Genomic DNA, 44,031 nt, shown 5'->3' on the forward strand with positions numbered 1-44,031 from the left:
TGAAGTCTTTTCTTCAACTCACGTATTTCAATCTGCTCAGGTGTCATGGGTGAAGCTATGGGTGATTTTCCCGCTCGCTCTTCTTTCAGTTGTCGAACCCATTTATCCATCGTGGATTTGCCGACATTCATCGCAGTGGCAGCGGCGGCAACGGTGTAATGCTGATCGAGTACAAGCTGGGCAGCCTCGAGGCGAAACTCGGGGCTAAAATTGCGTCTGTTACGTCCGGTCATAATGTCACCTGTTTTGACTATGAGGTGATGATATCACCTCTATTCAGGTGGCCAAATTCACTATGCCACTACAATTCGCACCGATATTCAAATGAGAGAATTTTCGCGATGTTGAGGCAACTGGATTACATAAACGCAACAACAGTATTCAATCAAATGCAGGCTTACAATAACTCCAAGGGGAATGAAAAGGATCCTTCAGTTCGCAATGTGCAACGAGTTACCAGAGTCCTTCGATGTGCATCTGAAGCAATCCGGTATCACGCAAGAAAAATGGCGTAAAAAGGAGTGCGGTTCTGGGGTAGAAAATGTTTGTGTTTTAAACTTTTCTGATGAAGAAAGGGAACGATTTCGTCAGTTAGTCATGCTTGGTGAGATGGACAAAGCTAAGGTGCTCGCAGATATGTGCGGATTCATTACTCGTACCTACGAATGCCCCAAAGTGGAAAACCAAAATGCTGATGTCATTGATTTTAACTTTAGGAAACACAAGCGGCAACTGATGCCGCTTACTCAAATAATCAAGGAGATTGGCAATCACTACGTATCAGCAATTAAAGCAGCCTGACAATGCCACTGTTTTAAATGTCAGAGATACACAGACTAGAGCCGGTAGAAACCGGCATTATTGTTTCTTAAACCATTATGTCGTAATAACGGATGGTTGCTTGTGCCATACAAACTGTCACTCAACCTGTCACACGTAGCCCAAAAGGGCCGCTTTTACCGTTTACAAGACTTCCCGCTGGCATTACTATCCTGATCAGGGATTAATGAGGAGCATTAATCGCAAGCTTTTGATTTTGCAGTACATGACTCGGGGTGCCCTTCTTCGTGAAGGCTGAGAAAAACCCGTACCACCTGATCTGGATAATGCCAGCGTAGGGAAGTCACGGACCATCAGGTCATTGCTTCTTCACGTTATGGCAGGAGCAAACTATGCAAGTCGACCTGCTGAGTTCCGCGCAATCTGCGCACGCGTTACACCTCTTTCACCAACACTCTCCCCTTGTGCACTGCATGACCAATGATGTGGTGCAAACCTTTACTGCCAATACCTTACTGGCGCTCGGTGCATCGCCAGCGATGGTTATCGAAGCCGAAGAGGCCAGTCAGTTTGCGGCCATCGCCAGTGCCTTGTTGATTAACGTTGGCACACTGACGCAGCCACGTGCGCAGGCGATGCGTGCTGCCGTTGAACAGGCAACACGATCACAAACGCCCTGGACGCTTGATCCGGTTGCGGTTGGTGCACTCGATTATCGCCGCCGTTTTTGTGTGGAACTTCTGTCCCATAAGCCAACCGCCATACGTGGTAATGCTTCGGAAATCATGGCATTAGCTGGCGTTGCTAATGGTGGACGGGGAGTGGATACCACTGACGACGTAGCTAACGCGTTGCCCGCCGCGCAAACTCTGGCACGGGAAAATGGCGCAGTTGTCGTGGTCACTGGCGAGGTAGATTATGTTACCGATGGTCGTCGCACCGTTGGCATTCACGGCGGCGATCCGTTAATGACCAAAGTGGTAGGAACTGGCTGTGCATTATCGGCAGTCGTCGCAGCCAGTTGTGCATTACCGGGTGATACGCTGGAAAATATCGCATCTGCTTGTCACTGGATGAAACAAGCCGGAGAACGCGCAGTCGCCAGAAGCGAGGGGCCAGGCAGTTTTGTTCCACATTTCCTTGACGCGCTCTGGCAGCTGACGCAGGAGGTGCAGGCATGAAACGGATTAACGCTCTGACGATTGCCGGTACTGATCCGAGTGGTGGTGCGGGGATTCAGGCCGATCTTAAAACCTTCTCGGCGCTAGGTGCGTATGGTTGCTCGGTAATCACTGCACTGGTGGCGCAAAATACCCGTGGCGTACAGTCGGTGTATCGTATTGAGCCTGATTTTGTTGCCGCCCAGCTCGATTCGGTGTTCAGCGATGTGCGAATCGACACCACTAAAATCGGTATGTTGGCGGAAACCGATATTGTTGAAGCGGTGGCAGAACGGTTGCAACGTTATCAGATCCAAAACGTGGTACTCGACACCGTTATGCTGGCAAAAAGCGGCGACCCGCTGCTTTCACCTTCGGCAGTTGCCACGCTACGCAGTCGATTATTGCCACAGGTTTCATTAATAACGCCAAACTTGCCCGAAGCAGCCGCCTTGCTCGACGCGCCACACGCGCGTAACGAACAGGAAATGCTGGAACAGGGACGTGAATTATTGGCGATGGGCTGTGGCGCAGTGCTAATGAAAGGTGGTCATCTGGATGATGAGCAAAGCCCGGACTGGCTGTTTACTCGTGAGGGAGAACAACGATTTACTGCACCGCGCATTATGACCAAAAACACCCACGGCACTGGTTGTACGCTCTCTGCGGCGTTGGCTGCACTACGCCCGCGCCATACAAACTGGGCTGACACCGTACAGGAGGCAAAAAGCTGGCTTTCCTCGGCGTTAGCCCAGGCCGACACGCTGGAAGTTGGCCACGGGATTGGTCCGGTTCACCACTTTCACGCCTGGTGGTGAGCACCGTAGTATAGCTGCTTTGGCATTTTTCAGCTTTTTCGCGCTGAAATTCAGGGATGAAACCAATGCAGCTAAGAATCGCCAGTCGAAAAAAATTCACCGCTTTGATATGCGCTCTGGGGCTAATTTCCATCGTTGCGATTCATCCCCGTCAGACGGTGAATTTTTTCTATTCGACAGCAATTCAGATTAAAGACTACATCCACTTTTATGGTTATCGCCCGGTCAAATCTTTTGCTATTCGTATCCCTGCCAATTACACCATTCATGGTATTGATGTTTCGCGCTGGCAGGAGCGGGTCGACTGGCAGCGTGTAGCAAAAATGCGCGACAACGGTATTCGCTTGCAATTTGCCTTTATCAAGGCGACGGAAGGCGAAAAGCTGGTGGACCCGTATTTTTCGCGTAACTGGCAACTAAGCCGCGAAAATGGCCTGCTGCGCGGGGCGTATCACTATTTTTCTCCGTCGGTATCCGCTTCAGTTCAGGCCAGATTATTTCTGCAAACAGTGGATTTTGCCCACGGCGATTTCCCTGCCGTGCTGGACGTAGAAGAGCGAGGAAAATTATCGGCAAAAGAATTACGCAAACGGGTAAGTCAGTGGCTAAAAATGGTCGAAAAAAGCACGGGAAAAAAGCCGATTATTTACTCCGGAGCCGTGTTTTATCACACGAATCTGGCGGGGTATTTCAATGAGTATCCGTGGTGGGTTGCGCACTACTATCAACGTCGTCCGGACAGTGACGGAATGGCCTGGCGCTTCTGGCAGCATTCCGACCGTGGACAGGTAGATGGCATTAATGGTCCAGTGGATTTTAATGTGTTTAATGGCAAGGCGGAGGAATTGCAGGCTTTCGTTGATGGCATTAAAGAAACGCCTTAAATAACCAGCAGTGATATACTCCTACCAGACTCCCCGGCAGGAAAAAGACAAATGGAACAAGCGCATACCCAGCTTATCGCTCAACTGAATGAGCGTATTTTAGCGGCGGACAACACGCCGCTTTATATTAAGTTTGCCGAAACGGTAAAAAATGCCGTGCGCAGCGGGGTGCTGGAACATGGCAATATTTTACCTGGCGAGCGTGATTTAAGTCAGTTAACCGGCGTTTCGCGTATTACGGTGCGCAAGGCGATGCAGGCGCTGGAAGAAGAGGGCGTGGTGACGCGTTCGCGTGGCTACGGCACGCAGATCAACAACATCTTTGAATACTCGTTGAAAGAAGCGCGAGGATTTTCTCAACAGGTGGTGTTGCGCGGTAAAAAGCCCGATACGCTATGGGTTAACAAGCGAGTGGTTAAATGCCCTGAAGAGGTGGCGCAGCAACTGGCGGTCGAAGCGGGCAGTGATGTCTTTTTATTGAAGCGTATTCGTTATGTCGATGAAGAAGCGGTATCGATTGAAGAGTCGTGGGTTCCGGCGCATTTAATTCATGATGTTGATGCCATCGGAATTTCTCTTTATGACTATTTCCGCAGCCAGCACATTTACCCACAACGTACGCGTTCCCGCGTTAGCGCCCGAATGCCGGATGCTGAGTTTCAGTCACATATTCAGTTAGATAGCAAAATACCGGTGCTGGTGATCAAGCAAGTGGCGCTTGACCAACAGCAACGGCCTATTGAGTACAGCATCAGCCACTGTCGCAGCGATCTATACGTTTTTGTGTGCGAGGAGTAGTTCCTCGCGCGTTGGCGCACAATCACCGCCGCGATGCCCGACAACCCACGATGCCACTGCATTGCCCAGTAATACGGCATCCGCCAGTGGCAGACCAGAGGCCAGCCCGGCAAGTACGCCACCTGCATGACTGTCGCCCGCACCAATGGTGTCTACAACTTGCGTTGGAAATGCGGGAGCGCAGCCTGACGTGTTGTCGCTGAAATACCAGGCACCTTCTTTATCGAGACGAACGATCAACGACGCGGCAAATTTCTCCTGCCATTGCTTGCCAAGCGTTGTTATCTCTGCGGATAAAGCAAAACGTTCGGCGCAATCTCAGCCTCTTGACGATTGAGTGAAACGACAGGTCGACAGGCCATGATCCGCGCAAGTAATGCATCCGGGATATCACCAATACGTGGGCCAAAATCGATAAACGGCGTCACGTCTTGCAGCTCTTCCAGCCATTCCACTAACAATTCGCCGCAGGGCGAGGCCAGTTGATAACCGGAAAAATAGAGCAGGCTGCCAGGCGCAACGGTTAATCGCGCCAGCCATTCGCGATTCCACTGATTTTCCACACCACTGAACGACATAAACGTGCGTTCGCCATCCGGCTCAACCAGCGCCAGACACCAGCCGTTATCGCCTTCAGCGTTATCGATCAGGCTGATTAACCCCTCTTTCGCCATCCGGTTGCGAATAATCTCCGCCCATACCCCCTGACCGAGCGGCAGGGCATTACCCGCTTCGATGCCGAGGCGCTTTAACGCCACGGCAATATTCAGTGCGCAGCCGCCAACGTTAACGCTCTGCTGTTTCAGTTCGATATCGCACCCGCGCCAGGGGAGGGCATAAGCGTCGGCGATCACATCAATGACCGCCGCGCCAATCACCATCACTGGCTGACGCGTGGTTAATTCAGGCAGCAGCGTGTGTAATCGAGCGCCGCTCATACCGCCTCCCGTTGTTGGCGATACTTCGCCAGCGCTGTGGCATAGCGGTTGAAATCAAGTTGATTTACCGCATCCAGTTCCGTCTTTAACGCAGGATCGATAGCGTTAACGCCATGCAACGCGCCACAAATTGCCGTCGCCATGGCGCCGATGGTGTCTGTGTCGCCGCCAAGATTGGCGCACAGGACGGCGCAACGGTTCGGATCGGTTTGTGCCAGCTCAACCAGCGCAATGGCGCATGGAACGGACTCAATGGTGCTGGTGCCTGCGCCAACGACCTGGTAAAGCTGTTCGCTGGCGGATTCGGTGCCGTCGGCATTGCGCACAATTTTCAGCGCAATCTCCAGCCGCGCCGCCAGTGAGGCGCTGAACGTGGTGATGCGTTTTTGCTGTGCATGTCGCGCAATTGAAGGCAGGGAATCAACAATCGTTGACCAGCTTTCTCCGTCAATGGCACGAGAAATTGCCCACGCGATGACTACCGCACCTGCAACCGCCAGATCGGATTTATGGGTCGGGCTGGATGCCAGCGCCACATCATCAATAAAGGAATCAACATCACGCGCCGGGAGTAAACACCCCAATGGTGAGACGCGCATCGCTGCGCCGTTGGTCACGCCGTTGTTTTCCAGTTCAGCAACGGGTTTACCGTCGCGAATGGCGTTAAGCGCAATCTTCGAGGTTGGGCCTAGCACGTTTTTGTTGAAGGCGTCGAAACGTAGCGCCCAGTCGAGAATATTACGCCCAATCAGATCCGGATCGATCTTGCCTTCACGTTCCAGCAACGCATCCGCCAGACACAGCGCCATCGAGGTATCGTCGGTGAATTCGGCGCGGTTAAAATAACAGGCCGCGTTATTCTCCTTTGGTCCAGGCAGAAAACGGTCAATCCAGCCAAAGTGTGCTTTAACGCGGCTGCGTGGCCAAAGCTCGGAGGGCATCCCCATCGCATCCCCTAACGCCTGCCCGTAAAGAGCACCGAGAATACGTTCTGTTTTCATTTAACTTCCCCTTGTGTCAACGCAATATCGCGATCATCGACCTTGATAGCCGTAATTTCGTTGTCGGATTCGCGGAAAAAAATCATAAACAGCACGGCGATAATGGCAATCATCACCGCGCCAAAAGTCCACATCCCGGCCCAGTTGAAGGTCAGCCCGTTTACCGGTTCCTGATAAGCAAACATCTTCTCCATCATCACACCGCCAAGACGATAGCCGAGCAAACTGCCGAAGCCCTGGCAGCAGAGCGTGATCAGCCCCTGCGCGGCGGTACGCATATGCACGGGGGCTTTTTTTATCGACATAGATGTAAGCGGTAACGTAGTAAAAATCGTAACTTACGCCGTGCAGCAAAATGCCGAGGAACAGTAACGCGTAGGTGAAATATTCATCCGCACTACCGTAAATAAAGAAGCCATAACGGATCGCAGCGGTGACCAGACCAAGCAACAATACCTTTTTGATACCAAAGCGTTTGGTGAAAAACGGCAATGCCAGCATAAAGAAGATTTCAGAGAACTGGCCGAGCGTCATCCAGCCGGTGGCGTTTTTCATGCCGACTTCAGTCAGATAACCGTTGGCAAAGATGTAATAGAACGCCAGCGGCATCGCAAACAGGAATGAACAGAAGAAAAAGATGAGGAAATTTTTATCGCGCAGCAGGATAAGCGCATCCAGGCCGAGCATGACGTTAATGTCCATTTTGCCGGTGCTTTTTGGCGGAGTGTCTGGCAGGAATAAGGCAAACGCACCGAGCAATGCGGAGCTTCCTGCGGTAATTAACAGCGGAATATTGGTCGGTGAGATATCGTCATATCCCAGCATCTGAGGCAAGAATCCGCAGACCAGGCCAGAGGCAATCCAGCCTATAGTCCCCAGTACGCGAATGCGCGGAAAATCACGCTCCACATCCGGCACGTTGGCAAACGCGATACTGTTAGTCAGCGCAATGGTCGGCATATAGGTCAGTGAGTAGGCCAGCAGTAATGGGAAGAACCCGGCAAAAGTGGTCTGTTGCGCAGCGAAATACATCAGCACCGCACCGGCGAACATCAATACCGCCAGCACTTTCTGCGCCGAGAAAAAGCGGTCAGTGATGGAGCCAACCAGAATCGGCGACAGGATCGCCGCAATAGCTGTGCAAGCATAGGACCAGCCAATTTCTCCGGCGCTGAAACCGCTTTTACTTAACCACAGCCACAATGGCACAAACCACGCGCCCCAAATAAACCATTCAACAAACATCATGAACGACAGCTTTGCTGTTGTTTTCATCTTTTAATTCCTTCATGACAGGTAATGTAAGGTACGCGATGACAATACCACCTAATAATACCTTTTAAATACCTTTGCGGTGAAAGCTTGACCGCTGTAACACTTTTTCTGATGAATCGTGCCAACAGAAAACGCTGAAAAAACATCCAAAAGATGGCAAAACCAGCCCGTAACGACCAGGATTATGATTGCCCGCAAAAGGTGGGCCAGGACAATCCATAGCCGATATCCAATCGGAATTTACGGGAGCATAGTAATGACAGATATTGCGCAGTTGCTTGGCAATGACGCCGACAACCTTTTACAGCACCGTTGTATGACTATTCCTTCTGACCAGCTTTATCTCCCCGGACATGATTACGTAGACCGCGTGATGATTGACAATAATCGTCCGCCAGCGGTGTTACGTAATATGCAGACGCTCTACAACACCGGGCGTCTGGCTGGCACAGGATATCTTTCTATTCTGCCGGTTGACCAGGGCGTTGAGCACTCTGCCGGAGCTTCATTTGCCGCTAACCCGCTCTACTTTGACCCGAAGAACATTGTAGAACTGGCGATCGAAGCGGGCTGCAACTGTGTGGCGTCAACTTACGGTGTGCTGGCATCGGTATCGCGGCGTTACGCGCATCGCATTCCATTCCTCGTCAAACTTAATCACAACGAGACGCTAAGTTACCCGAACACCTACGATCAAACGCTGTATGCCAGCGTGGAGCAGGCGTTCAACATGGGCGCGGTGGCGGTTGGGCGCGACCATCTATTTTGGCTCGGAAGAGTCACGTCGCCAGATTGAAGAAATTTCTGCGGCCTTTGAACGTGCGCACGAGCTGGGCATGGTGACAGTGCTGTGGGCCTATTTGCGTAACTCCGCCTTTAAGAAAGATGGCGTTGATTACCATGTTTCCGCCGACCTGACCGGCCAGGCGAACCATCTGGCAGCGACCATTGGTGCAGATATCGTCAAACAAAAAATGGCGGAAAATAACGGCGGCTATAAAGCGATTAATTACGGTTACACCGACGATCGCGTGTACAGCAAGCTGACCAGCGAAAATCCGATTGATCTGGTGCGTTATCAGTTAGCTAACTGCTATATGGGGCGTGCAGGGCTGATTAACTCCGGCGGTGCAGCAGGCGGTGAAACCGACCTTAGTGATGCGGTGCGTACTGCGGTCATCAACAAACGCGCTGGCGGAATGGGGCTGATTCTCGGCCGTAAAGCGTTTAAGAAATCAATGGCTGACGGCGTGAAACTGATTAACGCCGTGCAGGACGTTTATCTCGATAGCAAAATTACTATCGCCTGATACGCTTCATACGAACAACACTGCCCCGTAGGCCGGATAAGGCGTTTACGCCGCATCCGACAACCTATGCCTGATGCGACGCTGAAGCGTCTTATCATGCCTACACACAGCACTGCCCCGTAGGCCGGATAAGGCGTTTACGCCGCATCCGGCATAAAATAACGCGCACTTTGTTACGGCTTCCCCCCCGGGAGGCCGTTTTTTTTGCCTTCATTCCTGTATTGGTTTTCATATTGTCGTTTTTGTGATCGTTATCTCGACATTTAAAAACAAATAATTTCATTATGTTTTGAAATCGAAAATAAACGATAGGATATGAAAATGTACGTGGTATCGACAAAGCAGATGCTAAACAACGCGCAGCGCGGCGGTTACGCGGTTCCTGCATTCAATATTCACAATCTCGAAACGATGCAAGTAGTGGTGGAAACCGCTGCCAACCTGCAGGCACCGGTCATTATCGCTGGAACGCCCGGCACATTTACTCATGCCGGTACAGAAAATCTGATGGCGCTGGTCAGCGCGATGGCGAAGCAATATCACCATCCATTGGCGATTCACCTCGACCATCACACTAATTTTGAAGATATAGCTCAGAAAGTCCGCTCCGGTGTGCGCTCAGTCATGATTGACGCCTCGCATCTGCCTTATGCGCAAAATATTTCACGGGTCAAAGAAGTGGTGGATTTTTGCCATCGCTTTGATGTCAGCGTCGAAGCGGAGCTGGGGCAACTGGGCGGCCAGGAAGATGATGTGCAAGTCAATGAAGCTGATGCGTTGTACACCAACCCCGTTCAGGCGCGTGAATTTGCCGAGGCAACCGGCATTGATTCCCTGGCGGTCGCCATCGGCACGGCTCACGGTATGTACGCCAGCGCACCGGCGCTGGATTTTTCTCGACTGGAGAACATTCGCCAGTGGGTGAACTTACCGCTGGTGCTGCATGGCGCGTCAGGATTATCGACTAAGGATATTCGGCAAACCATCAAACTGGGGATATGCAAAATCAACGTTGCAACGGAGCTGAAAAATGCCTTCTCGCAGGCGTTAAAAAATTACCTGACCGAGTACCCTGAAGCGACCGATCCCCGGGATTATTTGCAGTCGGCTAAATCTGCAATGCGCGATGTGGTGAGCAAAGTGATTGCCGATTGTGGCTGCGAGGGCAGGGCATAACGCACCTGCCATTTAACAAGGAAAAAACATGAAAACGTTAATTGCCCGGCATAAAACTGGTGAACATATCGGCATATGTTCAGTCTGTTCTGCACATCCGTTGGTTATCGAAGCGGCGCTGGCATTTGATCGCAACAGCACGCGCAAAGTGCTGATTGAAGCAACGTCAAACCAGGTCAATCAATTTGGCGGTTATACCGGAATGACACCGGCGGACTTTCGCGAATTTGTTTTCGCGATTGCCGATAAAGTCGGATTTGCACGTGAGCGTATTATTCTCGGCGGCGACCATCTGGGGCCGAACTGCTGGCAGCAGGAAAAGTCAGATGTGGCGATGGAAAAATCCATTGAGCTGGTAAAAGCATATGTTCGTGCGGGATTCAGTAAAATTCACCTTGATGCGTCAATGTCCTGCGCGGGGGATCCCATACCGTTAGCGCCAGAAACGGTTGCGGAACGAGCTGCTGTGCTTTGCTTTGCTGCGGAAAGTGTGGCGACAGATTGCCAGCGTGAGCAACTGAGCTATGTCATAGGCACCGAAGTTCCGGTTCCGGGCGGTGAGGCCAGCGCCATTCAGTCAGTACACATCACCCAGGTTGAAGATGCCGCCAATACTTTACGTACGCATCAAAAGGCCTTTATTGCCCGTGGTCTGGCAGAGGCGTTAACACGCGTGATTGCCATTGTGGTGCAGCCAGGCGTGGAATTTGATCACAGCAATATTATCCATTATCAGCCGCAAGAAGCGCAGGCGCTGGCCGAATGGATAATCAACACCAAAATGGTTTATGAAGCACATTCTACCGATTACCAGACCCGGACGGCTTATCGGGAATTAGTGCGCGATCACTTTGCCATATTGAAAGTCGGCCCGGCATTAACCTTTGCTTTACGCGAGGCAATATTTTCGCTGGCGCAAATTGAAAAGGAACTTATTGCCCCCGAAAATCGCAGCGGTTGCCTGGCGGTAATCGAAGAAGTGATGCTCGACGAACCGCAATACTGGAAAAAATATTATCGTACGGGTTTTAACGATTCATTATTGGATATTCGTTATAGTCTTTCGGATCGTATTCGTTATTACTGGCCGCATAACCGGATTAAAAATAGCGTCGAAACGATGATGGCGAATCTGGAAGGTGTGGACATCCCATTGGGCATGATTAGTCAGTATCTTCCTAAGCAATTTGAACGCATTCAGTCCGGGGAATTATCAGCAATACCGCATCAGCTGATTATGGATAAAATTTATGATGTTTTGCGCGCCTATCGCTACGGCTGTGCGGAATAAGGACAGCATATGACAAAGCTCTTTGTTCGTAGCGGGATTTCTTTTGCCGATCGCAGTGAGGCACTGACCCATATCGGCAATGAAATGGTCGCGCAAGGTGTAGTTCATGACTCCTGGCCACAGGCATTAATTGCCAGAGAGGCGGAATTTCCCACCGGGATAATGCTTGAGCAGCACGCCATTGCAATACCGCATTGTGAGGCGATTCATGCTAAGTCGTCAGCCATTTATCTGTTAAGGCCAACAAATAAAGTTCATTTTCAGCAAGCGGATGATGATAACGACGTGGCGGTATCGTTGGTTATTGCGTTGATTGTGGAAAATCCGCAGCAGCAATTGAAACTTTTACGCTGTTTATTTGGCAAGTTACAACAGCCCGATATCGTCGAGACACTCATCACTCTTCCTGAAACCCAGTTAAAGGAATATTTCACAAAGTATGTTTTAGATTCAGACGAATAAATCCCTCTGTAACAATAAAAAGGACTATTTATGAAACGCAAGATTATTGTCGCTTGCGGAGGCGCGGTTGCGACCTCTACGATGGCGGCGGAAGAAATTAAAGAGTTGTGTCAGAGTCATAATATTCCTGTTGAATTAATCCAGTGTCGGGTTAATGAAATAGAAACTTATATGGATGGCGTGCATTTGATATGCACCACTGCCAAAGTGGATCGTAGTTTTGGCGATATTCCGTTAGTTCACGGCATGCCTTTTATTTCTGGTGTCGGTATCGAAGCATTACAAAATAAAATTCTGACTATCTTACAGGGGTGACCTATGTTTTCAGAAGTCATGCGTTATATTCTCGACCTCGGCCCTACGGTCATGTTGCCGATTGTCATCATTATTTTTTCTAAAATATTAGGCATGAAGGCAGGCGATTGCTTTAAAGCGGGTCTGCATATCGGGATTGGCTTTGTTGGCATTGGCCTGGTGATTGGCTTAATGCTGGATTCCATTGGCCCGGCGGCGAAAGCGATGGCGGAAAATTTCGACCTGAATCTGCATGTGGTCGATGTCGGCTGGCCGGGATCATCTCCAATGACCTGGGCGTCGCAAATCGCGCTGGTGGCGATTCCGATTGCGATTCTGGTTAACGTGGCAATGCTACTGACCCGTATGACGCGGGTGGTGAATGTTGATATCTGGAATATCTGGCATATGACCTTCACCGGCGCGTTGCTGCATCTGGCCACCGGTTCATGGATGATTGGGATGGCGGGTGTGGTAATTCACGCGGCGTTTGTTTATAAGCTCGGCGACTGGTTTGCCCGCGATACCCGTGATTTCTTTGAGCTGGAAGGCATTGCTATTCCACACGGTACGTCGGCGTATCTGGGACCCATCGCGGTACTGGTGGATGCCATTATCGAGAAAATCCCTGGCGTTAACCGAATTAAATTTAGCGCCGACGATATTCAGCGCAAATTTGGTCCTTTTGGCGAACCTGTCACCGTGGGTTTTGTGATGGGGCTGATTATCGGCATCCTCGCGGGTTACGATGTCAAAGGTGTATTGCAACTGGCGGTAAAAACGGCGGCAGTCATGCTGCTGATGCCACGGGTGATTAAACCCATCATGGATGGCTTAACACCTATTGCGAAGCAGGCTCGCAGCCGTTTGCAGGCGAAGTTCGGCGGTCAGGAGTTCCTGATTGGCCTTGATCCGGCATTGCTGCTGGGGCATACGGCGGTAGTATCGGCAAGCCTGATTTTTATCCCGCTCACCATTTTGATTGCTGTTTGTGTTCCGGGTAATCAGGTGCTGCCGTTTGGCGATCTTGCAACTATTGGCTTCTTTGTGGCGATGGCAGTCGCCGTGCATCGTGGAAACCTGTTCCGCACCTTAATCTCGGGCGTCATCATCATGAGCATCACCCTTTGGATTGCGACGCAAACTATTGGTCTGCACACTCAACTGGCTGCCAATGCGGGCGCATTAAAAGCCGGAGGTATGGTGGCTTCGATGGATCAGGGCGGTTCTCCCATTACCTGGTTATTGATTCAGGTTTTCTCCCCGCAAAATATTCCCGGTTTCATTATTATCGGCGCCATTTATCTCACCGGTATTTTCATGACCTGGCGTAGAGCGCGCGGCTTTACCAAACAAGAGAAAGCCGCTATCGCAGAATAATTTTTTACCTGAGGGGGAGAATATCCCCCTTAACAAATCAGGAGTTTTTATGAAATCAGTGGTGAATGATACTGATGGTATCGTGCGCGTTGCAGAAAGAGTTATTCCTGAAATTAATCATCAGGATGAGGTGCGGGTAAAAATTGCCAGCTCGGGGGTATGTGGTTCCGATTTACCCAGAATTTTTAAAAATGGTGCACATTATTATCCAATAACGTTAGGCCATGAATTTAGTGGCTATATTGATGCGGTGGCATCCGGTGTTGATGATTTACAACCTGGCGATGCAGTTGCCTGTGTGCCGTTATTACCCTGTTTTAATTGCCCGGAGTGTCTGAAAGGGTTTTATTCCCAGTGTGTGAAATATGATTTTATTGGTTCGCGACGTGATGGTGGATTTGCCGAATATATTGTCGTTAAGCGAAAAAATGTTTTTGCACTACCCGCGGATATGCCTATTGAGGATGGGGCTTTTATTGAACCGATTACCGTTGGCCTGCATGCTTTCCATTTAGCGCAAGGTTGTGAGAATAAAAACGTTATTATTATTGGTGCCGGAACCATTGGCCTGCTGGCAATTCAGTGCGCTGTCGCGCTGGGGGCAAAGAGGTGTGACGGCTATCGACATTAGCCCAGAAAAACTGGCACTGGCAAAATCCTTCGGCGCTATGCAAACATTTAACAGTAGCGAAATGAGCGCGGCGCAAATGCAGAGCGTTTTACGCGAACTGCGCTTCAACCAGCTAATCCTCGAGACAGCAGGCGTACCGCAAACCGTCGAACTGGGGGTGGAAATCGCCGGACCTCACGCACAACTGGCACTGGTGGGGACGTTACATCAGGATCTGCATTTAACATCAGCGACATTTGGCAAAATATTGCGTAAAGAGCTGACGGTTATCGGCAGTTGGATGAACTACTCCAGCCCGTGGCCTGGGCAGGAGTGGGAAACGGCGAGCCGGTTGCTGACAGAACGTAAGTTAAGCCTGGAGCCATTAATCGCTCACCGTGGAAGCTTTGAAAGCTTCGCCCAGGCAGTGCGTGACATTGCTCGCAATACCATGCCGGGTAAAGTGTTGCTCATTCCCTGAAACCGCGGGCCAGCGTGATGCTGGCCCGGTATTGTGCAAAACAGATCATTCACCAATGGTCCCCCTTCGTTTACACTAGTCACAATTGAATATGGGTAAATGACGATGAATTCATTCGAGCGAAGGAATAAGATCATCCAATTAGTGAATGAACAGGGAACCGTGCTTGTTCAGGATCTGGCGGGAATATTTGCTGCATCGGAAGCGACAATTCGAGCCGATTTGCGCTTTCTCGAACAAAAAGGTGTGGTCACGCGCTTTCATGGCGGTGCGGCAAAAATAATGTCCGGTAATAGTGAAACCGAGGCGCAGGAAGTCGGGTTTAAAGAGCGATTTCAGTTAGCCAGCGCACCGAAAAACAGAATTGCGCAGGCGGCAGTAAAAATGATCCACGAAGGTATGACGGTTATCCTCGACAGCGGAAGTACGACAATGCTTATCGCTGAAGGGTTAATGACTGCTAAAAATATCACGGTGATCACCAATAGCCTTCCTGCTGCATTTGCCCTTTCTGAAAATAAAGACATCACTTTGGTGGTTTGTGGTGGTACGGTGCGCCATAAAACGCGATCTATGCATGGATCTATTGCTGAACGTTCCCTGCAGGATATTAATGCCGATTTAATGTTTGTGGGTGCTGATGGGATTGATGCGGTTAATGGTATTACGACCTTTAATGAAGGTTATTCCGTTAGCGGTGCTATGGTGACAGCGGCGAATAAAGTTATCGCAGTTCTCGACTCAACAAAATTTAACCGTCGTGGATTTAATCAGGTACTGCCAATCGAAAAAATCGATATTATTATTACCGATGATGCCGTGTCAGAGGTCGATAAACTGGCATTGCAGAAGACACGGGTGAAATTAATTACGGTGTAGTATTGTTCTGTAGGCCGGATAAGGTGTTTACACCGCATCCGGCATTACGGATTCTCCCTGGTTCAAGAGAGAATAGTTTGATTAACGCAATAATGGACAATCTGGTGGTAATCGACAACGCAGCGCCGCCGGAAGTATTTCAATATGAAAGTTTTGTCCACTCAACGGTTCGCCATCAAGATTAAAAGTGATTTCGTGTGGTGCTTGTATATCGAACCACGCCGAAGCGCCTTCGATAATATTCGGGTTATCTTCGTCAGATTTTAATGTGGATACGAGGGCCGGAAGAATTTCATCTCCGGTGAAAATACGCAACTGCAACAAGCCATCATTAATCAGCGCATTTGGGCACAACTGCTGACCGCCACCGGCCTGACGTCCGTTGCCAATGCCAATAACCAGGGCATCTCCTTGCCAGTGAAAATTATCACCACGGATCTCACAACGGTCCGGTTGCAGTGTATCCATGCGCATTAATCCGTGAATGATGTAAGAGACGCCCCCTAGTGCGGATTTTAATTTTTCCGGTGTTTCGGTGGTGATGCGCGTACCAAACCCGCCCGTTGCCATATTGATAAAACAGGTGTGCCTGTTAACCTGCGCCATATCAATTGCAATAGCGTTACCGGCAATCGCCAGTTTCAATGCCTTATCCAGCGCCTCAGGGATCCCCACGCTGGTGGCGAAATCATTCGCTGTACCTAGCGGCAAAATCCCCAAAGCAGGAATGTCATCGCCTTCACACTGAATCAACGCCGTGGAGACTTCATTAATGGTGCCATCACCACCGCCTGCTATCACCGTCGCGACGCCAAGTTGGCACGCTTCAGTCACAAAACGCGCGGCATCACCTTTCTCCCAGGTGACCCGTACATGGATCGTTATTCCTTCCTCACGCAACAGCATAATCGCCTCGCGCAATGTTTCATTGTCAGCACTTTTGCCGTTAAGAATCAGCAAACTGGCGGGAAAATCGGCCATCGTCGTATGCCTTTATTATTGATCTTTAGAAAGTGTAGAGCAGAAAAGAGAAGGTGGAGTCAGAACAGGATGAAAGTCGTAGTGCAAAAAAATAAGCCTGCGTAAGGGAGATTACACAGGCTAAGGAGGTGGTTCCTGGTACAGCTAGCATTTTATGGGTTATGTTTTTCAGCGAAAAGGATGATAACCTTAATAAATGCAGCTGTATGTGATCGGTTTCTAAGAATTTTCTATCTGGGAAAAATACTTGAAATTAATCACTTGCCGTGCGGGTTACGCGTGGTTTCCCCAGAGAAATTACGCATCAGCAGCGCGTAGTTCAGTTCGAGATCCTGCGGGGCCGGGAGCCACACAGTATAACCATCGCCCGGCGCAACCGGCATCGCTTCGCCTTTGGCGTTTTCCATATGCTCAAGGGTAAAGTTGATATTGCCCTGTGGAGTCATCAGCTCAAGGCTGTCGCCAACGGAGAATTTGTTTTTAACCGCTACCGCCGCGAGGTCGCCTTTACGCTCACCGGTAAACTCACCAACAAACTGCTGGCGGTCAGAAACGGAATAACCGTATTCGTAGTTCTGGTAATCATCATGCGTATGGCGACGCAGGAAACCTTCGGTATAGCCTCGATGCGCCAGACCTTCCAGCGTCTCCAGCAGGCTGGTGTCGAACGGTTTGCCCGCAGCGGCATCATCGATAGCTTTACGATAAACCTGCGCGGTGCGTGCACAATAGTAGAAAGATTTGGTGCGGCCTTCGATTTTCAGCGAATGCACGCCCATTTTGGTCAGGCGTTCAACGTGTGCGATAGCGCGCAGATCTTTCGAGTTCATGATGTAAGTGCCGTGTTCGTCTTCAAACGCGGTCATATACTCGCCCGGACGCTGGGCCTCTTCGATCATAAACACTTTGTCGGTTGGCGCGCCGATACCCAGCGTCGGTTCAACGTTTTGCACCGGAATCGGCTCGTATTTGTGTACGATGTTGCCGACGTCATCTTCTTTACCTTCCTGGACGTTGTACTCCCAGCGGCAGGCGTTGGTGCAGGTGCCCTGGTTCGGGTCGCGCTTGTTGATATAACCAGAGAGCAGGCAGCGACCGGAGTAGGCCATGCACAGTGCGCCGTGAACGAAGATTTCGAGCTCCATATCCGGCACCTGATTGCGGATCTCTTCAATCTCTTCCAGTGATAGTTCACGGGAGAGGATCACGCGGGTCAGGCCCATTTGCTGCCAGAATTTTACCGTCGCCCAGTTTACGGCGTTAGCCTGCACGGAAAGGTGGATCGGCATTTCAGGGAAGTGCTCACGCACCAGCATAATCAGCCCAGGATCGGACATAATCAGCGCATCCGGCCCCATTTCCACTACCGGTTTCAGGTCACGGATAAAGGTTTTCAGCTTAGCGTTGTGCGGCGCAATGTTGACTACGACATAAAACTTTTTCCCCAGCGCATGGGCTTCATTGATGCCGAGCTGAAGATTTTCGTGGTTGAATTCGTTGTTGCGCACACGCAGGGAGTAACGCGGCTGGCCCGCATAAACAGCATCTGCGCCATAAGCGAAAGCGTAACGCATATTTTTCAGCGTTCCCGCCGGGGAAAGGAGTTCCGGTTTAAACATAATTCTCTCGTTCTGATGACAGGTCAGATCCGCTTCACCTGATGAAGCGGTTAGGGGAGTGTCCCCACTTTAAGGGCGGGCATTGTAGCGCAATCGGTGGGGTTGGCTCCAGTGCAAATGTCTGGTCGTCTCCTGGTTTTGGTAAGGATGCGAATAACGATAATTTCTTCGGCACTTGCAGGAAATAAATAACGTGGCGTTCAAAAAGAGGAACAAAAATTCTTTCACCTAATATGAAACTTATCCTCCCATTATTTTAATGGCGCGGATTGATCCTTAGCATCAATAAGTCAGTGTGTATTAGAAATAAAGCCGGACGCGTCATCCGCGCCCGGCACAATGATTAAGTCTTATCTTTCACCGTCTGGCTTACGCCATTGGTTTTTACAGAGGCAATTCCGACTTCGCGTGATTGAGCGGTAGCATACATCTGGCTGGAGCCAATTATCTGATGATTGGCCGCTTTCAGATTGAAATAAAACTTGCCGTTGCTCGCCGTCTTTTTCTCATAGCGTTCATCCTGCGGACTGTTGCTTTGTACCGAGGCGATGCCCTTTTCCGCAGAGGCTTTTGAGGCATACAATTCGCTTGTGAGAATGATTTCTCCGTTTCCCGCTTTTAACACAAAACGGAACTGATTATCACTGCTCTTATTAAGTTCAAACCAACCAGCCATATTGACTCCTTGCTTGAAATTGCGTATCGAAAACAGTATGTAACGATTTAAGTATGGGTGATATTCAGGTGGTTGCCAATCAGGGGAATACCCTCTAATGCATGGGGGAGATTACTGATAAATATGCTGAAATCTGAATACGAGCTCGGCTTTATCCCTCTCTTTTTCAGAGAGGGTAATAATACTCAGTGGGCGACGGAACGGTTCGCGTTGTAGTTTGAGACTGCCATTAAAGGAACAGGTTAAACAATACGGCAGGCGTCAGCTTCCCAACGGTAACCGACACCGTAAACGGCACGGATAAATGACTGCTCGGCGTCGAGAGATTCCAGCTTGCGACGCAGGTTTTTAATGTGGCTGTCGATAGTTCGGTCGGTTACCACGCGGTAGTCGTCGTAAAGATGATTGAGCAATTGCTCGCGGGAGAATACTTTACCCGGTTCATGGGAGAGCGTTTTCAGCAGACGAAATTCCGCAGGCGTCAGGTCAAGCATTTTGCCACGCCATGAAGCCTGAAAACGACCTTCGTCGATAATCAACGGATTTTCGGCATCCTGTTGCTGCAACTCGCGCTGCGGTTTGCAGCGGCGCAAAATGGTTTTGACGCGCGCCACTACTTCACGCGGGCTGTACGGCTTGCAGATATAGTCATCAGCACCAATTTCCAGCCCCAGCAGGCGATCGATCTCTTCGATTTTCGCCGTCACCATCACAATTGGGACATCGGAAAAACGACGAATTTCCCGGCACAGCGTCAGACCATCGGTGCCTGGCAACATCAGATCCAACAGGATCAGATCCGGCGGCGTCTGGCGCACGTACGGCAGTACCTGATCGCCGTGGCTGATAAGTATTGGCGCGTAGCTCGCGGCACGCAGATAATCAATGAGCAACTGCCCCAGCTTGGGTTCATCTTCCACGATTAAAATGCGTGGCGTGTTTTCGTCGATGGGTAACTCGGTCATGCTTCTCCCTGTAAATCTCGTTCCAGCGGTAACTCTACTGTAATGCTTAGCCCGCCAAAAGGCGAATGGGCGGCAAGAATGCGGCCATTATGCGCTTCAACAATGTTCAGGCAAATCGCCAGCCCCAGCCCGGAACCGCCGCTGGCACGGTTGCGGGAACCTTCGGTGCGATAAAAACGCTCAAACAGTTTTTGCAGCTGATCATCACTGACGCCCGGCGCGCTGTCGGCAAAGGTCAGGCGCACCGTTTTGTCGTGCTGCTCGGCAGAGATTTTCAGGCTGCCGCCGCTGTCGGTGTAGCGCAGGCTGTTTTCCAGTAAATTATTGAACAACTGCATTAAACGGTCGCGATCGCCAAATACGGTAATGCTGTCTGGCAGGGAAAATTGCAGTTTCAGGCCACGGCTGGCGAATCGTTCGCGAAATGCGCCGCCCGCCACTTCCAGCAGTGGGATCAAATCTACCGGTGCTTTTTGATAGGCGAGAGCGCCTTCATCAGACATCGACAACTGATGGAGATCGTCAACCAGTTTCGTCAGTGTGCCGACCTCCGCCTGTAAAGATGCCACCGTCTCCGGCGTGAATTTACGCACGCCATCCTGAATGGCTTCCAGTTCACCGCGCAGCACCGCTAATGGCGTACGCAGTTCGTGAGAAATATCGGCCATAAAATCGCGGCGCATTTGCTGGTTTTTTTCCAGCGTGCTGGCGAGCTGGTTGAAGTCTTGTGCCAGTTTCCCCAGTTCATCTTCGCTGGTGGGCGTCACGCGAGTGGTGAAATCGCCCGCCGCCAGTTTGTGCGTGCCGTCAACTAACCGTTTTACCGGTGCCAGCAAACCGCGTGCCAGTGGAAATGTCGCCAGCGCCGCTAATAAAGTAGATAACGCCACAATCAGCCAGCTGGTTTGCCGCTGTTGCTTGTCAAAATTGATATCGGTGTTGCGCGTCAGGCGTTCAACGGGGGAAGCGATCACCGCGCCGACTTCCACACCATTGACCAGAATGGGCCGCCGTGTGCCGTCCGGTGGAATGGGTGCGCGTGGGCCAACCAGCACTTTGTTATTTTGATCGACCACCCAGAACTGGGTACGCCAGCCGTGTGGTGGCATACCGGGGCCGGGCTTATCGTCGTTGCTATCGTGTTCAAGCGAACGCAGGATCTGAAATACGAAGCGATCGTTATTACGCAGAAAGCGCCAGTTACCGTGCTGGGCGTATTGCTCGCCAAGCGCGTCGCCAAGCATTTGCAGCCGTTGCTCATTACCATGCTTGATGTAATCAATGAAACCACGCTCAAAACTAATACGTACCGCCCAGTGCATTGTGATCAGCAAGACGATGCAGGTGGCGAAGATCGCCAGAAACAGTTTGCCGGTAATACCGGGCCGCCAGAACTTCATTCAATGCTCCTTTTGCGCCGCGAAATAGCTACATTTTGATGCGTATCGTTCGGCACTCTGGCAAAGATGAACGCCGGAAGGGCGATAAGAAACGCCATACTAAGCCAGGTGTACATAAAGACAGTTTGTGTGGTGCCGCTGTCGACGCTGACATGCTGTGAACCAAAAAGCCCCAGCAACAGCCCGGCGATGGTGACCCCGATACTCATCGACAATTGCATAATCATCGACAGCAGACTGTTGCCGCTGCTCGCCAGATTGTCCGGGAGATCTTTCAGCGTCAGGGTGTTCATGGAGGAGAAACGCGTCGAGTTGACCATTCCTTGTAAAAACAGAACGAACGGCAAAACGTAGTACCAGCCCAGCAGCGCGGTGGTCATAAACAACAGGGTGACCAGCGACAGACCCAGCGTGGTCGCCACCAGTACCCGACGATAACCAAAGCGATTCACCACCTGTACCACAATTCGCTTCATTCCCATGCTGCCAAGCACCATCGGGATCATCATCAGTCCGGCATGAAACGGCGAGAAACCAAGGCCAATTTGCAGGAAAACCGGCGTCATAAAGGGCAACATGCCGCTACCGATACGTCCGGCAAAGCTCCCCGCCAGGCCCAGCGAAAAGGTACGAGTGCGGAACAGTTTCAGACTGAAAAGAGCGCGATGGTTATTTCTGGCGTGTAGCAGATAAAGCACCAGTGCCACCACGCCAACCGCTACCAGCACGGCGATGGTTAGCGGCGACAGTCCTGTACCTTTACTGCCGTCCAGCGCCAGCGTTAATACCGCCATGCCAACCGCCAGCAATAAAAAGCCGGAGAGATCGAAGCGCCGCGTCTGCATGGTGTAGTTCGGCATTAACATCAGTGTGGCGATCGCACCGATAATTCCCACTGGAATGTTGATCAAAAAGATCCAGTGCCACGACGCGTACTCCACCAGCAGACCGCCGAGCGCCGGGCCAAGCAGCGGGCCGACCTGACCGGGTAACGTGACAAAGGTCATCGCCGCCATATATTGCTCGCGCGGTACGATTTTCATCACCGTCAACCTGCCGACCGGCACCATCATCGCACCGCCAACGCCCTGTAACGCGCGTGCCAGCAACAGTTCGTTCAGCGTGCCGGAAAGCGCGCAAAACAGTGAACCGAGAGTAAACAGCACGATGGCGGTAAAGAAAATATTGCGCACGCCGACTTTGTCCGCCAGCCAGCCGCTGGCGGGCAGCATCACCGCCACGGTCAGCACATAAGAGACAATGACCATGTGCATATGCAGCGGACTTTCCCCGAGGCTTTGCGCCATTGAGGGAAGGGCGGTGTTTACGATGGTGGTGTCCAGCGACTGCATAAAGAAGCCGAAAGCCACAATCCACAATTGCCAGCGGGTGCTGTCGGGAAGATCTGTCATTTACTCGGTTACCGTTTGTTTAGGTTTACGCGAAAAACGCAGCCGCAGACGGTCGAAAAAGAGATACACCACCGGCGTGGTATACAGCGTCAGAAGCTGGCTCATTACCAGACCGCCGACAATGGTGATCCCCAGGGGTTGCCGCAGTTCCGAGCCGTCACCGCCCGACAATACCAGCGGCAGCGCGCCAAACAGCGCCGCCAGGGTAGTCATCATAATCGGGCGAAAACGCAGCAGGCAGGCCTGGAAAATAGCTTCCTGCGGCGTCAGGTTACCGTGCCGTTGGGCTTCAAGCGCAAAATCGACCATCATAATGGCGTTTTTCTTCACGATGCCGATTAATAGCATGATCCCTATCAGGGCGATTAGGCTGAACGGGGCATTGAACAGCTCCAGCGCCAGCAGCGCTCCAACGCCCGCCGAGGGCAGGGTGGAGAGAATCGTCAGCGGATGTACGTAACTCTCGTAAAGGATACCTAGCACGATATACACCGTGGCGATGGCGGCGATAATCAGGATCACCTGTGAGTTCATCGTCTCCTGGAACACCTGCGCTGTTCCGGCAAAACTGCCGCGCACGGTCGAAGGCACACCAAGCTGGGTCATTGCGCGATCGATCGCCGCACTGGCGTCCGAGAGCGATTTTCCGGTCGGCAGGTTGAACGAGATGGTCGACGCTGCCGATAATCCCTGATGATTCACCGACAGCGGAGCGTTCGCCGGTTGCCATTTAGCGAAATACGACAGCGGGATCGCTTTGCCTTCGTTATTGATAACGAACATTTTTTCCAGCGCGCTGATGTCCTGGGTATAGCGCGGATCCACTTCCATCACCACTTTGTATTGGTTCATCGGCTGGTAAATGGTCGAGATTTGCCGCTGACCGAAGGCGTTATTTAACAGACTGTTGGCGGCCTGTACGTCGATTCCCAGCCGCGCCATGGTGTCGCGGTCGTAAACCAGATTCATCTCCGCGCCGTTGTCCTGCTGATCGGAGTTCACGTCCGCCAGTTCCGGCAACGTTGCCAGTTTTTTGCGAATTTTCGGCTCCCATTCGCGCAGTGCCGCCAGGTCGTCGGATAACAACGTGTACTGGTAACTGGCGTTCGACTGACGTCCGCCAACGCGAATATCCTGTACCGCCATCAGGAACAGATTCGCTCCTGGCTCTTTCGCCAGCTTCACGCGCAAACGGTCGATAATTTGCTGCGCCGTTTCGCTGCGTTCATCGCGTGGCTTGAGGGTGATAAACATCATCCCGCTGTTCACTCGCGAACCGCCGGTAAATCCGGTGACATTATCCACTGCCGGATCGCCACGGATAATTTTCATGAAATCCTGCAACTTACCGCGCATTGCCTGAAACGAAATACTCTGATCCGCCTGTATCCCGCCCATCAACACGCCGGTGTCCTGCTCAGGGAAGAAGGTTTTCGGGATCGAGATATACAGCCAGATATTGAGCGCGATAGTACCAAGCAGCACCACGCCCACCAGACGGGTATGATTGAGCACCCATTTCAGCGACTTGCCGTAGCCTTGTTGCAGAGCTACCAACATGCGACCAAAACCACGTAGTCGCTTTTGCTCGCGCGGCTTGCTGGCTTTTAGCATCCAGCCGCACATCATCGGCGTTAGCGTCAGGGAAACCAGCAACGAAATACCAATGGCGACAGAAAGCGTCACGGCAAACTCGCGTAACAGGCGACCCGGCAATCCGCCCATCAACAGCAGCGGCAGGAACACCGCCACCAGTGACAGACTCATCGACAGCACCGTAAAGCCGACTTCGCGAGTGCCTTGTAGCGCGGCCTGTAGCGGTTTCATCCCCGCTTCCAGATGACGGGCAATGTTTTCCAGCACCACGATGGCGTCATCCACCACGAAACCAGTAGCAATGGTGAGCGCCATTAACGACAGGTTATTGAGACTGAATCCGCACAGGTACATCGCCGCAAACGTACCAATCAGCGAAACCGGCACGGCAACGGCGGGAATAATAGTGGCGCGACCCGAGCGCAGGAATAAAAAGACCACCAGAATCACCAGCGCCACCGAGATAATCAGCGTTTGCTCGACTTCTTCCAGCGAGGCGCGAATGGTGGGGGAGCGATCCTGGGCAATTTGCAGATCAATTGCCGCCGGAATGGTCTCCTGCAACTCCGGTAATTTTGCCCGGATGCTGTCAACCGTCTGGATAATATTGGCTTCCGGCAGCTTGCGGATCATCAGCAAAATAGCCGGTTTGGCGTTGGTCATCCCGGCGTTGCGCACATCCTGCACTGAGTCGGTCACCGTCGCCACATCGCCCAGACGAACCGCGCCGCCGTTGTTGTAATGAATAATCAACGGCTGATATTCAGCGGCGGTTTTTAGCTCATCATTGGTCTGGATCTGCCAGCGGTGAGTGCCATCTTCCAGCGCCCCCTGCGGTTTACGCACGTTGGCATTGCTGATGGCGGTGCGAACATCGTCCAGCGAGACTCCCTGATTAAACAGCGCCTGCGGATTCAGTCCGACGCGCACGGCGGGCAGTGAGCTGCCGCCGACATCGACATCACCGACACCGTCGATTTGCGCAATCGTCGGGGCAAGCTGTGTTGAGGCGAAATCGTACAGTTCACCTTGCGAATAAGTATCGGAGGTTAGCGTCAGGATCATAATTGGCGCATCCGACGGGTTCGCTTTGCGATAGGTCGGACGGCTTGGCATCCCGCTGGGCAGCAAACTTTGCGCGGCGTTGATCGCCGCTTGCACATCGCGCGCTGCGCCGTTGATATCCCGGTCAAAATCAAACTGCAAAATAATGCGCGTGCTGCCGAGCGAACTACTGGAGGTCATTTCACTAACCCCGGCAATGCGCCCAAGTGAGCGCTCCAGCGGTGTGGCAACGGAAGACGCCATTGTTTCTGGTGACGCACCGGGCAGCGAGGCGCTGACCATAATCACCGGAAAATCGACCTGCGGCAGCGGGGCGACCGGCAGCATACGGAAACCCAGTATGCCGCACAGGGTAATGGCAACCGACAGTAAAATCGTCGCCACCGGGCGGTAAATGAAGAGGGCAAAAAACTTCACTTACGCCTCCTCTTCATGACGAGCAAAGCGACTTTTGGTCCACAATGCCAGGCGGTCGAACAGCAGATAAATCACCGGCGTGGTAAACAGTGTCAGCACCTGGCTGACAACCAGACCGCCGACCATGCCGATACCTAACGGACGACGTAGTTCCGCGCCGACTCCGGTACTCAACATCAGCGGCAGCGCACCAAGCAGAGCCGCCAGAGTGGTCATCAGGATCGGACGAAAACGCAACAGACAAGCCTGGTAGATTGCATCGCGCGGCGACATGCCTTGCTCGCGCTCAGCAGCCAGCGCGAAGTCGATCATCATGATGGCGTTCTTCTTCACGATACCGATCAGCAAAATAATGCCGATAATCGCAATCACATCCAGCTCACTTCCGGCAATCATTAACGCCAGCAGTGCGCCGACCCCTGCGGTGGGTAGCGTCGAGAGAATGGTGATCGGGTGAATAAAGCTTTCATAGAGAATACCGAGCACGATATACATCGCCACCACCGCCGCGACAATCAGCCAGACAGTGCTGCCCAGCGCCGACTGGAAGGCGAGGGTGCTGCCCTGGAATTGCGTGGTGATATCCACCGGCAGATTCAGCGTTTTCTCGGTGTCCATAATCGCCTGCACCGCATCGCCCAGCGAATAGTTATCCGGCACGTTAAAGGAGATGGTCGTTACCGGGAACTGATCCAGATGGTTGATGGAGAGCGGCGCAAAACGCTGCTCAATTTTGGCAATTGAGCTTAGCGGCACCACGCCGCCGTCGCTGCTGGTCAGGCGAATAGTATCCAGCGCCGCAAGCCCAGGAGTATTTTCGGTATTGTGCTCCAGCACTACGCGATACTGGTTAGCCTGAGTATAAATAGTGGAAATCAGCCGCTGACCAAACGCGTTGTACAGGGCGTTATCGACGTCCGCCATGCTGATCCCCAGACGGCTGGCGCTGTCGCGATCAACATTGACATACGCCACCAGCCCTTTGTCCTGCCAGTCGCTGGAGACATCAGAAAGCTGTGGCAGTTGCTGGAGTTTTTCCATCAACTGTGGCACCCAGGTACTGAGCGCATCCAGTGACGTGGCCTGCAAGGTAAACTGGTACTGGGTACGGCTGACCTGAGTATCAATAGTCAGGTCCTGCGTTGGTTGCAGGAAGAGATCGACGCCCGGCACTTTATCTACCGCCGTTTGCAGACGGGCGATGACTTTTTGCACTCGGTCATCACGTTCATCCAACGGTTTGAGGTTGATCTGCAAACGCGCACTGTTCAGCGACGGGTTAGTGCCATCAACGCCAACAAATGAGGTCAAACTTTGCACTGCCGGATCCTGCAAAATCACGTCCGCGACCTGGCGTTGTCGCTGGGCCATATTGGCAAAGGAGCTGGATTGCGGTGCCTGCAAAGTGCCCTGAATAATGCCGTTGTCCTGTACCGGGAAGAAGCCTTTCGGAATGAACACCCACAGCAGCACGCTAAGCAGCAGCGTGCTGAGCGCCACGCTTAAGGTCAGCCACGGATGATTCAGCACTTTCGCCAGTCCACGACCATAGGCGGCGATTATCCTGTCGAACATTTTTTCCGAGGCACGGGAGAAGCGGTTCTGTTTACGCAGCGACTCCTGGCTGAGCATCCGCGCGCACATCATCGGTGTCAGGGTCAGCGACACCACGGCTGAGATCAAAATCGCGACTGCCAGAGTAATGGCAAATTCGCGGAACAGTCGCCCGACGATATCGCCCATAAACAGCAGGGGGATCAACACCGCAATCAGTGAGAAGGTCAGCGAGATAATGGTAAAGCCGATTTCACCCGCGCCCTTGAGCGCCGCCGCCAACGGTTTTTCGCCTTTTTCGATATAGCGGGAAATATTTTCGATCACCACGATAGCGTCATCGACCACGAATCCGGTGGCGATAGTTAACGCCATCAGCGTCAGGTTATTGATTGAAAAATCGAGAAACACCATGACCGCGAAGGTGCCGATTAACGACAGCGGCACCGCGACGCCGGGAATGATGGTCGCCGGAATATTACGCAAAAACAGGTAGATAATCATGACTACCAGCGCGATAGCCATCATCAATTCAAACTGAGTATCATCGACGGATGCGCGGATATTGGTGGTACGGTCAGAAAGTACCGTCACCTTCACCGATTTCGGCAGACTCTCGGTGAGCTGTGGCAGCATCTGCCGGATGCTGTCGGCGGTGGAGATAATGTTAGCACCGGGCTGGCGCTGAACATTCATCACAATGGCCTGTTCTTTGTTCGCCCACGCGCCGAGCCAGCTGTTTTCTGCACCTTGCTCTACAGTTGCGACATCGCCCAGACGAATCGGCGCGCCGTTCTGGTAGGCGATGATTAGCTGGCGATACTCTTCGGCGGATTGCATCTGGTCGTTCGCGGAAAGCGTGACCGCACGGGAAGGGCCGTCGAGGCTACCTTTTGCCGAGTTAACGTTAGCGCCGGTAATGGCGGTGCGCACGGTTTCGCTGGTCAGGCCGAGGGCGGCAATCGCCTGGGCGTTAAGTTTGACGCGAACAGCCGGACGCTGACCGCCGGAAAGTGTCACCAGTCCGACGCCGGAAATCTGCGAGATTTTCTGCGCGACGCGGGTTTCCACCATATCTTCTACCTGGGTCATCGGCATGGCGGTTGAGGTGACAGCGAGCGTCATGATCGGCGGATCTGCCGGGTTCACTTTGCTGTAAACCGGCGGGTTAGGCAGATCGCTCGGCAACAGGTTAGTGGCGGCGTTAATCGCGGCCTGCACTTCCTGCTCGGCGACATCCAACGGCAATGTTAGCTGGAACTGCAAAGTGATAACCGACGCACCGCCGGAACTTTGCGATGACATTTGTTTCAGGCCGGACATCTGCCCGAACTGGCGTTCGAGCGGCGCGGTGACGGCAGAGGTCATCACATCCGGCTGGCGCCAGGGTAGAGTGTAACCACCTGAATAGTCGGATAATCCACTTCCGGCAGTGCCGAAACGGGCAGGGCGCGATAACCGATAATCCCGGCGAGTAAGATCGCCACCATCAGCAGCGTGGTGGCGACAGGACGCATAATAAACAGGCGCGACGGGCCGCCTGTGCTGCTCGGAGGTAACACCTGCATCAGGAGCTCGCTCCTTTTTTCGCGTATTCGCGGCTGGTGGCTTTCTCTTCCGGTGCGGTGGCGCTCTGGGCTTCCACCACTTCCACTTTCGCTCCTTCGGTCAGACGATCAATGCCGTCCGTCACCACGCGGTCGCCCGCAAGAAATACCTGCGCGGATCACCACTTTCTGACTGTCCTGAATGCCTGGTGTCACCAGATGTTTGCTGACCTTGTTTTCGCTATTCAGCACCCAGACAAAATGGCCTTCATTGCCCATTTGCAAGGCGGCGGTGGGGATCACCACGGCGTTTTGTTCGGTGTCGACTAACATGCGCGCGTTAACAAACTGATTGGGAAACAGCGCATCATCCTGATTATTAAAGCGTGCTTTCACTTTAATCGTACCGGTAGTGGCATCGATTTGGTTATCGAGACTTAACAGCGTGCCTTCACTTAATTTCTTCGAGTTAGTGCGATCCCAGGCTTCTACCACCAGCGGTTTCCCGGCTTTTTGCGCCTGCACGACGGTAGCGATATCGCTTTCCGGCAGGGTAAAGAGCAAATCGATAGGATGCGTCTGGGTGATCACCACAATCCCGGTGGTATCACCACTGGAGATTTGGTTACCAACATCAACCTGCTTGAGACCAACGCGGCCATCGACTGGTGCAGTAATCCGGCTCCAGTCGAGTTGCAGCTGTGCGCTGGCGACGCTTGCTTCATCAGCCTTAATGGTGCCTTCGGTTTCACTGACCAGCGCTTGTTGGGCATCCAGTTCCTGACGGGAAACGAGATTGGTTTTTGCCAGTTGTTGATAACGCGCCAGGTCACGGCGGGCGTTGGCAAGCGTGGCTTTATCTTTTGCCAGTTGGCCCTGGGCTTGTGCTAATGCAACTTTGAACTGGCTGGGGTCAATTTCTGCCAGCAAATCGCCTGCTTTGACCTGCTGGCCTTCCTGGAAATGTAACGCCATCAGTTGACCGTCCACGCGGCTACGCACCGTAACAGTATTAGCAGCGGTAATAGTGCCAAGCCCGGTGAGGTAACGCGGAACTGCCTGTTCTACGGCGGTCGCCGCCTGAACCGGGGCTAATGGGCCGGAACGCATACCACGGCGACCACTCGCAGGTGGATGTTGCGCTTGTTTCGTCGCACCTGGGGCTGCGCTCTGGGATTCATTGCGGCCTTGCCAGAACCAGAATGCGGCGATGGCGGCGATAACCACCACGATTACGATTACCCAACGGGATTTATAACTGCCTTTCATCGTTAAGAGTTTCTCTTCCTGAAACGTTTCGCGGAATGATACTAGTGTAGCCAGCCAATAAGGGCGAAAAATGGAGGAATTATGAAACAGTTTCGGGAATCGTCTGAATGACGGTGCGCTTTGCGAGCATGCATCCAGTAATGACACAGGAAACTATTTTATTCGCAGGTTAGCGATAGACTGCGTACATGGCAATAAGGAGGTAACCCGACGATTTCAGCGGGACGCTGAAACGGGAAAGCCCCTCCCGAGGAAGGGGCCTTAAATAAGGAAAGGGTCATGATGAAGATACTCATCATCGTGGTGCTCTTAGTGATTAGCTTACCGGCTTACTAAGACTACCAGGGCGGGGGAAACCCCGCTCTACCCTCACTCCTGAAAGTATGCCTTCACTGTCAGATTGTCAATCTGCAGGCTTTGCAGTCTGCGATCCTGCCAGCAAATATTCTTTGCGAGACGTTACGCAATAATCACATGGGAAACTATTTTGTTCACGCGTTAGCGATAGACTACGTGCATGGCGAAAGGATGTAAGCCGACGATTTCAGCGGGATGCTGAAACGGGATACCCTCTCCCGGAGAAGAGGGGTTAAAAAAGGAAAGGGTTATGATGAAGCACGTCATCATACTGGTGATACTCTTAGTGATTAGCTTCCAGGCTTACTAAGAACACCAGGGGGAGGGGGAAACCTCTCCCTAACCCTCACTCCTGAAATTATGTCACTCCGCCCTTAGTGTCAATCGACGGCTCTCCGTTCTTGCGAGGCGAATAGCAAAATTATCTACGCCGCCGGGCCTAATTCTGAAAATGTCTTCGTTTGCTCTTCTTTCATTATTGCAGTCGGTATGATACCGGACCTCAATAATTCTCTAAGAAAGGATTTCTTATGAGCGAACAAATCACGTTTGCCACCAGCGATTTTGCCAGTAACCCGGAACCACGTTGCCCCTGCATTTTGCTGCTGGATGTTTCTGGCTCGATGAGCGGCAGACCCATTAATGAACTTAACGCCGGATTGGTTACCTTTCGCGATGAGCTGCTTGCCGATCCGCTGGCTTTAAAAAGAGTGGAACTCGGCATTGTGACGTTCGGCCCGGTGCATGTGGAACAACCCTTTACCAGCGCCGCTAATTTTTTCCCACCTATCCTGTTTGCTCAGGGCGATACGCCAATGGGCGCCGCCATTACCAAAGCCCTGGATATGGTTGAAGAGCGGAAACGTGAGTACCGCGCAAATGGCATTTCGTATTATCGTCCGTGGATTTTCCTGATCACCGATGGCGCACCAACCGATGAGTGGCAGGCTGCCGCCAACAAAGTGTTTCAGGGGGAAGAAGATAAAAAGTTTGCCTTCTTTACCATCGGTGTTCAGGGGGCGGATATGAAGACGCTGGCCCAAATCAGCGTCCGTCAGCCTTTGCCATTGCAGGGATTACAATTCCGTGAACTGTTTAGCTGGTTATCCAGTTCGTTACGTTCGGTTTCCCACTCCACGCCGGGAACAGAAGTTGTACTGGAAGCACCAAAAGGCTGGACGTCAGTGTGACCTGGCGTCTGGTTTATGCATCCGCTGTTGGAACGTCGCACATCAGCGCGGACTTGCCTTGCCAGGATGCCTGCCAGATGCAGGTTGCCTGGTTAAACGACCAGCAACCATTACTGGTGATATTTCTTGCTGATGGTGCGGGAAGCGTCTCGCAGGGGGGCGAAGGCGCGATGCTCGCCGTCAATGAAGCGATGGCTTATATGTCGCAAAAAGTGCAGGGTGGGAATTGGGGCTCAATGATGTCCTCGCTACGGATATTGTGCTGGCCGTTCGTCAGCGACTTTTTGCCGAGGCGGAAGCCAAAGAATTAGCGGTTCGCGATTTTGCCTGCACGTTTATGGGATTGATTTCATCGGCTAACGGCACCTTGATTATGCAGATTGGCGATGGCGGCGTGGTGGTAGATTTTGGTCATGATCTGCAATTGCCGCTTACGCCGATGGTAGGTGAATATGCCAATATGACGCACTTCATTACCGATGAAGATGCCGTTTCCAGACTGGAAACTTTCACCAGCACTGAGCGTGCGCACAAAGTTGCAGCATTTACGGATGGCATTCAGCGACTGGCGTTAAATATGCTGGATAATTCTCCGCACGTGCCTTTCTTTACCCCGTTTTTCAATGGGCTGGCGTCAGCAACGCAGGAACAACTCAATTTATTACCTGAATTGTTAAAGCAGTTTTTGTCCAGCCCGGCGGTAAATGAGCGTACCGATGATGATAAAACGTTGGCACTGGCTATGTGGTTACCATGAAAACCACTTTATATACTGCTACTGGTGAGTGCGTTACGCCAGGCCGTGAACTGGGCAAAGGTGGCGAAGGCGCGGTTTATGATATCGAGGAGTTTGTCGATAGCGTCGCCAAAATTTATCACACGCCGCCACCCGCCTTAAAACAGGACAAACTCGCCTTTATGGCTGCGACAGCTGACGCGCAGTTGCTGAATTATGTCGCCTGGCCGCAGGCAACGCTTCATGGCGGACGAGGCGGGAAGGTTATCGGTTTTATGATGCCGAAGGTTTCAGGTAAAGAACCGATTCATATGATCTATAGCCCGGCACATCGTCGCCAGAGTTACCCTCATTGTGCGTGGGATTTTCTACTCTATGTTGCGCGCAATATTGCTTCATCTTTTGCTACGGTTCACGAGCACGGGCACGTCGTAGGTGACGTAAACCAGAACAGCTTCATGGTAGGTCGTGACAGCAAAGTGGTGTTGATTGATAGCGACTCCTTTCAGATTAATGCCAATGGCACGCTGCATTTATGCGAAGTCGGCGTGTCGCATTTTACGCCACCAGAACTGCAAACCTTGCCATCATTTGTCGGCTTTGAACGCACCGCGAATCACGATAATTTTGGCCTTGCCTTGCTGATTTTTCACGTCTTGTTTGGTGGTCGGCATCCTTATTCCGGTGTGCCGCTTATTGCCGAAGCGGGTAATGCGCTGGAGACGGATATTGCCCATTTCCGTTATGCCTACGCGTCAGACAATCAGCGACGTGGCTTAAAACCGCCACCACGCTCGATTCCGCTATCGATGTTACCGGGTGATGTTGAAGCCATGTTTCAGCAGGCATTCACGGAAAGTGGCGTGGCAACCGCGCGTCCGACGGCTAAAGCGTGGGTAGCGGCACTTGATTCTCTACGCCAACAGCTAAAGAAATGTCCCGTTTCGGCAATGCATGTTTACCCCGGTCATTTAACCGACTGCCCGTGGTGTGCGCTGGATAATCAAGGCGTTATCTATTTTATTGATCTCGGCGAAGAGCTCATTACCACCGGCGGTGATTTTGTGCTGGCGAAAGTCTGGGCGATGGTGATGGCGTCAGTGCCACCGCCAGCACTACAGTTACCATTACCCGATCATTTCCAACCGACTGGCAGGCCGCTTCCTTTTCCTTCAGGCCTGTTACGGCGCGAATACATCATTCTGATTGAGATCGCGCTGTCAGCGTTATCGCTACTGCTTTGCGGCCTTCAGGCAGAGCCGCGTTATATCATTTTGGTACCCGTGCTGGCGGCTATCTGGATTATTGGCAGTCTGACAAGCAAAGCGTACAAAGCAGAAGTTCAGCAGCGCCGTGAGGCATTTAATCGTGCGAAAATGGACTATGACCATTTAGTCCGCCAGATCCAGCAGGTGGGCGGCCTGGAAGGTTTTATCGCCAAACGGACGATGCTCGAAAAAATGAAGGACGAAATTCTCGGGTTACCGGAAGAAGAAAAACGCGTGTTGGCAGCACTTCATGACACCGCAAGGGAACGGCAGAAGCAGAAGTTTCTGGAGGGATTTTTTATTGATGTTGCCTCTATTCCCGGCGTTGGCCCTGCGCGTAAAGCGGCGTTACGGTCCTTTGGTATTGAAACAGCGGCAGATGTTACCCGTCGTGGTGTTAAGCAAGTGAAAGGGTTTGGCGACCATCTGACCCAGGCAGTTATCGACTGGAAAGCGAGTTGCGAACGCCGTTTTGTGTTCAGGCCGAATGAAGCGGTAACGCCAGCAGACAGACAAGCGGTAATGGCGAAAATGGCCGCCAAACGACATCGGCTGGAATCGGCGTTGACTGTCGGAGCGACAGAGTTGCAGCGATTCCGCCTTCATGCTCCAGCACGGACCATGCCGTTGATGGAACCGTTACGTCAGGCGGCAGAAAAATTGGCTCAGGCGCAGGCTGATTTAAGCCGTTGCTGAGCCAGTTTTCAATTAACGAAACACCACTTCCGCCCAGCGTGCCAGCCCGGCGGTGACGGAGCCAAAGTCATCGCCGCCTGCAATTGGAATGCCCGGCAACTGTTCTGCCAGAGCCTTTTTAATCAGCGGCGAACGGGCGCTACCGCCAGTCAGATAGATGACATCCGGTTTTTCCTGGGCGTTATCCAGCGCCAGTTGCACCTGTTCCAGAATCCGCGCCAGCGGTTGGCTGAGGGCGCTTTCCAGACCCTGCTGGCTAATCATCGTAGCCAGCTCATCGCTGATAAACGGCAGCGATGCGAGGGTTTCCGCTGCGCTGGAAAGCGCAATTTTGCTCTCTTCTGCGCTGCGCACCAGTCGATAGCTTAAACGCTGACGCCAGACTTTCTGTAACAGGGCCACTTTTTCCGGTTCGCGGGCATCGCGTACCAGATCGTTAAGCAGGCGACCGTTGGCACTACTGTAGAAATCACTTTGCGCAGGTACGTCGTTGATGGCAACCGCATTCCACCACGGCAGAATCGGCAGGGCGATGCCTTTTTCGGTTTCGCCTCCCATGCCCAGTAACGGCATCAGGTTTTTAAACGCCAGTGCGATATCCAGATCGTTACCGCCAATACGGCAACCACTGTGACCCAGCAGGCTGGCTTCACGATCGAGACGCGAACGCCACTGCGGTCCCATCAGCAGCAATGAACAGTCAGTCGTACCACCGCCGATATCCACCACCAGCACCCGTTTTTCTTCCTGTAAGGTGGCTTCGTAATCCAGCCCAGCTGCTACCGGCTCGTACTGGAATACCACATCCTTAAACCCGGCACGCTTTGCCGCGCGTTCCAGAATCCCTTGTGCCTGGGCGTTTGCTTCATCGCCGCCCAGCCCTTGGAAGTTGATCGGGCGACCAATCACCGCTTGGGTAATCGCTTCTGGCAACTGCGCCTGCGCCTGCTGGCGAATGTGCAACATCATTGCGCAGACCAGATCCTCAAACAGCGCTACCTGCTGCGGTTTTAAGCCGCTGGCACCGAGGAACGATTTTGGTGATTTCACAAACCAAACTTCTTCCGGATCATCAATGTACTGTGCCAGTGAGGAAAGACCGAACTGCACGCTTTTCGCCGTAACATCGATATCTTCTTCGCGGTTATAACGAATCGCCCGACGCAACAGCGCCTGCGTTTCATCGTCGTCTGCCGGAACATCATGATGGCGGTACAGCCATTCGCTTACCGCTTCACGCGTTGGCGCGCAAAGCATTGAAGGCAGCAACGTGCTGTCGTTTTCCATTTTCAGTAATTGCGGTTTACCGTCGCGCATGACCGCCACTGAACAGTTTGCTGTACCGTAATCAAAACCAATAAACACGAAATAATCCCCATGCCGGTGAAGAAGGGGCGTGACTTTAGCGAAATGTTGCCGTCGCGACAACCGGAATATGAAAGCAAAGCGTAACGTCTGAATAACGTTTATGCTGAAAGCGGATGAATAAGGAGATGCGATGTATACCCTGAACTGGCAGCCGCCGTATGACTGGTCGTGGATGTTGGGATTTCTCGCCGCCCGTGCGGTGAGCGGTGTGGAAACTGTCGCTGACGATTATTATGCCCGTAGTCTGGCGGTGGGCGAATATCGCGGTGTGGTGACTGCTATTCCGGATATCGCCCGCCATACTCTGCACATAAATTTAAGTGCAGGTTTAGAACCCGTTGCCGCTGAGTGCCTGGCGAAAATGAGCTGCTTATTTGATCTGCAATGTAACCCGCAGATTGTTAACGAGGCGTTGGGCGAGTTAGGCGCGGCGCGGCCTGGATTGCGTTTACCCGGCTGTGTTGATGCTTTTGAGCAGGGCGTGCGGGCGATTTTAGGCCAACTGGTGAGCGTGGCGATGGCGGCAAAATTGACCGCCAAAGTGGCACAGCTTTATGGCGAACGGCTGGATGATTTTCCGGATTATGTCTGCTTCCCCACGCCTCAGCGGCTGGCAGCAGCCGACCCGCAGGCATTAAAAGCGTTAGGCATGCCGTTGAAACGGGCAGAGGCACTGATTCATTTAGCCAATGCAGCACTGGATGGCACCTTATCGATGACAATCCCGGACGACGTAGAACAAGCGATGAAAACGCTGCAAACTTTTCCGGGTATCGGGCGCTGGACGGCGAATTATTTCGCCTTGCGCGGCTGGCAAGCGAAAGATGTTTTTCTGCCGGATGATTATTTGATTAAGCAGCGATTTCCAGGAATGACGCCAGCACAAATCCGCCGTTATGCCGAGCGCTGGAAGCCCTGGCGTTCTTATGCGCTGTTGCATATCTGGTATACGGAAGGCTGGCAACCAGAAGAAGCATGACGCTGGTCGCCGGATGCGGCGCGGCCTACGGAACGGACGAATTGTAGGCCTGATAAAACGCGTTAGCGTTGCATCAGGCGATGGGGAAACGCTCCCTCAATTAATCGCGAAATAACTGCTATTAACCAGCAAATCCAGAGGCTGGCCCTCGGCGATCACATCGCCATAAATCAGATCAACACCAATGTCAGAAAGCGTATCCAATACCAATGGCAACGCTACTGGCCCAGCGATGGTTTTCACACCCAACCGCTGGGCATGCCCCTGAATAATCGAAATCAGCATCTCATCCATTAAATTGCCCTGTACGCTGGCGCATAACTCGGCGTCAAGCAGTAGATAATCCGTCATATTTGCTTTGAGCATATTGAATATTTGTAGGTCGCGCCCTACCTGGCTGAGTACGATCCGGCAGCCGGCCAACCGCAGTTTTTGTACAGCCAGCCCGTGGTCGAAAATCGCTTCTGCCGGAATTACCAAATGGAACAACCGTGGTGGTAATGAACTTTGTTCCAGTTGCTCAAGCAATTCGTCTACCAGAGTGACGCTGCCTAGCCCTGCAACGGAAAGGGGGAGGGCGATGCTTAAACCTTTATTGGCAACCGCTTTTGCTGTTTGTTGGAAAAATTCACGTAATACCCGGCGGTCAAGCGCGTGGCTGAGTGCCGGATCGCTGAAGCTACGGCGGAATGCCTGTTCATCAATCAACTCGCCTTTGCTGCTCCAGAGCTTAAGCGAAATCAACCACAAATTCCGCGTTTCCGTGATTCGCGGCGAAGCGATGCCGTGGGCAATCATCATAAGCGGATTCTCTTTAGTCATCCGCCACTGTTCATCGAGCGACATCACTGTCCGTTCATTATGTGCAGTTGCCTGCTGTGGTTCATAAACTGTGACCTGACCACGACCACCATTTTTCGAAGCATAACAGGCGATATCGGCCTGGGACATAACTTCTGCTGCCTGGTGATTACTGTCGTTTATTAACGTCATCCCGGCGCTTGCTCCTACCCGATGTAACCGACCGTCCCACATAAAGTGATAATCATTGATCGCATTGATAATGCGCGTCGCGATAAAACGGGCACTTTCGACATTACAGTCTGGCAGTAACAGACCAAATTCATCACCACCAAGTCGTGCCAGTAGATCGCTGGAGCGCAGCATACTCAGCATCAACGAAGACAGTTCGCGCAGCAAAGCATCGCCGGCCGCATGCCCGGCGCTGTCATTTACCGCTTTAAAGCGATCAAGATCGATAAATACCAGTGCATGTTGCTGATGCGTACTGTGAACGGTTTGCAGCAGTATTCGCAGTTGTTTCTCAAAACTTGCACGGTTCGCCAGATGCGTCAGGGCATCGTGAGAGGCGCTATAGCTAAGCTGACGTAGCATTTTGCGTGCTTCGGTGACGTCCTGAATCACCAGCACCGAACCAATGCTACTACCATCCAGGGTGCTTAACGGCGTAATACTGTAATGAACGTCATAACTGCCACCGCTACGGCAGTGGAGAACCACGTCCTGTTCAATAGCAGAACGTGAGGTGTCGGCACTGTAAATGTTCTCAATTAACGGCCCAGTGTCACCAGTTGTAAGATGCAATACCGTCAGCAGCGGAACGCCCAACGCCTCTTCTTGCTTCCAGCCGCTCATTTTCTCCGCGACTGGATTCATAAAGGTGATTTTCATCGCCATATCAATACAGACCACGGCTTCACCGATAGAGTCCAGGGTGATATGCAGACGTTCTTTTTCCTGGAACAGCGCCTCGTTGAGTTGTTTTACTTCTGTCATATCCATATTGATGCCAAGCAGGCGTTCGACTTCGCCTTCTTTATTCAGAACCCGATTGGCGAGTGCGCGGATATGACGAATACCGTCTTTTACCGTAATGCGAAATTCCAGTTTAAAAGGCAAACGAGCCTGCAGCGAATCGCGGATGACTTTCTCGGTGTGTTCTCGATCTTCCGGCAGCACGCAGTCATACCAAACCTGCCAGTTTGGTTTGATATGCGGGGAAATTTCGTAAAGTTCAAACATCCGCTTATCCCAACTGAAAATATCCGGCTTCAACTCCCATTCCCAGATACCAATCCCGCCCGCTTCGTTAGCCAGCGTGATGCGTTCCATCAGTTGCTTATTCACCTGCTCGGTGCGTTTTAACTCGTTAATGTCTTCTATCTGCGCAATGAAGTAGAGTGGCGTGCCATCGGTGTGGCGCACCAGTGAGACGGCAAGCAGCGCCCAAACTACGTCGCCGTGGCGGTTGTAGTAGCGTTTCTCCATTGAGTAGGTATTGATTTCACCGCTAATCAACTTCTCAACGTGTTGCAGATCTTTATTGAGGTCTTCCGGCCAGGTCAGCTGTTGAAAGGTGAGAGCACGCAGTTCTTCCTGGCTGTAGCCGAGAAACTGGCACAGGGCTTTGTTGCTTTGCAGCCATTGTCCCTCAGTACCCACCAACGCCATGCCGATAGCAGAATATTCCATGGCGTTCCGAAAGCGTGTTTCGCTTTCGGAAATATGCTTACGTTCCGCGCGGAAGGCGTACATCACCATGGTCATGATGTTGGCGGGAAGCAGAATCAGCAAAAATGGCAGCCACGGCATATGGCTCATCAGGTACGCTCGCGGCGTGGCAAGCAGAGTAGGGTCGGCAGCCATCATTAACGAAACCATCATCACTGTCGTGAGGAAGATCAAAAAGGCTTCCATTCGTGGCAGGCGCACGGCGCTCCACATCAGCAGCACAATAATGAAAGTAAAAGGCCACGGCAGGTACAGCATCGAAAGCCAGCTTAATGTCAATGTGATCGCTAACGTCAGCAGCGTTTCAAACAACAGTCGTGGGTTACGATGGCGTAATAGATAATGAGGTTTAAACAACAGGCCCAGCGGTACCAGCGCCAGGGCGCCGATGGATTCTGAAAGTACCCATATCAAAAAAGCCCTGAGAGGATCGTCTCCGGGCGTCAGCAGGACAACCAGCCCCCCTCCCAACAGAGGTGGAACGATGGCGCTGCCAAATGCAAGACGAAGCCAGTCAGCCAGATTTTGTAGCGGGTTATACCACGGTAATAATTTTCGCAGCAGCATTGCGCCCACGACGGCTTCAATAATGTTGATAGCCGTCCAGGTCATATTGAGCGAACTGGTGGAAAAGAGCAGCACGGATGCGGCTATGTTTCCCAGTGAGCAGGCTAACGCGATACCAGGCCACATGCGTCCGGCATGGCGGTAAAACGCCACCATCATAATGGAAGTGGGGAACCATAGCGGCGCAAGCTGAGTGCCAAATTGTGAAAGCTCAAGCGAGAAAAGGGTAAAGATAAACGAGACTAAACCTAAACTGACGAGGTGAAGCAGAGGATGAGGTAAGGTAATTAAAACACGCTGTGATGGTTTACTCATTACCGCTCTATCCGCATGGCCAGGCCGTCAGTATTGGTATCTGTGTTTATGCTAGTACAAAAGTTTTACATTTTATATGCAAATTGCTCATAAAGTGACGTAATGGCGGATAATTTGCGCAACTATGCATAACATTTTTCACTTTGCGTCATAACTGAGCAATTAAATTTGCATCAGGGAATTGATCGTCAACAATTAACTCTGAGAGCAAGGCAACGCTATTCGACTGGTATCACGCGGATGAAATCCCTATAATTGCCGCGTTTGGCGCTTCGGCGCCCCCTTCCTAACATCCAGGTTATTCAGGTCGCTAAATTTATGACTGATCAGTCTCATCAGTGCGTCATTATCGGTATCGCAGGCGCATCGGCTTCCGGCAAGAGTCTCATTGCCAGTACCCTTTATCGTGAATTACGTGAACAAGTCGGTGATGAACACATCGGCGTTATTCCGGAAGACTGTTACTACAAAGATCAAAGCCATCTGTCGATGGAAGAACGGGTTAAAACTAATTATGACCATCCCAGCGCGATGGATCACAGCCTGCTGCTGCAACATTTGCAGGCGCTGAAACGCGGCTCGGCTATCGACCTGCCGGTTTACAGCTACGTTGAACATACGCGTATGAAAGAAACGGTGAAGGTTGAACCGAAGAAAGTCATTATTCTCGAAGGCATTTTGCTGCTGACGGATGCGCGTCTGCGCGACGAGCTGAACTTCTCGATTTTTGTGGATACCCCACTGGATATCTGCCTGATGCGTCGCATTAAGCGCGATGTTAATGAGCGTGGTCGTTCGATGGATTCTGTAATGGCGCAATATCAAAAAACCGTGCGCCCGATGTTCCTGCAATTCATTGAACCGTCTAAACAGTATGCAGATATCATCGTGCCGCGCGGCGGTAAAAACCGCATCGCGATCGATATATTGAAAGCGAAAATAAGTCAGTTCTTTGAATAAGCTTGGTAAATTGTGTACCGTTCAGTGATAACCTGGTATGCCCTTGACGTAACTGGCGTTAAGGGAGTGATGCGCGAAAGGAGAAAATGCCATGCGTCTGTGTGACCGAGATATTGAAGCCTGGCTTGATGAAGGCCGTTTGTCGATCAACCCACGTCCACCCGTGGAGCGTATTAATGGCGCGACGGTGGATGTACGCCTGGGCAATAAATTTCGTACCTTCCGTGGTCACACGGCAGCGTTTATCGATCTGAGCGGTCCCAAAGATGAAGTGAGCGCCGCGCTTGATCGGGTGATGAGCGATGAAATCGTGCTCGACGAGGGCGAGGCATTTTATCTCCATCCGGGAGAACTGGCGCTGGCGGTGACGCTGGAGTCGGTTACGTTGCCAGCCGATCTGGTGGGCTGGCTGGATGGGCGTTCCTCACTGGCGCGTCTGGGACTTATGGTGCACGTCACTGCGCACCGTATCGATCCGGGCTGGTCTGGCTGTATTGTGCTGGAGTTCTACAATTCCGGTAAGCTGCCGCTGGCCCTGCGTCCGGGTATGCTGATTGGCGCGCTGAGCTTTGAGCCGCTTTCAGGTCCGGCAGCGCGTCCGTATAACCGCCGTGAAGATGCGAAATATCGCAACCAGCAGGGCGCAGTCGCTAGCCGTATCGATAAAGACTAATTCAGGCCCATTGAGGATACCATGAGACGATTTCTGACGACGCTGATGATACTCCTGGTCGTGCTGGTGGCTGGGTTATCTGCGTTAGTGTTGCTGGTGAATCCGAATGATTTCCGTGACTATATGGTCAAGCAGGTTGCTGCACGTAGCGGTTATCAATTGCAGCTCGACGGGCCACTGCGTTGGCACGTCTGGCCGCAGCTTAGTATCCTCTCTGGTCGCATGATATTAACGGCCAACGGGGCCAGCCAACCGCTGGTACGTGCCGATAATATGCGCCTTGATGTGGCCTTGTGGCCTTTATTGAGTCATCAACTCAGCGTTAAGCAAGTCATGCTCAAAGGGGCAGTCATTCAACTGACGCCGGAAACAGAAGCAGTGCGCAGTGAAGACGCCCCAATAGCCCCGAAAGACAATACGTTACCTGATGATGCGGAAGATCGCGGCTGGTCGTTCGATATCGCCAGTCTGCGAGTCAGTGACAGCGTGTTGGTGTTCCAGCATGAAAATGACGAACAGGTTACGGTACGTGATATCCGCCTGCAAATGGAGCAGGACCCACAACATCGCGGTTCGTTTGAATTCTCTGGTCGGGTAAATCGCGACCAACGCGATCTCACGTTAGCGCTCAAGGGGACTGTTGATGCTTCTGATTACCCGCATGATTTAACGGCAGATATTCAACAGATTGACTGGCAACTGCAGGGCGCTGATCTTCCGAAGCAGGGGATTCAGGGCCATGGTCAGTTCAGGACTCAGTGGCAGGAAGCGCAAAAAACGTCTCTCCTTTGAACAAATCAATTTAACCGCTAACGACAGTAATCTGACCGGTCAGGCGCAGGTAGCGCTGCTTGAGAAGCCAGAATGGCTGCTCAGACTGCAATTTGCCCAGTTAAATCTGGATAATTTGCTGCCGATGAATGAGGTGATGACTAAGCAAAATGGCGTTGCTCAACAGGGGCAAAGCCAACCGACGCTGCCACGTCCGGTAATTTCCTCACGCGTTGATGAACCTGCGTATCAGGGGCTGAAAGGCTTTGCGGCAGATATTTTGTTGCAGGCCAATAACGTGCGCTGGCGTGGAATGGATTTTGCCGATGTCACTGCGCAAATGACCAACAAGGCGGGGCTGCTGGAGATTATCCAGTTGCAGGGCAAACTTAACGACGGTGTCGTGTCGTTACCGGGTACGCTGGATGCAACAGCCTCACATCCGCGTATAGTTTTCCATCCCCGGCTGGAAAATGTCGAGATTGGCACCATCCTGAATGCCTTCAACTACCCCATCTCATTAACGGGGAAAATGTCGCTAGCGGGGGATTTCTCTGGTGCTGATATTGATGCCAACGCATTCCGCCACACCTGGCTGGGGACGGCGCATGTCGAAATGGCCGATACGCGCATGGAAGGCATGAACTTCCAGCAGATGATCCAACAAGCGGTAGAACGTAATGGCGGTGATGTGAAGGCCGCTGAAAACTTCGATAACGTGACGCGGCTTGATAGCTTTACCACCGATCTGACGTTGAAGGATGGTGTCGTGACGTTAAACGACATGCAAGGTCAATCGCCAGTACTGGCGCTTTCAGGGGCTGGCACGTTGAATCTGGCAGATCAAACCTGCGACACCCAGTTTGACATTCGTGTGATTGGCGGTTGGAACGGGGAAAGCAAACTGATTGATTTCCTCAAAGAAACGCCGGTTCCTCTGCGGGTTTATGGCAACTGGCAGCAACTCAATTACAGCCTGCAAGTGGATCAGTTACTGCGTAAACACTTACAGGACGAAGCCAAACGCCGTCTTAACGACTGGGCCGAGCGGAATAAAGATTCCCGCAATGGCAAAGATGTGAAGAAGTTGCTGGAGAAGATGTAAGTTACCAGATGACCTGTCCTGTAGGCCTGATAAGACGCGTAAAGCGTCGCATCAGGCAATCACGTAGATTACTTTCAGCAAAGATGAATCATCAGTAAAAGCAAGATATTTCCGCGAGGGGGTTGGTCCGGCTGTAAATCGCCGAATCGTTTCCTGTAGGCCGGGGCAGCCCACATGGATGTGGGCTGAGGGCGCGTTTTACAGGGATAATGAGATGGACGCTCCAGATTTTACGGTATCAAAGTACCAGACTGGATCGTTGCAATACGTCCTGAAAAATTAGGAGCGTCCACATGAAAGTATCAACTCTTGGTATCGACCTGGCAAAGAACGTTTTTCAGCTTCATGGTGTCGATCATGAAGGCCATACTATTTTGCGTAAAAAGCTCACCCGGGCTAAGTTTGTTCAGTTTGTGATTCAACTGGAACCTTGTCTGATTGGCATGGAAGCCTGCTCATCCAGTCATTATTTTGCG

Annotated in this window: 29 protein-coding genes, 9 pseudogenes and 1 riboswitch; of the genes and pseudogenes, 23 read left to right on the forward strand and 15 right to left on the reverse strand. The window is 52.1% G+C overall.

What is annotated here, in order from left to right; all coding sequences use genetic code 11:
* Positions 1-233, reverse strand: a 233-nt coding sequence (locus CRI63_RS18840; protein ID WP_135520410.1) for a transposase, incomplete at its 3' end; no start/stop codon positions are given.
* A 208-nt stretch (positions 234-441) separates the two neighbouring features.
* Here CRI63_RS18840 and CRI63_RS18845 point away from each other — a divergent pair.
* From CRI63_RS18845 to CRI63_RS18865, 5 genes are all read left to right on the forward strand, one after another.
* Entirely contained in the window at positions 442-801 is a 360-nt protein-coding gene (locus tag CRI63_RS18845) for a hypothetical protein (RefSeq protein WP_135520412.1), read from the forward strand.
* A 240-nt stretch (positions 802-1,041) separates the two neighbouring features.
* Positions 1,042-1,138, forward strand: a riboswitch (TPP riboswitch).
* 34 nt (positions 1,139-1,172) lie between these two features.
* The gene (gene thiM / locus CRI63_RS18850) at positions 1,173-1,961 is read left to right on the forward strand and encodes a hydroxyethylthiazole kinase (RefSeq protein WP_135520414.1); all 789 of its coding nucleotides are present in this window, start codon (positions 1,173-1,175) and stop codon (positions 1,959-1,961) included.
* Positions 1,958-2,758 carry a bifunctional hydroxymethylpyrimidine kinase/phosphomethylpyrimidine kinase gene (gene thiD, locus CRI63_RS18855; protein WP_135520416.1) on the forward strand — a complete coding sequence of 267 codons (801 nt, stop codon included), beginning with the start codon at positions 1,958-1,960 and terminating at the stop codon, positions 2,756-2,758. The genes thiM and thiD overlap by 4 nt, the downstream gene beginning before the upstream one ends.
* 65 nt (positions 2,759-2,823) lie before the next feature.
* Positions 2,824-3,642: a glycoside hydrolase family 25 protein gene (locus tag CRI63_RS18860; RefSeq protein WP_135520418.1), complete on the forward strand. Its 819-nt coding sequence runs from the start codon at positions 2,824-2,826 to the stop codon at positions 3,640-3,642.
* A gap of 51 nt (positions 3,643-3,693) precedes the next feature.
* Positions 3,694-4,440 (forward strand): GntR family transcriptional regulator, encoded by a 747-nt coding sequence (locus CRI63_RS18865; protein WP_000434038.1) that lies wholly within the window; start codon positions 3,694-3,696, stop codon positions 4,438-4,440.
* On the opposite strand, the pseudogene CRI63_RS18870 reads toward CRI63_RS18865, so the two are convergent.
* The 3 genes and pseudogenes from CRI63_RS18870 to CRI63_RS18880 all read right to left on the reverse strand — a co-directional run bounded on the left by CRI63_RS18870 (position 4,414) and on the right by CRI63_RS18880 (position 7,654).
* Positions 4,414-5,378, reverse strand: a pseudogene (locus tag CRI63_RS18870) (carbohydrate kinase family protein). The gene CRI63_RS18865 and the pseudogene CRI63_RS18870 overlap by 27 nt on opposite strands.
* Complete coding sequence (locus CRI63_RS18875; RefSeq protein ID WP_135520420.1) at positions 5,375-6,379, reverse strand: ADP-ribosylglycohydrolase family protein; 1,005 nt, start codon at positions 6,377-6,379, stop codon at positions 5,375-5,377. The pseudogene CRI63_RS18870 and the gene CRI63_RS18875 overlap by 4 nt, the downstream one beginning before the upstream one ends.
* Positions 6,376-7,654, reverse strand: a pseudogene (locus tag CRI63_RS18880) (nucleoside permease). Before CRI63_RS18880 ends, CRI63_RS18875 begins: the two are co-directional and overlap by 4 nt.
* A gap of 256 nt (positions 7,655-7,910) precedes the next feature.
* On the opposite strand from CRI63_RS18880, the pseudogene fbaB reads away from it, so the two are divergent.
* The 8 genes and pseudogenes from fbaB to CRI63_RS18920 all read left to right on the forward strand — a co-directional run bounded on the left by fbaB (position 7,911) and on the right by CRI63_RS18920 (position 15,537).
* Positions 7,911-8,964: pseudogene (gene fbaB, locus CRI63_RS18885) on the forward strand (class I fructose-bisphosphate aldolase).
* Between the two features lie 321 nt (positions 8,965-9,285).
* Complete coding sequence (gene gatY / locus CRI63_RS18890) at positions 9,286-10,140, forward strand: tagatose-bisphosphate aldolase subunit GatY (RefSeq protein ID WP_135520446.1); 855 nt, start codon at positions 9,286-9,288, stop codon at positions 10,138-10,140.
* A gap of 28 nt (positions 10,141-10,168) precedes the next feature.
* A complete protein-coding gene (gene gatZ, locus CRI63_RS18895) occupies positions 10,169-11,431 on the forward strand; it encodes a tagatose-bisphosphate aldolase subunit GatZ (RefSeq protein ID WP_135520422.1) in 1,263 nt (420 codons plus the stop codon).
* A gap of 9 nt (positions 11,432-11,440) precedes the next feature.
* Positions 11,441-11,893: a PTS galactitol transporter subunit IIA gene (gene gatA, locus CRI63_RS18900; protein WP_130221844.1), complete on the forward strand. Its 453-nt coding sequence runs from the start codon at positions 11,441-11,443 to the stop codon at positions 11,891-11,893.
* Positions 11,894-11,923: 30 nt separating this feature from the next.
* Positions 11,924-12,208, forward strand: coding sequence for a PTS galactitol transporter subunit IIB (gene gatB / locus CRI63_RS18905; protein WP_033805236.1), 285 nt, complete (start codon positions 11,924-11,926; stop codon positions 12,206-12,208).
* Positions 12,209-12,211: 3 nt separating this feature from the next.
* Entirely contained in the window at positions 12,212-13,567 is a 1,356-nt protein-coding gene (locus tag CRI63_RS18910; RefSeq protein ID WP_130219344.1) for a PTS galactitol transporter subunit IIC, read from the forward strand.
* 49 nt (positions 13,568-13,616) lie between these two features.
* Positions 13,617-14,658 (forward strand): annotated as a pseudogene (gatD, locus tag CRI63_RS18915) (galactitol-1-phosphate 5-dehydrogenase).
* Positions 14,659-14,763: 105 nt separating this feature from the next.
* Positions 14,764-15,537, forward strand: a complete 774-nt coding sequence (locus CRI63_RS18920; RefSeq protein ID WP_205712905.1) for a DeoR/GlpR family DNA-binding transcription regulator — start codon at positions 14,764-14,766, stop codon at positions 15,535-15,537.
* A gap of 81 nt (positions 15,538-15,618) precedes the next feature.
* On the opposite strand, the gene yegS is transcribed toward CRI63_RS18920, so the two are convergent.
* From yegS to mdtA, 9 genes and pseudogenes are all read right to left on the reverse strand, one after another.
* The gene (gene yegS / locus CRI63_RS18925; protein ID WP_135520424.1) at positions 15,619-16,518 is read right to left on the reverse strand and encodes a lipid kinase YegS; all 900 of its coding nucleotides are present in this window, start codon (positions 16,516-16,518) and stop codon (positions 15,619-15,621) included.
* A gap of 257 nt (positions 16,519-16,775) precedes the next feature.
* On the reverse strand, positions 16,776-18,137 hold the full coding sequence (gene yegQ / locus CRI63_RS18930; RefSeq protein ID WP_135520426.1) for a tRNA 5-hydroxyuridine modification protein YegQ: 1,362 nt from the start codon (positions 18,135-18,137) through the stop codon (positions 16,776-16,778).
* A 343-nt stretch (positions 18,138-18,480) separates the two neighbouring features.
* The gene (locus CRI63_RS18935; protein ID WP_130206970.1) at positions 18,481-18,813 is read right to left on the reverse strand and encodes a YegP family protein; all 333 of its coding nucleotides are present in this window, start codon (positions 18,811-18,813) and stop codon (positions 18,481-18,483) included.
* 242 nt (positions 18,814-19,055) lie between these two features.
* Positions 19,056-19,778 carry a two-component system response regulator BaeR gene (baeR, locus tag CRI63_RS18940; RefSeq protein ID WP_130206968.1) on the reverse strand — a complete coding sequence of 241 codons (723 nt, stop codon included), beginning with the start codon at positions 19,776-19,778 and terminating at the stop codon, positions 19,056-19,058.
* Entirely contained in the window at positions 19,775-21,178 is a 1,404-nt protein-coding gene (gene baeS, locus CRI63_RS18945) for a two-component system sensor histidine kinase BaeS (RefSeq protein WP_135520428.1), read from the reverse strand. The genes baeR and baeS overlap by 4 nt, the downstream gene beginning before the upstream one ends.
* Positions 21,175-22,590 (reverse strand): MFS transporter, encoded by a 1,416-nt coding sequence (locus tag CRI63_RS18950; RefSeq protein WP_135520430.1) that lies wholly within the window; start codon positions 22,588-22,590, stop codon positions 21,175-21,177. Before CRI63_RS18950 ends, baeS begins: the two co-directional genes overlap by 4 nt.
* A complete protein-coding gene (mdtC, locus tag CRI63_RS18955) occupies positions 22,591-25,668 on the reverse strand; it encodes a multidrug efflux RND transporter permease subunit MdtC (protein WP_135520432.1) in 3,078 nt (1,025 codons plus the stop codon).
* Positions 25,669-28,790: pseudogene (gene mdtB / locus CRI63_RS18960) on the reverse strand (multidrug efflux RND transporter permease subunit MdtB).
* Positions 28,790-30,038 (reverse strand): annotated as a pseudogene (gene mdtA, locus CRI63_RS18965) (multidrug efflux RND transporter subunit MdtA). The pseudogenes mdtB and mdtA overlap by 1 nt, the downstream one beginning before the upstream one ends.
* Positions 30,039-30,317: 279 nt before the next feature.
* Here mdtA and CRI63_RS18970 point away from each other — a divergent pair.
* The 5 genes and pseudogenes from CRI63_RS18970 (at position 30,318) to yegI (ending at position 34,285) form a co-directional block, all read left to right on the forward strand.
* Positions 30,318-30,374, forward strand: coding sequence for a type I toxin-antitoxin system Ibs family toxin (locus CRI63_RS18970; RefSeq protein WP_100733667.1), 57 nt, complete (start codon positions 30,318-30,320; stop codon positions 30,372-30,374).
* Between the two features lie 271 nt (positions 30,375-30,645).
* Positions 30,646-30,705, forward strand: a complete 60-nt coding sequence (gene ibsA, locus CRI63_RS18975) for a type I toxin-antitoxin system toxin IbsA (RefSeq protein ID WP_010723109.1) — start codon at positions 30,646-30,648, stop codon at positions 30,703-30,705.
* Positions 30,706-30,925: 220 nt separating this feature from the next.
* Positions 30,926-31,585 (forward strand): VWA domain-containing protein, encoded by a 660-nt coding sequence (locus CRI63_RS18980; RefSeq protein WP_135520434.1) that lies wholly within the window; start codon positions 30,926-30,928, stop codon positions 31,583-31,585.
* A pseudogene (locus CRI63_RS18985) lies at positions 31,582-32,342 on the forward strand (PP2C family serine/threonine-protein phosphatase). Before CRI63_RS18980 ends, CRI63_RS18985 begins: the two are co-directional and overlap by 4 nt.
* Positions 32,339-34,285 carry a protein kinase YegI gene (yegI, locus tag CRI63_RS18990; RefSeq protein WP_135520436.1) on the forward strand — a complete coding sequence of 649 codons (1,947 nt, stop codon included), beginning with the start codon at positions 32,339-32,341 and terminating at the stop codon, positions 34,283-34,285. Before CRI63_RS18985 ends, yegI begins: the two are co-directional and overlap by 4 nt.
* A gap of 12 nt (positions 34,286-34,297) precedes the next feature.
* Here the strand turns inward: yegI and yegD are convergent, their stop codons facing one another.
* Positions 34,298-35,650 (reverse strand): molecular chaperone, encoded by a 1,353-nt coding sequence (gene yegD / locus CRI63_RS18995; protein WP_135520438.1) that lies wholly within the window; start codon positions 35,648-35,650, stop codon positions 34,298-34,300.
* A gap of 133 nt (positions 35,651-35,783) precedes the next feature.
* Here yegD and alkA point away from each other — a divergent pair, with 133 nt between their 5' ends.
* A complete protein-coding gene (gene alkA, locus CRI63_RS19000; RefSeq protein ID WP_135520440.1) occupies positions 35,784-36,632 on the forward strand; it encodes a DNA-3-methyladenine glycosylase 2 in 849 nt (282 codons plus the stop codon).
* Positions 36,633-36,728: 96 nt separating this feature from the next.
* On the opposite strand, the gene CRI63_RS19005 is transcribed toward alkA, so the two are convergent.
* On the reverse strand, positions 36,729-40,046 hold the full coding sequence (locus tag CRI63_RS19005; protein WP_135520442.1) for a diguanylate cyclase: 3,318 nt from the start codon (positions 40,044-40,046) through the stop codon (positions 36,729-36,731).
* Positions 40,047-40,364: 318 nt separating this feature from the next.
* Between CRI63_RS19005 and udk the strand changes: the two genes are divergently transcribed.
* From udk to CRI63_RS19025, 4 genes and pseudogenes are all read left to right on the forward strand, one after another.
* Entirely contained in the window at positions 40,365-41,006 is a 642-nt protein-coding gene (gene udk, locus CRI63_RS19010; RefSeq protein ID WP_064529458.1) for a uridine kinase, read from the forward strand.
* A 91-nt stretch (positions 41,007-41,097) separates the two neighbouring features.
* Positions 41,098-41,679, forward strand: a complete 582-nt coding sequence (dcd, locus tag CRI63_RS19015; RefSeq protein ID WP_001234767.1) for a dCTP deaminase — start codon at positions 41,098-41,100, stop codon at positions 41,677-41,679.
* A 21-nt stretch (positions 41,680-41,700) separates the two neighbouring features.
* A pseudogene (gene asmA, locus CRI63_RS19020) lies at positions 41,701-43,555 on the forward strand (outer membrane assembly protein AsmA).
* A gap of 293 nt (positions 43,556-43,848) precedes the next feature.
* A pseudogene (locus CRI63_RS19025) lies at positions 43,849-44,031 on the forward strand (IS110 family transposase); the annotation flags it as partial.

It is taken from the genome of Escherichia sp. E2661 (assembly GCF_004745185.1).
In the GTDB taxonomy this organism is placed as follows: Bacteria; Pseudomonadota; Gammaproteobacteria; order Enterobacterales; family Enterobacteriaceae; genus Escherichia.

Excerpts from the sequence above, each read along its gene's own strand:
- CRI63_RS18845 (WP_135520412.1), top strand. The coding sequence starts at position 442 with ATGTGCAACGAGTTACCAGAGTCCTTCGATGTGCATCTGAAGCAATCC.
- thiM (WP_135520414.1), top strand. The coding sequence starts at position 1,173 with ATGCAAGTCGACCTGCTGAGTTCCGCGCAATCTGCGCACGCGTTACAC.
- thiD (WP_135520416.1), top strand. The coding sequence starts at position 1,958 with ATGAAACGGATTAACGCTCTGACGATTGCCGGTACTGATCCGAGTGGT.
- CRI63_RS18860 (WP_135520418.1), top strand. The coding sequence starts at position 2,824 with ATGCAGCTAAGAATCGCCAGTCGAAAAAAATTCACCGCTTTGATATGC.
- CRI63_RS18865 (WP_000434038.1), top strand. The coding sequence starts at position 3,694 with ATGGAACAAGCGCATACCCAGCTTATCGCTCAACTGAATGAGCGTATT.
- CRI63_RS18875 (WP_135520420.1), bottom strand. The coding sequence starts at position 6,379 with ATGAAAACAGAACGTATTCTCGGTGCTCTTTACGGGCAGGCGTTAGGG.
- gatY (WP_135520446.1), top strand. The coding sequence starts at position 9,286 with ATGTACGTGGTATCGACAAAGCAGATGCTAAACAACGCGCAGCGCGGC.
- gatZ (WP_135520422.1), top strand. The coding sequence starts at position 10,169 with ATGAAAACGTTAATTGCCCGGCATAAAACTGGTGAACATATCGGCATA.
- gatA (WP_130221844.1), top strand. The coding sequence starts at position 11,441 with ATGACAAAGCTCTTTGTTCGTAGCGGGATTTCTTTTGCCGATCGCAGT.
- gatB (WP_033805236.1), top strand. The coding sequence starts at position 11,924 with ATGAAACGCAAGATTATTGTCGCTTGCGGAGGCGCGGTTGCGACCTCT.
- CRI63_RS18910 (WP_130219344.1), top strand. The coding sequence starts at position 12,212 with ATGTTTTCAGAAGTCATGCGTTATATTCTCGACCTCGGCCCTACGGTC.
- CRI63_RS18920 (WP_205712905.1), top strand. The coding sequence starts at position 14,764 with ATGAATTCATTCGAGCGAAGGAATAAGATCATCCAATTAGTGAATGAA.
- yegS (WP_135520424.1), bottom strand. The coding sequence starts at position 16,518 with ATGGCCGATTTTCCCGCCAGTTTGCTGATTCTTAACGGCAAAAGTGCT.
- yegQ (WP_135520426.1), bottom strand. The coding sequence starts at position 18,137 with ATGTTTAAACCGGAACTCCTTTCCCCGGCGGGAACGCTGAAAAATATG.
- CRI63_RS18935 (WP_130206970.1), bottom strand. The coding sequence starts at position 18,813 with ATGGCTGGTTGGTTTGAACTTAATAAGAGCAGTGATAATCAGTTCCGT.
- baeR (WP_130206968.1), bottom strand. The coding sequence starts at position 19,778 with ATGACCGAGTTACCCATCGACGAAAACACGCCACGCATTTTAATCGTG.
- baeS (WP_135520428.1), bottom strand. The coding sequence starts at position 21,178 with ATGAAGTTCTGGCGGCCCGGTATTACCGGCAAACTGTTTCTGGCGATC.
- CRI63_RS18950 (WP_135520430.1), bottom strand. The coding sequence starts at position 22,590 with ATGACAGATCTTCCCGACAGCACCCGCTGGCAATTGTGGATTGTGGCT.
- CRI63_RS18980 (WP_135520434.1), top strand. The coding sequence starts at position 30,926 with ATGAGCGAACAAATCACGTTTGCCACCAGCGATTTTGCCAGTAACCCG.
- yegI (WP_135520436.1), top strand. The coding sequence starts at position 32,339 with ATGAAAACCACTTTATATACTGCTACTGGTGAGTGCGTTACGCCAGGC.
- alkA (WP_135520440.1), top strand. The coding sequence starts at position 35,784 with ATGTATACCCTGAACTGGCAGCCGCCGTATGACTGGTCGTGGATGTTG.
- CRI63_RS19005 (WP_135520442.1), bottom strand. The coding sequence starts at position 40,046 with ATGAGTAAACCATCACAGCGTGTTTTAATTACCTTACCTCATCCTCTG.
- udk (WP_064529458.1), top strand. The coding sequence starts at position 40,365 with ATGACTGATCAGTCTCATCAGTGCGTCATTATCGGTATCGCAGGCGCA.
- dcd (WP_001234767.1), top strand. The coding sequence starts at position 41,098 with ATGCGTCTGTGTGACCGAGATATTGAAGCCTGGCTTGATGAAGGCCGT.